63 protein-coding genes and 1 tRNA gene (1 of these 64 only partly in view) are annotated in these 53,613 nt (G+C 63.5%); 26 read left to right on the top strand and 38 right to left on the bottom strand.

All coding sequences use genetic code 11. From position 1 onward, the window contains the following. Nucleotides 1-434, bottom strand: partial view of an FMN-binding glutamate synthase family protein gene (locus V8J83_RS12365; protein WP_339987008.1) — the 5' end (the start) only. 1,054 nt of this gene lie to the left of the window's left edge; only the first 434 of its 1,488 coding nucleotides appear in the window; its start codon is at nt 432-434; the stop codon falls past the left edge of the window. A 323-nt stretch (nt 435-757) separates the two neighbouring features. Here V8J83_RS12365 and V8J83_RS12360 point away from each other — a divergent pair, with 323 nt between their 5' ends. The 3 genes from V8J83_RS12360 (at nt 758) to V8J83_RS12350 (ending at nt 2,719) form a co-directional block, all read left to right on the top strand. Beyond that, nucleotides 758-1,231: a fasciclin domain-containing protein gene (locus tag V8J83_RS12360; RefSeq protein WP_339986696.1), complete on the top strand. Its 474-nt coding sequence runs from the start codon at nt 758-760 to the stop codon at nt 1,229-1,231. 88 nt (nt 1,232-1,319) lie between these two features. Continuing rightward, nucleotides 1,320-1,832 (top strand): fasciclin domain-containing protein, encoded by a 513-nt coding sequence (locus V8J83_RS12355; protein ID WP_339986695.1) that lies wholly within the window; start codon nt 1,320-1,322, stop codon nt 1,830-1,832. Between the two features lie 140 nt (nt 1,833-1,972). Then, nucleotides 1,973-2,719 (top strand): SDR family NAD(P)-dependent oxidoreductase, encoded by a 747-nt coding sequence (locus tag V8J83_RS12350; RefSeq protein ID WP_339986693.1) that lies wholly within the window; start codon nt 1,973-1,975, stop codon nt 2,717-2,719. A 146-nt stretch (nt 2,720-2,865) separates the two neighbouring features. Here V8J83_RS12350 and V8J83_RS12345 read toward each other — a convergent pair whose 3' ends face one another. Continuing rightward, nucleotides 2,866-3,261, bottom strand: a complete 396-nt coding sequence (locus V8J83_RS12345) for a RidA family protein (protein ID WP_339986692.1) — start codon at nt 3,259-3,261, stop codon at nt 2,866-2,868. Nucleotides 3,262-3,351: 90 nt separating this feature from the next. Here V8J83_RS12345 and V8J83_RS12340 point away from each other — a divergent pair, with 90 nt between their 5' ends. After that, nucleotides 3,352-4,089 carry a helix-turn-helix transcriptional regulator gene (locus V8J83_RS12340; RefSeq protein ID WP_339986691.1) on the top strand — a complete coding sequence of 246 codons (738 nt, stop codon included), beginning with the start codon at nt 3,352-3,354 and terminating at the stop codon, nt 4,087-4,089. Here V8J83_RS12340 and V8J83_RS12335 read toward each other — a convergent pair. Further along, nucleotides 4,086-5,000, bottom strand: coding sequence for a LysR family transcriptional regulator (locus tag V8J83_RS12335; protein ID WP_339986689.1), 915 nt, complete (start codon nt 4,998-5,000; stop codon nt 4,086-4,088). The two genes, V8J83_RS12340 and V8J83_RS12335, sit on opposite strands and share 4 nt — an antisense overlap. Nucleotides 5,001-5,111: 111 nt before the next feature. Here V8J83_RS12335 and V8J83_RS12330 point away from each other — a divergent pair, with 111 nt between their 5' ends. Both V8J83_RS12330 and V8J83_RS12325 read left to right on the top strand, forming a co-directional pair. After that, nucleotides 5,112-5,384, top strand: coding sequence for a hypothetical protein (locus V8J83_RS12330; protein ID WP_339986688.1), 273 nt, complete (start codon nt 5,112-5,114; stop codon nt 5,382-5,384). Next, nucleotides 5,384-5,515, top strand: coding sequence for a hypothetical protein (locus V8J83_RS12325; protein WP_339986687.1), 132 nt, complete (start codon nt 5,384-5,386; stop codon nt 5,513-5,515). The genes V8J83_RS12330 and V8J83_RS12325 overlap by 1 nt, the downstream gene beginning before the upstream one ends. 50 nt (nt 5,516-5,565) lie before the next feature. On the opposite strand, the gene clpB is transcribed toward V8J83_RS12325, so the two are convergent. Then, nucleotides 5,566-8,181: an ATP-dependent chaperone ClpB gene (clpB, locus tag V8J83_RS12320; RefSeq protein ID WP_339986686.1), complete on the bottom strand. Its 2,616-nt coding sequence runs from the start codon at nt 8,179-8,181 to the stop codon at nt 5,566-5,568. A 163-nt stretch (nt 8,182-8,344) separates the two neighbouring features. Further along, nucleotides 8,345-8,842 carry a hypothetical protein gene (locus tag V8J83_RS12315; RefSeq protein WP_339986685.1) on the bottom strand — a complete coding sequence of 166 codons (498 nt, stop codon included), beginning with the start codon at nt 8,840-8,842 and terminating at the stop codon, nt 8,345-8,347. Nucleotides 8,843-9,297: 455 nt separating this feature from the next. Here V8J83_RS12315 and V8J83_RS12310 point away from each other — a divergent pair, with 455 nt between their 5' ends. Further along, nucleotides 9,298-9,489, top strand: a complete 192-nt coding sequence (locus V8J83_RS12310; RefSeq protein WP_339986684.1) for a hypothetical protein — start codon at nt 9,298-9,300, stop codon at nt 9,487-9,489. A gap of 60 nt (nt 9,490-9,549) precedes the next feature. Further along, complete coding sequence (pyrF, locus tag V8J83_RS12305) at nt 9,550-10,242, top strand: orotidine-5'-phosphate decarboxylase (RefSeq protein WP_339986683.1); 693 nt, start codon at nt 9,550-9,552, stop codon at nt 10,240-10,242. Here the strand turns inward: pyrF and V8J83_RS12300 are convergent. Genes V8J83_RS12300 through V8J83_RS12290 form a run of 3 tightly spaced genes read right to left on the bottom strand, consistent with a single transcriptional unit; the run spans nt 10,212 to nt 12,212 of the window. After that, the gene (locus V8J83_RS12300) at nt 10,212-11,051 is read right to left on the bottom strand and encodes a hypothetical protein (protein ID WP_339986682.1); all 840 of its coding nucleotides are present in this window, start codon (nt 11,049-11,051) and stop codon (nt 10,212-10,214) included. The two genes, pyrF and V8J83_RS12300, sit on opposite strands and share 31 nt — an antisense overlap. Continuing rightward, nucleotides 11,044-11,322, bottom strand: a complete 279-nt coding sequence (locus V8J83_RS12295) for an NfeD family protein (protein ID WP_339986681.1) — start codon at nt 11,320-11,322, stop codon at nt 11,044-11,046. The genes V8J83_RS12300 and V8J83_RS12295 overlap by 8 nt, the downstream gene beginning before the upstream one ends. Beyond that, the gene (locus V8J83_RS12290) at nt 11,322-12,212 is read right to left on the bottom strand and encodes an SPFH domain-containing protein (RefSeq protein ID WP_339986680.1); all 891 of its coding nucleotides are present in this window, start codon (nt 12,210-12,212) and stop codon (nt 11,322-11,324) included. The genes V8J83_RS12295 and V8J83_RS12290 overlap by 1 nt, the downstream gene beginning before the upstream one ends. A 118-nt stretch (nt 12,213-12,330) precedes the next feature. On the opposite strand from V8J83_RS12290, the gene V8J83_RS12285 reads away from it, so the two are divergent. Next, nucleotides 12,331-12,786 carry a GNAT family N-acetyltransferase gene (locus V8J83_RS12285; protein WP_339986679.1) on the top strand — a complete coding sequence of 152 codons (456 nt, stop codon included), beginning with the start codon at nt 12,331-12,333 and terminating at the stop codon, nt 12,784-12,786. Here V8J83_RS12285 and V8J83_RS12280 read toward each other — a convergent pair. Then, the gene (locus V8J83_RS12280; protein ID WP_339986678.1) at nt 12,778-13,086 is read right to left on the bottom strand and encodes a DUF6958 family protein; all 309 of its coding nucleotides are present in this window, start codon (nt 13,084-13,086) and stop codon (nt 12,778-12,780) included. The genes V8J83_RS12285 and V8J83_RS12280 overlap by 9 nt on opposite strands. Nucleotides 13,087-13,154: 68 nt before the next feature. On the opposite strand from V8J83_RS12280, the gene V8J83_RS12275 reads away from it, so the two are divergent. Continuing rightward, nucleotides 13,155-14,408: a DNA polymerase IV gene (locus V8J83_RS12275; protein ID WP_339986677.1), complete on the top strand. Its 1,254-nt coding sequence runs from the start codon at nt 13,155-13,157 to the stop codon at nt 14,406-14,408. Nucleotides 14,409-14,451: 43 nt separating this feature from the next. On the opposite strand, the gene V8J83_RS12270 is transcribed toward V8J83_RS12275, so the two are convergent. Continuing rightward, nucleotides 14,452-15,312 (bottom strand): N-formylglutamate amidohydrolase, encoded by an 861-nt coding sequence (locus tag V8J83_RS12270; RefSeq protein ID WP_439649786.1) that lies wholly within the window; start codon nt 15,310-15,312, stop codon nt 14,452-14,454. A 187-nt stretch (nt 15,313-15,499) separates the two neighbouring features. On the opposite strand from V8J83_RS12270, the gene V8J83_RS12265 reads away from it, so the two are divergent. From V8J83_RS12265 to V8J83_RS12255, 3 genes are all read left to right on the top strand, one after another. Further along, nucleotides 15,500-15,574: transfer RNA gene (locus V8J83_RS12265), tRNA-Val, on the top strand. Nucleotides 15,575-15,747: 173 nt separating this feature from the next. After that, nucleotides 15,748-15,873: a type B 50S ribosomal protein L36 gene (gene ykgO, locus V8J83_RS12260; RefSeq protein ID WP_008562923.1), complete on the top strand. Its 126-nt coding sequence runs from the start codon at nt 15,748-15,750 to the stop codon at nt 15,871-15,873. A 176-nt stretch (nt 15,874-16,049) separates the two neighbouring features. Continuing rightward, nucleotides 16,050-16,202 carry a hypothetical protein gene (locus V8J83_RS12255; protein ID WP_339986675.1) on the top strand — a complete coding sequence of 51 codons (153 nt, stop codon included), beginning with the start codon at nt 16,050-16,052 and terminating at the stop codon, nt 16,200-16,202. Here V8J83_RS12255 and V8J83_RS12250 read toward each other — a convergent pair. Beyond that, nucleotides 16,199-16,708 carry a DUF4329 domain-containing protein gene (locus tag V8J83_RS12250; RefSeq protein WP_339986674.1) on the bottom strand — a complete coding sequence of 170 codons (510 nt, stop codon included), beginning with the start codon at nt 16,706-16,708 and terminating at the stop codon, nt 16,199-16,201. The two genes, V8J83_RS12255 and V8J83_RS12250, sit on opposite strands and share 4 nt — an antisense overlap. Before the next feature lie 26 nt (nt 16,709-16,734). Continuing rightward, a complete protein-coding gene (locus V8J83_RS12245) occupies nt 16,735-18,459 on the bottom strand; it encodes a peptidoglycan-binding domain-containing protein (RefSeq protein WP_339986673.1) in 1,725 nt (574 codons plus the stop codon). Between the two features lie 230 nt (nt 18,460-18,689). On the opposite strand from V8J83_RS12245, the gene V8J83_RS12240 reads away from it, so the two are divergent. Then, the gene (locus V8J83_RS12240) at nt 18,690-18,989 is read left to right on the top strand and encodes an EF-hand domain-containing protein (protein ID WP_339986672.1); all 300 of its coding nucleotides are present in this window, start codon (nt 18,690-18,692) and stop codon (nt 18,987-18,989) included. 3 nt (nt 18,990-18,992) lie between these two features. On the opposite strand, the gene V8J83_RS12235 is transcribed toward V8J83_RS12240, so the two are convergent. From V8J83_RS12235 to V8J83_RS12170, 14 genes are all read right to left on the bottom strand, one after another. Further along, nucleotides 18,993-20,204 (bottom strand): phenylacetate--CoA ligase family protein, encoded by a 1,212-nt coding sequence (locus tag V8J83_RS12235; protein WP_339986671.1) that lies wholly within the window; start codon nt 20,202-20,204, stop codon nt 18,993-18,995. Nucleotides 20,205-20,215: 11 nt separating this feature from the next. Next, the gene (locus tag V8J83_RS12230) at nt 20,216-20,821 is read right to left on the bottom strand and encodes a hypothetical protein (RefSeq protein ID WP_339986670.1); all 606 of its coding nucleotides are present in this window, start codon (nt 20,819-20,821) and stop codon (nt 20,216-20,218) included. Next, entirely contained in the window at nt 20,818-21,795 is a 978-nt protein-coding gene (locus V8J83_RS12225) for an NADPH:quinone reductase (RefSeq protein ID WP_339986669.1), read from the bottom strand. Before V8J83_RS12225 ends, V8J83_RS12230 begins: the two co-directional genes overlap by 4 nt. Further along, nucleotides 21,795-22,637, bottom strand: a complete 843-nt coding sequence (locus tag V8J83_RS12220; RefSeq protein ID WP_339986668.1) for an ABC transporter ATP-binding protein — start codon at nt 22,635-22,637, stop codon at nt 21,795-21,797. Before V8J83_RS12220 ends, V8J83_RS12225 begins: the two co-directional genes overlap by 1 nt. Before the next feature lie 124 nt (nt 22,638-22,761). After that, nucleotides 22,762-24,042: an ABC transporter substrate-binding protein gene (locus V8J83_RS12215; RefSeq protein WP_339986667.1), complete on the bottom strand. Its 1,281-nt coding sequence runs from the start codon at nt 24,040-24,042 to the stop codon at nt 22,762-22,764. A gap of 80 nt (nt 24,043-24,122) precedes the next feature. Next, entirely contained in the window at nt 24,123-25,208 is a 1,086-nt protein-coding gene (locus V8J83_RS12210; protein WP_339986666.1) for a branched-chain amino acid ABC transporter permease, read from the bottom strand. 36 nt (nt 25,209-25,244) lie between these two features. Beyond that, nucleotides 25,245-25,673, bottom strand: a complete 429-nt coding sequence (locus V8J83_RS12205) for a hypothetical protein (protein ID WP_339986665.1) — start codon at nt 25,671-25,673, stop codon at nt 25,245-25,247. 2 nt (nt 25,674-25,675) lie between these two features. Continuing rightward, entirely contained in the window at nt 25,676-26,662 is a 987-nt protein-coding gene (locus tag V8J83_RS12200; RefSeq protein WP_339986664.1) for a branched-chain amino acid ABC transporter permease, read from the bottom strand. An 18-nt stretch (nt 26,663-26,680) separates the two neighbouring features. Next, on the bottom strand, nt 26,681-27,244 hold the full coding sequence (locus V8J83_RS12195; protein WP_339986663.1) for a hypothetical protein: 564 nt from the start codon (nt 27,242-27,244) through the stop codon (nt 26,681-26,683). 2 nt (nt 27,245-27,246) lie between these two features. Then, entirely contained in the window at nt 27,247-27,708 is a 462-nt protein-coding gene (locus tag V8J83_RS12190) for a hotdog family protein (protein ID WP_339986662.1), read from the bottom strand. Further along, a complete protein-coding gene (locus V8J83_RS12185) occupies nt 27,701-28,519 on the bottom strand; it encodes an ABC transporter ATP-binding protein (RefSeq protein WP_339986661.1) in 819 nt (272 codons plus the stop codon). The genes V8J83_RS12190 and V8J83_RS12185 overlap by 8 nt, the downstream gene beginning before the upstream one ends. Then, entirely contained in the window at nt 28,519-28,968 is a 450-nt protein-coding gene (locus tag V8J83_RS12180; protein WP_339986660.1) for a hypothetical protein, read from the bottom strand. Before V8J83_RS12180 ends, V8J83_RS12185 begins: the two co-directional genes overlap by 1 nt. After that, the gene (locus tag V8J83_RS12175; protein ID WP_339986659.1) at nt 28,969-29,223 is read right to left on the bottom strand and encodes a hypothetical protein; all 255 of its coding nucleotides are present in this window, start codon (nt 29,221-29,223) and stop codon (nt 28,969-28,971) included. A 13-nt stretch (nt 29,224-29,236) separates the two neighbouring features. Continuing rightward, nucleotides 29,237-31,210, bottom strand: a complete 1,974-nt coding sequence (locus V8J83_RS12170; protein ID WP_339986658.1) for an AMP-binding protein — start codon at nt 31,208-31,210, stop codon at nt 29,237-29,239. A gap of 214 nt (nt 31,211-31,424) precedes the next feature. Between V8J83_RS12170 and V8J83_RS12165 the strand changes: the two genes are divergently transcribed. The 3 genes from V8J83_RS12165 to V8J83_RS12155 are packed head-to-tail and all read left to right on the top strand — an operon-like array spanning nt 31,425 to nt 35,104. Continuing rightward, on the top strand, nt 31,425-33,332 hold the full coding sequence (locus V8J83_RS12165) for a PAS-domain containing protein (RefSeq protein WP_339986656.1): 1,908 nt from the start codon (nt 31,425-31,427) through the stop codon (nt 33,330-33,332). Beyond that, nucleotides 33,329-34,030 (top strand): response regulator transcription factor, encoded by a 702-nt coding sequence (locus tag V8J83_RS12160; RefSeq protein ID WP_339986655.1) that lies wholly within the window; start codon nt 33,329-33,331, stop codon nt 34,028-34,030. Before V8J83_RS12165 ends, V8J83_RS12160 begins: the two co-directional genes overlap by 4 nt. Before the next feature lie 27 nt (nt 34,031-34,057). Then, entirely contained in the window at nt 34,058-35,104 is a 1,047-nt protein-coding gene (locus V8J83_RS12155; RefSeq protein ID WP_339986654.1) for a saccharopine dehydrogenase, read from the top strand. 56 nt (nt 35,105-35,160) lie between these two features. On the opposite strand, the gene V8J83_RS12150 is transcribed toward V8J83_RS12155, so the two are convergent. The 4 genes from V8J83_RS12150 to V8J83_RS12135 all read right to left on the bottom strand — a co-directional run bounded on the left by V8J83_RS12150 (nt 35,161) and on the right by V8J83_RS12135 (nt 38,550). Further along, complete coding sequence (locus V8J83_RS12150; protein WP_339986653.1) at nt 35,161-35,475, bottom strand: DUF3775 domain-containing protein; 315 nt, start codon at nt 35,473-35,475, stop codon at nt 35,161-35,163. A 107-nt stretch (nt 35,476-35,582) separates the two neighbouring features. Further along, nucleotides 35,583-36,320: an SDR family NAD(P)-dependent oxidoreductase gene (locus V8J83_RS12145; protein ID WP_339986652.1), complete on the bottom strand. Its 738-nt coding sequence runs from the start codon at nt 36,318-36,320 to the stop codon at nt 35,583-35,585. Between the two features lie 176 nt (nt 36,321-36,496). Beyond that, entirely contained in the window at nt 36,497-37,261 is a 765-nt protein-coding gene (locus V8J83_RS12140) for a DUF1365 domain-containing protein (RefSeq protein WP_339986651.1), read from the bottom strand. Continuing rightward, a complete protein-coding gene (locus tag V8J83_RS12135; RefSeq protein ID WP_339986650.1) occupies nt 37,258-38,550 on the bottom strand; it encodes an NAD(P)/FAD-dependent oxidoreductase in 1,293 nt (430 codons plus the stop codon). The genes V8J83_RS12140 and V8J83_RS12135 overlap by 4 nt, the downstream gene beginning before the upstream one ends. 298 nt (nt 38,551-38,848) lie before the next feature. On the opposite strand from V8J83_RS12135, the gene V8J83_RS12130 reads away from it, so the two are divergent. From V8J83_RS12130 to V8J83_RS12110, 5 genes are read left to right on the top strand one after another with little or no spacing between them, the layout of a single operon-like run. Further along, on the top strand, nt 38,849-39,355 hold the full coding sequence (locus V8J83_RS12130) for a sigma-70 family RNA polymerase sigma factor (protein WP_339986649.1): 507 nt from the start codon (nt 38,849-38,851) through the stop codon (nt 39,353-39,355). A 44-nt stretch (nt 39,356-39,399) separates the two neighbouring features. Beyond that, nucleotides 39,400-40,041: a ChrR family anti-sigma-E factor gene (locus V8J83_RS12125; protein WP_339986648.1), complete on the top strand. Its 642-nt coding sequence runs from the start codon at nt 39,400-39,402 to the stop codon at nt 40,039-40,041. 44 nt (nt 40,042-40,085) lie between these two features. After that, nucleotides 40,086-40,286, top strand: a complete 201-nt coding sequence (locus V8J83_RS12120; RefSeq protein WP_339986647.1) for a hypothetical protein — start codon at nt 40,086-40,088, stop codon at nt 40,284-40,286. Next, nucleotides 40,283-40,549 (top strand): hypothetical protein, encoded by a 267-nt coding sequence (locus tag V8J83_RS12115; protein WP_339986646.1) that lies wholly within the window; start codon nt 40,283-40,285, stop codon nt 40,547-40,549. The genes V8J83_RS12120 and V8J83_RS12115 overlap by 4 nt, the downstream gene beginning before the upstream one ends. 7 nt (nt 40,550-40,556) lie before the next feature. After that, nucleotides 40,557-41,210 carry an RluA family pseudouridine synthase gene (locus tag V8J83_RS12110; RefSeq protein WP_339986645.1) on the top strand — a complete coding sequence of 218 codons (654 nt, stop codon included), beginning with the start codon at nt 40,557-40,559 and terminating at the stop codon, nt 41,208-41,210. Between the two features lie 163 nt (nt 41,211-41,373). Here V8J83_RS12110 and V8J83_RS12105 read toward each other — a convergent pair whose 3' ends face one another. Further along, nucleotides 41,374-42,807: an aldehyde dehydrogenase family protein gene (locus V8J83_RS12105; RefSeq protein WP_339986644.1), complete on the bottom strand. Its 1,434-nt coding sequence runs from the start codon at nt 42,805-42,807 to the stop codon at nt 41,374-41,376. Between the two features lie 147 nt (nt 42,808-42,954). Between V8J83_RS12105 and V8J83_RS12100 the strand changes: the two genes are divergently transcribed. Beyond that, complete coding sequence (locus V8J83_RS12100) at nt 42,955-43,608, top strand: peroxiredoxin (protein WP_339986643.1); 654 nt, start codon at nt 42,955-42,957, stop codon at nt 43,606-43,608. Nucleotides 43,609-43,684: 76 nt separating this feature from the next. Here the strand turns inward: V8J83_RS12100 and V8J83_RS12095 are convergent, their stop codons facing one another. The 5 genes from V8J83_RS12095 to pnp all read right to left on the bottom strand — a co-directional run bounded on the left by V8J83_RS12095 (nt 43,685) and on the right by pnp (nt 49,235). Continuing rightward, complete coding sequence (locus V8J83_RS12095) at nt 43,685-44,308, bottom strand: L,D-transpeptidase (protein ID WP_339986642.1); 624 nt, start codon at nt 44,306-44,308, stop codon at nt 43,685-43,687. 206 nt (nt 44,309-44,514) lie between these two features. Continuing rightward, nucleotides 44,515-45,735 carry a hypothetical protein gene (locus V8J83_RS12090; RefSeq protein WP_339986641.1) on the bottom strand — a complete coding sequence of 407 codons (1,221 nt, stop codon included), beginning with the start codon at nt 45,733-45,735 and terminating at the stop codon, nt 44,515-44,517. Between the two features lie 72 nt (nt 45,736-45,807). After that, nucleotides 45,808-46,167, bottom strand: a complete 360-nt coding sequence (locus V8J83_RS12085) for a hypothetical protein (protein WP_339986639.1) — start codon at nt 46,165-46,167, stop codon at nt 45,808-45,810. A gap of 162 nt (nt 46,168-46,329) precedes the next feature. Next, nucleotides 46,330-47,103, bottom strand: a complete 774-nt coding sequence (locus tag V8J83_RS12080; protein ID WP_339986638.1) for a sulfotransferase family protein — start codon at nt 47,101-47,103, stop codon at nt 46,330-46,332. Beyond that, a complete protein-coding gene (pnp, locus tag V8J83_RS12075; protein WP_339986637.1) occupies nt 47,103-49,235 on the bottom strand; it encodes a polyribonucleotide nucleotidyltransferase in 2,133 nt (710 codons plus the stop codon). Before pnp ends, V8J83_RS12080 begins: the two co-directional genes overlap by 1 nt. Nucleotides 49,236-49,781: 546 nt before the next feature. Between pnp and V8J83_RS12070 the strand changes: the two genes are divergently transcribed. Then, nucleotides 49,782-50,285 (top strand): helix-turn-helix domain-containing protein, encoded by a 504-nt coding sequence (locus V8J83_RS12070; protein ID WP_339986636.1) that lies wholly within the window; start codon nt 49,782-49,784, stop codon nt 50,283-50,285. A gap of 357 nt (nt 50,286-50,642) precedes the next feature. Here V8J83_RS12070 and V8J83_RS12065 read toward each other — a convergent pair whose 3' ends face one another. After that, entirely contained in the window at nt 50,643-51,512 is an 870-nt protein-coding gene (locus V8J83_RS12065; protein WP_339986635.1) for a LysR family transcriptional regulator, read from the bottom strand. 103 nt (nt 51,513-51,615) lie between these two features. On the opposite strand from V8J83_RS12065, the gene V8J83_RS12060 reads away from it, so the two are divergent. After that, the gene (locus tag V8J83_RS12060; RefSeq protein ID WP_339986634.1) at nt 51,616-52,665 is read left to right on the top strand and encodes a sodium-dependent bicarbonate transport family permease; all 1,050 of its coding nucleotides are present in this window, start codon (nt 51,616-51,618) and stop codon (nt 52,663-52,665) included. Between the two features lie 14 nt (nt 52,666-52,679). Beyond that, nucleotides 52,680-52,997, top strand: coding sequence for a P-II family nitrogen regulator (locus V8J83_RS12055; RefSeq protein WP_339986632.1), 318 nt, complete (start codon nt 52,680-52,682; stop codon nt 52,995-52,997). Here the strand turns inward: V8J83_RS12055 and V8J83_RS12050 are convergent. Further along, on the bottom strand, nt 52,987-53,538 hold the full coding sequence (locus V8J83_RS12050) for an L-2-amino-thiazoline-4-carboxylic acid hydrolase (protein WP_339986631.1): 552 nt from the start codon (nt 53,536-53,538) through the stop codon (nt 52,987-52,989). The two genes, V8J83_RS12055 and V8J83_RS12050, sit on opposite strands and share 11 nt — an antisense overlap. Nucleotides 53,539-53,613: the final 75 nt, after the last annotated feature.

Raw genomic sequence — 53,613 nt, 5'->3', positions numbered from 1 at the left:
GAGGGGGCATTATAAGGAGTCGCCGCATGCGGCCCGATCAGAAGCGGTTCGGAGCTTGAGAATTGATCGTCGAGCGGTGGAAACGCCGCCGGCACGAACAGCGGCGTGCCGACCACCGTGATGTTGCGTGTCGAGCCGAACGGAAGGGTCGAGGATTTGCCTTCCGCCGCATGCCTCACATATTCACGCTGCGCCCGGTTGAACGGCAATTCTTCGCGGTCCATGGCAAAAAAATACTGCCGGAAGAACTCCCCCAGCGTGTTGAACAACCCCCGGAACCGCCCAAGCACCGGGTAATTGCGTCGGATCGCGTCAGCCTTCTGTGTGCGGTCGATCACGAACAGCACCAATGCGATCAAGACGATGATGCCAATCACGAACCAAAACGCAAAAGCCATCGCCTCCAGAAAGACGCTGACCTGCTCCATGCCCATGAAATCCATCCTCAATGCGCCTCCTCAAAGTGCTGGCGACATCATGGCCATCGCAGGCGAAACGGCAACGGGCGATCTACCTTTCGAAATAATCGTTAACAAATGATCACGTGATCTCACGGCAACGTGATTGGAACGCGAATTGCTCCGTCGCTTAGGCGCGCGCCCTTCACGGTCAACCGCATGGGCGGAAATTCGCTTCAGTTGAAACGGTTTCGGGCTGACCCACTTCGCCGTCTGACGCCGGGCAGACCTCGGCGTCCCCATGGGCTGTGATCCGTTCCATGGGCAATCGTCAGTTAACCTAAGAAAAGAGAGAGACCATGCGTAACGCACTTCTTGCCCTCGCGGCCTCCACCGCCCTCGCGGCCCCCGCTTTCGCGGACGGCCACTCCAACACCATCGTCGATGTCGCATCCGAAGCGGGTTCGTTCACCACGCTTCTGGCCGCAGCCGAGGCCGCTGGCCTGGTGGAAACGCTGTCGGGCGAAGGTCCGCTGACCGTGTTCGCCCCCACCGACGAAGCTTTCGCCGCGCTTCCCGAAGGCACCGTCGAAGGCCTGCTGGAAGACACCGAAGCCCTGACCGCGATCCTGACGTATCACGTTGTACCCGGCGCTGTGATGTCAGGTGACCTGAGCGACGGCATGACCGCCACCACCGTGAACGGCGCCGACATCACCATTACCATCGGCGACAGCGTCATGGTCAACGATGCGACCGTCGTCACCCCGGACATCGAAGCCACCAATGGTGTCATCCACGTGATCGACAGCGTGATCTTGCCGCCGCAATAAGGCGCGGCTCCGACCAGAAAGCGGGGCGGCCACTTCGCCCCGCTTCCACGATTTCTAACACCACTCATACGGGAAGAAGGGGACCAATATGGACCGTCGTCAATTCATCACCAAAACCGCAGGCCTCGTTGCCGCAGCACCGCTTGCCGGCCTCGCCACCACTCTGCCCGCGCGCGCCGTGACCGGCTCTTCGAACATTGTCGAGCTTGCAGCCGCAACGCCCGATCTCTCGACGCTTGTGACCGCGGTTCAAGCGGCGGGCCTTGTCGACACATTGTCCTCGCGCGGCAATTTCACTGTCTTCGCGCCGACCAACCGCGCCTTCGCCCACTTGCCCCACGGCGTGCTCGACAGCCTGCTGGCGGACATTCCGGCGCTGACCAATGTGCTGACGTATCACGTCTCGCCCGACTACTACCCGGCCTCCCAGTTTGTGGGTCAGCGCGGAGCCGTGCACCGCACCGTGCAGGGTCAGGCGATCCGCGTCGATGGCCGCAGCGGGACTGTCGTTCTGAACGGCAACACGCGCGTGACCACGGCTGATGTATTCGCGTCCAACGGCGTCGTGCACATCATCGACGCGGTCCTGCTGCCGCATTGATCCGCTGACGATCGGGATCCTCCGTCCCTTCGGGTCCCGATGCACCCCCGCGCCTGTCCGCTGGCGCGGGGGTTTTTCTTGTCCGGCCCGCGCGCATGGCGTTCACTGCGCCGAAACACACGGCACAAAGGGAACATCCAATGAAGACAGCAGTGGTCAGCGGCGCGGCACGCGGCATCGGGTTGGCGACAACGGACGCGTTTCTGTCTGAAGGATGGCGCGTGGCAATGGTGGATTGGGATGCGGCCGAGCTTGAGACCGCCGCCGCGGCGCGCGCCAATGTGCTGGCCCTGCCCCATGACATCTCCAACCCACAGCAGGTGAACGCCACGATCCGCGAGACCCTGGCCGCGTTCGGACGCATCGACGCGCTGGTCAACAACGCGGGCATCGCGGATTTCGGACCGATTGAAGAGACCGATTTCGAACGCTGGCGGCGGGTGATGTCGATCAATCTGGATGGCACGTTCCTGATGAGCCAGGCCGCGACGCCTGCGCTCAAGGAAACGCAGGGCGCAATCGTCAACATCGCGTCGATCTCGGGGCTGCGGGCTTCGACGTTGCGGGTGGCTTACGGAACCTCGAAAGCCGCCGTGATCGCGCTGACGCAGCAGCAGGCGGTGGAACTGGGCGAATATGGGATCCGCTGCAATGCCGTGGCGCCGGGGCCGGTGAAAACCAAGCTGGCGATGGCGGTGCATACGCCCGATATCATCGCGGTCTATCACGATGCGCTGCCGCTCAATCGATACGGGACCGAGGCCGAGCTTGCGGGGGCGATCGTGTTCCTGTGCTCGGCCAAGGCCAGCTACATCACCGGGCAGACACTGGCCGTGGATGGCGGGTTCGAGGCTACGGGGATCGGGCTTCCGGCTTTGCGGGGTTGAGAGAGGTGGGTTGCAAGGTTGCAACCAGGGGTTAAACCCCTGAATAGAAATGCATATCGCCTTTTCGTTAACGTTTCGATAACCACGATTTTCGCTGATTTGGCCACCGGACTTCCAGCCCGGTGGCGCCGTTTATCTTCCACAGTTCAAGCCATCGCGGTGGCCTCGATTTCGAACATCAGCCCGGGAATGGCCAGCCGTTGCACGCCCAGCAGGGTCATCGGGGGGCGCACCTGGTGCGGGCCGAAGCGCAGGCCCATCAGGTCGAAGTTCTTCAGGGCCGCGTCCACATCGGTGGCATAAACGCCCAGCCGGGTGACATTGGCCAGCGTCATGCCGGCGCCTGCCAAGACGGCCTCCAGATTGTCCAGGGCCAGCGCGATCTGGCCGCGCATGTCGCCCGCGTGTTGCGGCGCACCGTTTTCATCGACCGCCGTTTGCCCGGCGCAGATGACCTGCCGCGTGGCCCCTTCGATCACCTCGGCCTGATTGTAGCCCAGCTTGATCGACCAATCCCATGGGTTCACGGATTTGCGTTCCATAATCTCAACTCCTTCATGTTGCGTGTTGCTGAAACCGGTCTAAACCCTAATAGTGCCAAAATCTGTCACCATTCATGATAAGGGTGAAACATGAATGTCCGGACCCGCCATGACGCCATCGTGCGCAGCCTGCGCCGCACCGGAACCACAACGGTTGACGCGCTTGCCGACGAGGTGGGGGCATCCCGGCGCACGGTGCTGCGCGATATCTCGGCGCTCCGCGACGCGGGGTTCGTGATCCATTCCGATGTGGGGCGCGGGGGCGGGGTGCAGCTTGACCCGACCTCGGTGCAGACCAACGCGCGGCTTACGGTGCCGGAGGTCTTCGCGCTTTTGATCTCCGTGGCGGCGATGCGGGCGGCGGGCGGCTTGCCGTTCGGCGGATTGGCAGATGCGGGGCTCGCCAAGATCGAGCGCGCCTTGCCCCGCGACAAGGTGCGGGACCTGCGCGCGTTTCTGGAGTGTCTGCATATCGGGCAATTGTCGCCGTTGCAGGATTTGTCGGATATGGGCGCGATGGATGACGCGCTTTTGCCGACGGTCGAGGCGGGGTTTCTGGGGCGGCAGATGATCTGCTTTGGCTATCGCGATGCAAAGGGGCAGGTGACGGCGCGCGCGGTGGAGCCTCAGGCGATGCTGATCCTGCCGCCGCTGTGGTATCTGGTGGCGTGGGATCCGGCGCGGGAGGATTTCCGGCACTTTCGGATGGACCGGATCAGCGCGCCCGAGGTGATGGAGGGCACGACGTTCCGGCGGCGGCATGTGCCGTTCGAGGGGGATGTGCGGTCGTATCGGGGGTTAACGGCGCAGCCGCTCGAAAAGGCCTAGGGCGATTCCCACCCGTGATCAGAGAGCCAGCGTTGATCGAGCAGGAAATCCACCAGCAAGCGCGCAAGGCTGTCGCGGCCCGCATTGGCGGGATAGACGGCGAATGCCTCGATATGCTTCAGCGGGCGCTCGGGCAGGATCTGCACCAGGCGGCCCGTGCGGAGATCCTCCATCACCAGCGGCAAGGTTTCGACCATGAAGCCCAGACCAGCCTCCACGAAGGCGCGCGCCATGGTGAAATTGTCGAAGGACTGGACCACGCGCGGCGTGGTCTTGGGCACGTCTCCGGCTTCGGAGGTCGCCAGGACCTGCCAGGGGACAGGCAGGTATTCGATCCGCCCCCAATCGGCCAGATCGTCGATATCGCGCGGCGCGGGGCGGGCCCGGGCATAATCGGGGCTGCAAAACATGCACAGTCGCAGCTGCCCCAGTTTGCGGGCGTGATAGCTGCTGTCGTCCAGCCCCGATGACGTCCCTCGGATCGCCACGTCGAACCCCGAGCCTTCCAACGGGACGCGTGCATCGGAGAAGTGCATTTCGAGTTGGATGTCGGGATAGGCACGGGCGAAGCGGGTCCAGATTTCGGAATAGGGATGGTGGGCGGCTGCGGTGTTGGAGGTCAGGCGCAGGCGGCCCGATGGGTTGCGCTTGCGGCGTTCCAGTGCGGCGAGGCCTTCAACGGCGGCGGTGGACATCCGTTGGCTTGCGCCCAGCAGATCGCGGCCCGCATCGGTAAGCGACATGCGCCGGGTGGAGCGATAGAGAAGCGGCACGCCAAGCTGCGCTTCGAATTGCGAGATATGGTGGCTGATCACCGACGGCGACAGGTTCAGGCGCTTGGCCGCCGCACGGAATGACCCGGCCTCGGCCACCGCCTGGAAAATCGCCATCATGCGCAGCTTGTCGATCATTGTTCGACCTCATGGGATAATGAAACCGACATTGGGCGGATTATGCGAACAGCGCAACTGAGCGATGGTCCGGGGGTCAGATAACGGACCCAGCCCGAAAGGAAGAATTCAATGGCTCTCATGGTTTCAATCGCCCGCACCGCCGACGTTCCCAACCCCGGCAAAGTGCAGGAATACCGCGAAGATCACGCGCGGGTCTTCGGCACATACGCCGACCTGCCCAAGCTGTTGCCGGACCCCAACGACCCGAACCAGATCGCCGTGGTGGGCGAGGTGCATGGCCTCGACGGCCTGCGCGCCGCGTCCCGCACGCCGGAGGGCGATGCGATGATGCGCAAATGGGGCTTCATCGAGCAGCTGTCGTTCTTCGTGGAGGAGGTGTGATGGGCTGGCTTGAGCGATGGGTCGAGCGGATCGTCGCGTTTTGCGATGCGCCGATGCGCGCCGGGGATGCGGCCCGTGATTGGGCGCAGGATGAGCGCGAAATGCTGAGCCGCATGTATCGGTGCAGGTAAGAAAAACGCCCCACTGATCGGATCAGCGGGGCGTTTGATCTGGTGTCGGGTCAGTGGACCACGGCATCGTCCGGTTTCGGCCGGTTCGAGGGCGCCACGCGGTCGCCCACGATCAGCCCATCGGCCCCGGCGGTGACGGAGACTTCGGCCCCATCCATGACATCCCCGGCCAGGATCATCTCGGCCAGTTGGTCCTGCAACGCCCGCTGGATCACGCGCTTGAGCGGTCGTGCGCCGAAGACCGGATCGTAGCCTTCATCGGCGAGCCAGGTCCGGGCGCCGTCGTCCAGATCAAGGTGGATGTTACGTGCCGCCAGACGACGTTCGAGACGCCCCATCTGGATTGTCACGATGCCATCCATATCGGCCCGGCTGAGGCGGTCGAAGACGATCATATCGTCCAGACGGTTCAGGAATTCCGGTCGGAAATGCGCGCGCACGGCGTCCATCACATCGCGCTGCGCCTCGGCGGCGTCCGCGCCTTCGGGCAAGTGGCTGAGCGCCTGGCTTCCGAGGTTGGAGGTCAGCACGATCAACGTCTGCTTGAAATCGACCTGGCGGCCCTGCCCATCGGTCAGGATGCCATCGTCGAGCACCTGCAACAGAACGTTGAAGACCTCCGGATGGGCCTTTTCGACCTCGTCAAACAGGATCACCTGATACGGGCGGCGGCGCACGGCTTCGGTCAACACCCCGCCTTCGTCATAGCCGACATAGCCCGGAGGCGCGCCAATCAGGCGGGCGACCGCGTGCTTTTCCATGAACTCGGACATGTCGATGCGAACCATCGCCTGATCGTCATCGAACAGGTATTCGGCCAGCGCCTTGGTCAGCTCGGTCTTGCCCACGCCGGTCGGCCCGAGGAACAGGAAACTGCCCAGCGGGCGGCCCTCGTCCTGCAACCCGGCCCGCGCGCGGCGGACCGCACGGCTGACGGCGGACACGGCCTGATGCTGACCGATGACGCGTTTGCCAAGCTCGTCTTCCATGCGCAGCAGCTTTTCGCGTTCCCCTTCAAGCATCTTGGCGACAGGCACGCCCGTCCAACGCTCGACGACTTCGGCGATTTGCTCGGGGCGCACGGCCTCTTCGACCATGACGTCTTCGTCCTGCTCTTCGGCCTGCGCCAGTTGCGCCTCCAATTGCGGGATGACGCCATAGCTCAGCTCACCGGCGCGGCCCAGATCGCCCTTGCGCTTGGCCTGATCCAACTCGGCGCGGGCTTGATCGAGCTGCTCCTTGAGGCCCCGCGCGCTTTCCAGCTTGTCGCGCTCGGACTGCCACTTGGCGGTCATCTCGGCGCTCTGCTCCTGCAAATCGCCAAGCTCTTTTTCCAGCTTGGTCAAGCGGTCCTTCGATGCCGCATCATCTTCACGGCGCAGGGCCTCGGCCTCGATCTGCATTTGCAGGATCTGCCGGTCGAGCGCGTCAAGCTCTTCGGGTTTGCTGTCGACTTCCATCCGCAGACGGCTGGCGGCCTCGTCCATCAGGTCGATGGCCTTGTCGGGCAAAAACCGGTCGGTGATGTAGCGGTGGCTCAGCGTTGCCGCAGACACCAGCGCGCTGTCGGAAATGCGCACACCATGGTGAAGTTCATACTTCTCCTTGATGCCGCGCAGGATGCTGACCGTGTCTTCGACGGTGGGCTCTTCGACCACAAGCGGTTGGAACCGGCGGGCAAGGGCTGCGTCCTTCTCGACATATTTGCGATATTCGTTGAGCGTCGTGGCGCCCACGCAGTGCAACTCGCCGCGCGCCAGTGCGGGCTTGATGAGGTTGGCCGCATCCATCGCGCCATCCGTCTTACCCGCGCCAACCAGCACGTGCATTTCGTCGATGAACAGGATGATATCGCCGGCCGCATTGGCGATCTCGCCAAGGACAGCCTTCAGGCGTTCCTCGAATTCGCCGCGATATTTCGCACCCGCAATCAGCGCGCCCATATCAAGCGACATCAGCGTCTTGTTGGCCAGCGATTCCGGCACGTCGCCGTTGATGATGCGCAGGGCCAAACCCTCGGCGATGGCGGTCTTGCCGACGCCCGGCTCGCCGATCAGCACGGGGTTGTTCTTGGTGCGCCGCGACAGAACCTGCATGGCACGGCGGATTTCCTCGTCACGGCCTATGATCGGGTCAATCTTGCCCTCCCGCGCCGCCGCCGTCAGGTCGCGGGCGTATTTGTTGAGCGCATCGTAATTGTCCTCGGCGCTTGCGCTGTCGGCGGTCTTGCCCTTGCGCAGATCGTTGATCGCGGCATTGAGCGCCTGCGCGTTCACCGCGCCCGCATCCAGCGCATCCTTCGCGCCGGATTTCACCATCGCCAGCGCGGTCAGCATCCGTTCGACCGGCACGAAACTGTCGCCTGCCTTGGTGGCGACCTTCTCGGCTTCGTCGAGGACCTTGGCGAATTGTTTGTCGAGATAGACCTGCGCGCCGTCGCCTGTGACTTTCGGCAACTTGGCAATCGCGCTGTCAAGCGCCTCGCGCACCCGCTCGGGCGCGCCACCGGCCCGGCCGATGAGGTTGGAGGCGAGCCCCTCTTCATCATCAAGCAGGGCTTTGAGCAAATGTTCGGGCACCAGTTTCTGGTGATCTTCCCGCTGTGCAATCGTCTGCGCGGCCTGAATGAACCCACGCGCGCGATCCGTGAACTTTTCCACGTTCATCACGTCTCTCCTTTATCCAAGCACCCGGAACGTCCTGCGCCCGTTGAACGGCACGCGCGGACTGAGGGCCTCCGATCCTAGATGGGAGCGGTGATGCGCATTTGCAACAGGCCGCCCAACCAGAAAATCGCCACATCGCACGGGTGCCCAAAACCCGCGCGCCCTAGGTCAGATCGACGCCGAACGCACGGGCCAAAGCCTTCGATCGCGCCCGTATCGCGGCGTGTCGACTGCGCAGGCCTTGCCGGATGCGTTCGCTTAGATCCTCCTCGGGTGCGGCACCTCGGCAATAGGCATCAAAGGCCCAGGCTCGAAGCAAGATCCCCGAACTCCCGTAATACGGGCTGAGATGGGGCCGCAACAGCGACGCGGCATCCGGCGCATATTGTGCCGATTGCATGAGATGCAGGGCCGCGTCGGGCTGCGAAAGCTCCCCGAATGCCTCGAACGCCTGCGCAATCCGACCCTGACCAATCCGACCCTTCCCGGCCAGCGCCTTGATCAGCCACGTCGCCGCGACCTCATCGGGTCCGGGAAGCGCTGCGAGAAGCGCGTCCTCAGCTTCGGGTGACAGGTCTTCGGCCAGTAGCGCGCGCAGCGGTTCGGTATGGGTGCCGTCGAAATCGGCAAGCGCGCGCAGGATGTCCAAGGGCTTTCGCATGGGTCCAAAATGCTCCTTCGCAAACCGGCGCTCAACTGGGGGGGAAAGTCCGGTGTTTATCCCCCGCGACTTCCCCGAACCGACAGGCCATATTCCTCGCATAGGGCGAATTAATCACGCCTGGTGATACCGCGTACACTCTATCCCCGACGCGGGTCGCCGACAAAACGCACACACCCCTATTCGTGTGCGTCTGGTTCGGGTCGCCTTTGGTGTTGGGCGGCCCGAACCATCCAAGTCCTACGGCGCCGGTTTGCATATGTGCGCCGGAATAATTGCGTAAAGAGTGCTACCAGTTTGATAAAATGAGGCCCGGACATCCCCGATATGGATGATCCGGGCCGTTTTTTGCGCGTCAAAGGGTAAGGAGACCCTGATCTCGACATCTTGAGTTGCATTGCCAAGTATACACCACAGATGGTGTCTTGAGACGCCGTTTTCGTTGGAGATGTCCCATGTCGAGCCGCTGCCTTAGCTTGCATCGTGTCGCTTATGATCCAGACGCCGCCGCCTTCCGCGCTGAAGTGCAATACCTTGATGCCACCGGAATTTGCCGCCGTGTGGTGCAGGTCCGCGTGCCCCTGACCGCCGGGTTCCACCGGATCGCGAGCGGGCTGCGCGACGCGGCCATGTCGAGCACCGCCTGAGATTTACTTCCCCCCCTCGCGCGCCTAATCAGGGTGCGGTTTTGGACAAGGGGAACACAGATGGCCGATGACCGCCTGATCGTGGCACTGGATGTGCCGAATGTGGTGCAGGGGCTGGCCCTGACCGAGCGCCTGGGCGACAGTGTTTCATTCTACAAGATCGGGCTCGGGATGCTGACCGGAGGCGGTCTTGCATTGGCCAATGAGCTCAAGCAGGAGCACGGAAAGCGCATTTTCCTCGACATGAAGCTTTTTGACATCGGCGCCACGGTCGAGGCGGCGGTGCGCGGGTTGGCGCAGTTCGATCTGGATTTCCTGACCGTGCATGGCGATCCGCATGTGGTGCGCGCCGCGCGCGAAGGGGCTGCGGGGTCAAAGACGAAAATCCTTGCGGTGACGATCCTGACCTCGCTGGATCGCGGGGATCTTGACGCAAGCCTGATCCGCGACGGGGCGATCCCCGATCTGGTGAGCCAGCGCGCCGGATTGGCGTTTGAGGCGGGGGCCGATGGGGTCATCGCCTCGCCGCAGGAGGCCGCGATGATCCGTGCCCTGCCCGAGGCGAAGGGGCGGTTGATCGTGACGCCGGGCGTGCGGCCCACGGGCGCGGCGTTGGGCGATCAGAAGCGCGTCGCGACACCCGCGCAGGCGATTGCCGACGGGGCCGATCATATCGTCGTCGGCCGCCCGATCTGGCAACACGAAGACCCGCGCGCGGCGGCTCAGATGGTTTTGTCGGAGCTTTCTGCGTAGGCCTTCATCGCGCGGCTTTCGGCGCGGGTTGGGGGGAGTTTGAGGGTGTCCAGCGTATCGGCGTTGAAGGCGAACGAGTTGGGGAGCCAGAGGCGCCCTTCAATGCTGCGATGTTGCGTGCCCGCGAAGCCGATGACCGGGGTTTCGATGTTGACCTCCTCGCGGCCCAGGGTCGGGTTGGCCATATCCAGAAGCAGGCAGCCCATGGCGGCGATGCCCTCGGGCGTGGCTTGCAAGATGAGTTGATCCGCATGATCGGGGTCGAAATCGCATTTGTCGGCGTCCTTGCTCCAGCCGAAGGCGAAGAAGGGGCGGTCTTGTTCTTCGACGCGGTGGACGGGGGTCATTCGGGCATCGGCGAAGGGGTGGCGCCAGACCACTTGCGGCCAGTATTCATAGGCGCTGTAGCTGCGCTGGGTGGCGACATGCAGCATGTGATCGCGCGGCACATCGTCCACGACTTGGGCATAGAAACGGGTGATCCGCGTTGTGGGATGGGTCAGCTCCAACCCGGCCCACGTGCGCCCGGACAGCAGGAAATGCAACAGCCAGAGGCCCATTTGGCGAAACCCCTCGGGCTCGGCATAGGCTTCAAAGCCATCGGTGCGGTCGGCAATCTCGAACGGCTCCCCCTGATCTCCGACGCCGGTACAAGAGCGCGCAAAGCCGGGGTCGAGGACCAGCCCGCCAAAGGTCATGTGATCCGGCAGGTCTTTCGGGAAGTCCTCTCGCGCAAGGCGCAGGTCGTCGTCTGGCCCGAGCGCCGCCGCCTTTTCAGCCAGCGGCGCGTAGGCCGCGAGTTCAGTCATTGATGTCGTGGTCGAAGGTCTTCACCTGTCCGTTGTAGACGCCCAGAAAGCGCCGCAGCAACAGCCACGCGGCCAGCGAAGACAGGGCGAACACCAGGGCCAGAACCGGCAAAGACGCCGCAACAGGTATGCCGATCAGCAGCAGGAGCGCGACGATGCCCGCCCCCACGCCAAACCCCAGCAGCACGTAGGACGGCAGCAGGACCTCGCCCACCGCCAACGCAACGGCGGCGACGCCCCAGACCCACCACTGGCCCCAGAACGGATCCATCAGCTGCGTCCCTTGAGCATCTGGAACGCCTTGCCAAAGCTGTCGACGGCATCGGCGGGCACGATGATCGTCTGGTTGCCCTGCCCTTCGGCGACGCGGGCGATGCTTTTCACCTGCTCCAGCGCGATGTTGTATTGCACGGCCTCAAGCCCGCCCTTGGCGATGGCTTCGGCCACAACGCCGGTGGCGTAGGCTTCGGCATCGGCGGTCACGCGGCGCGCTTCGGCTTCCTGACGGGCGGCGTAGAGATCGGCGTCGGACTGAAGCTCGACCGCGCGACGCTGACCTTCGGCGCGGGTCACGGCGGCGCGCCGTTCGCGTTCTGCGTTGAGCTGCTGCAACATCGCATCGCGCGTCGCCTGATCGAGGTTCACGTCGAGAATTTCCGCGCGCGTCACCTCGATCCCCCAATCATCGACCGCAGATTCGACCTGCGCCTTGATCTGTCCGATCAACGCGGCGCGGTTCGATTGCACCTCATCAAGGTCCATCTTGCCCATCTCGGCCCGCACGATACCGGCGACCGTCGTGGCGATGGCACCGTCCACATCACGGATCCGGTAGACCGTCTTTTCCGGCTCGAGAATGCGGTAAAAGACCGAGGTGTCGATCTTGACCAACACGTTGTCCTTGGTGATCGCGTCCTGTTCGGCGTTCGGCAATTGCCGTTCCAGCACCGACACCTTGTGCGCGACCCGGTCGAGGAACGGGATGATGAAATTGATCCCCGGCCCAAGCACCGATTTCAGGCGCCCGAAGCGTTCGACCACGTGCTTTTCCGATTGCGGCACGATCCGAATACCGAGGTAGATACAAAGAATGATAAAAAGTGCGATGGCGAGCACGAACCCGCTGCCGCCGAGCAAACCGCCCGTCAAGTCTTCAAGCATGGCCAAAAATCCTCTGATCTGGTCTTCTAGCTTCATATGCAAAGGATATGTGTCCTCAACGCGGCCAACTCCACCCCAACCTGCCGACAGGACCCCTCATTGAACACAGGTGTTGCCCATGTCCAACGTCTTGCTCCGGCCCGCGACCGCCGCCGACCTGCCGCAGATCACGGCTCTGGTGCGGGCCGCCTACACGCCTTGGGTCGATGTTATTGGCGCCACACCCGGGCCGATGCAGGACGCTTATGGCCCGGCGATTGCCGAGGGTGTCGTGCAGGTGATGGAGGATGCGCAGGGTCTTGTTGCCCTGCTGATCCTGCGGCCATTGGACGATGCGATGCTGCTTGAGAACGTCGCCGTTTTGCCCAGGGCGCAGGGGATGGGCCTTGGCCAGAGCCTCCTGACCATGGCGGAGCGGGCCACCCGTGAGGCGGGCTTCGGGCGGATCGTGCTCTATACCCACGCGCGCATGGCGTCGAACCTCGCGCTTTATGAACGCGCCGGGTTCGTGCGGATCGAAGAGCGGCGCGAACGGGGCCTCGACCGGGTCTATATGGAAAAGACGCTAGGTTAACGCGATGCGCATCGGGCCTTTCACCGGCAAACGCGCGATCTCGCCACGCACTTCCATTTCAAGCTTCACGGTCACGACGTGCCAGCCCAGCTTGCCCAGCCGGTCCAGATCCTGCGCGCTCACCTTTGCGCCCACCGCATCGCGCAGATCCTTGTTCGCCATGCCGTCCGCACCCGCTTCGGCCAAAACATCGCGGATCGCGGCGCACAGCAGATCGTATTTCCAGACGGGAATGTTGCTGGTCCCGCCGTTGCCTGCGGGGGTGCGGCACGCGACGCGGTCTTCGGTTTGCTTTGTCATCTTTCCGCCCTCCCCGCACAAAGATACCACACCTTCCGGCGCGCCCCAAAGGCGCGTATCCTGGCACCATGCCCGCCCTTTGCCGCGATTGCCTGGAAACCTTCGATGATGCGCGCCGCTGCCCGGCGTGCCGGTCCCCGCGCGTGACATCGCATCCGGAGCTTTACGACCTGTCGATCGCGCATATGGATTGCGATGCGTTCTATGCCTCCGTCGAAAAACGCGACAATCCCGATATCCGCGACAAACCCGTGATCATCGGCGGCGGGCGGCGCGGCGTGGTCTCGACCGCGTGCTACATCGCGCGGATCAAGGGCGTGCGGTCGGCGATGCCGATGTTTCAGGCGCTCAAGCTTTGCCCCGAAGCGGTCGTGGTGAAGGGTCGGATGGACACCTATGTCGAGGTCTCCAAACAGGTGCGCGCCCTGATGGAGGACCTCACCCCCTCGATCGAGCCCCTGTCGCTGGACGAAGCGTTCATGGATCTGACCGGCACCGCGCGCCTGCACGGGCGCCCGCCCGCGGTGATGCTCGCCCGGCTGGTCAAACGCATGCGCGACGAGATCGGGATCACCGGTTCCATCGGTCTGTCGCACAACAAATTCCTTGCGAAAATCGCCTCCGATCTTGAAAAACCGCGCGGCTTTTCGGTGATCGGCGCGGCGGAAACGCTGGCGTTCCTGTCGGACAAACCCGTGCGGATGATCTGGGGCATCGGAGAGGCCGGACAGACTTCGCTCAATACGGCCGGCATTCACACTTTCGCCGATCTGCGCCGCTGGGAGCGCGAAGCCCTGCATGACCGGTTCGGCGCCATGGGCGAGCGGCTCTGGCATCTTGCGCGCGGCGAGGATCACCGCCGCGTCAAACGCGACCGCGCCGTAAAGGGCGTGTCGAACGAAACCACCTTTTCCGACGACATCGCCAGCGTCGATCTGCTTGATGGGCACATTTGGCGCATGTCCGAAAAGGTCGCCGACCGGCTCAAGGCCAAGGGCATCGCGGGGCGCACGATCACGCTGAAGCTCAAGCGCGCCGATTTCAAACTGCTGACCCGGCGCACGACCCTGCCCGATGCGACGCAAACCGCCGACCGCATCTACGGCACCGCGCGGGCGCTGTTTGACCGGATGGAGCATCCCAAGCCCTACCGCCTGCTTGGGGTTGGGGTGGCCGATCTGATCCCCGAGGATCAGGCCGACCGCGAAGGCAACCTGCTTGATCCACACGAAGCCGCCCGGATCAAGGCCGAACGCGCCACCGACGCGATCCGTGACCGGTTCGGCAGCGACGCCATCGTGAAAGGCCGCGCGCTGAGATAGGGGCCAGGTGCGCCGCAAAGCGCATCGCGGGGGTCGCCGGGCCTTATTCCGCCGCCAACGCCACCCGTCCGGGCAGCGCGCCGATCACGCGGGCCAACACCTGCGCCACGACGGTCTTGACCGCCTCGAAATTATCATTGGGACGGATCATCCGCTCATCCATGTAGAGCGCGCGATCAATTTCGACCTGGATCGCATGATAGCCCTTGGTGGGGCGGCCGTAGCGCTGCGTGATATAGGCACCGGCAAACGGGGCGTTGCGGCTCACCACAAGACCCGCATCCAGAAAACCCTGCTCCAGAACATCGACGATCTCGGTATCCGCCGAGGCACCGAACCGGTCGCCCAGGACAACCTGCGGGCGCGGGGTGCCGGGGCGGGCCACCGAATCAAGCGCCTCGTGCGGCATGGAATGCATATCGATCAGCACCGCCTGCCCATAGGCTGCGCGCGCTGTGTTGAGCAAACGATCCAGCTCGGCATGGTAGGGGCGCCAGATCTGGGCGATGCGCGCCTCTGCTTCGGCGCGGGTCAGCTTGCCGCGATAGATCGACCTGCCATTGGCCACCACACGCGGCACCACCCCAAGCCCTGAATTGATGCGCGGCGTCTGCACGCCCCGTCCGACCCCGTCGATCACGCCGGGATCGAGCTCATCGGCCGCGCGGTTCAGGTCCAGATAGGCGCGCGGCCATTCCGCCGCCAGCAAAGGTGCGCCAAGCGCCGGAGCCTCGGCCACAAGGCGGTCGATAAACGCATCCTCCGACGAGCGAATCGTCCGCTCATCCAGAACCGACGCGCGCAGGAACGCCGCCGAATAATGGCACCCGGAATGCGGCGAGGCCACGGTCACGCAACTGGTGACTTCGCGTGGCAGATCCAGTCGGAAAGGCGCGTGCATCAAGCATCCTGTCGAAACTCTTCCCGTCTGATATAGCGGCTTTTCCCCCGAAGCCAAAAGCCCTTGCACGGGTCGGGGCAACCTTTTATACGACCGCTCACCCACGCGGTCCACGCGTCTTGGGCCTGGCTTGTTTTTGTTCATGTTTGTGCAGGAAACGCCCGGCAGAGGAGGCACCGCAACGGTACAAGGGCGATTAGCTCAGCGGTAGAGCACTTCGTTGACATCGAAGGGGTCACTGGTTCGATCCCAGTATCGCCCACCAACCGATACTTTTCGCAGAAAAGGATCGGGGCGGCAGGGTCGCTGCGCACGCAGCGCTCCCGAGAGCCAAACGGCCCAGGATCAACGGGCCACGAGATATTCACCGGGCGCCCCACCGCGCGCCCAGACCTGCAACCAGGCGCAACTGACGCGCCGCGACGAAGGAGATGGCCCATGAAGGTCAAGAACTCACTCCGCTCGCTCAAGAACCGCCATCGCGATTGTCGCGTTGTGCGCCGCAAGGGCCGCGTCTACGTCATCAACAAGACGCAGCGCCGGTTCAAAGCCCGTCAGGGCTAAAGCATCCGAGCGATCCGATTGAAAAAGCCGCCCTCAACGGGGCGGCTTTTTTCATGTCCGGAACGACGCGCCGGGACCCGCATGATCCAAAATCCGCTTACCGGATTCACGCCGTAGCGGAACCGGGTCGCGATGGTGTAACCTGCGCCCAGATTTCAAACACGAAAGACTGTTTCATGCCCCTGCGCCCTGTTTTGACCGCGCTTTTCATTGCCCTGACCGCCCTGCCCGCCGCCTCTCAAAGCGACGGTGATGCACAGGCCTGCACCCCCAATGCCGATGGCACCGTTCCGGCGGGCTGCCCGGCGGGCGTGGCGCTCGATCCCTAACGCTGGCGTCCTTCTCGGCGCAGCAATTCGCCCAAAGTGTACCGTTGCGCGATCGGTCCCGCATCGCCGGGGATGAAATCCGGATCCTGACCCATACACCCCAGACCGCAGACCTGCGTCGCAACCTGCGCGCGCCAGTCGATGTACCACAACCGCCCGCCGGGCGTTGCGACATACCCGTTCACCTGCTCCGAGATATCGCCATACATATCGTCGCTTGATGGCACCTCGCTGTCGGCGGCGCGGTCGAAGGCGGCATGGGTGTGAAAACTCGCCACGATCTCCACAAAACGGCTTTCGTCGCCACGGCTCAGACAGCTCCAGGTGTCGCCGCGCGTGACCTCCGTCACCGCCAGTCGCCCGTCCGGCAACCGCCCGACATAACCGCAATATTCCAGGTTTTCCGCAAAGCTGCGCGGTTGCAACTGGATCAAGGCCTGCCGGGCCGCCGACATCTCGGCCGCATTCTGCGCGGCTGCGGGTGCAGCGAAGACTGCGAATCCCATCAGGACCGCACAAGAGAGAGCATATTTCACCGGTTGAGAATCCCGTCGATCTGGAGGATGCCACCGACCGTTTCGGCCAGCAGGCGCACCAGCGTAGGCTCGTTCAAATAGCCGGTCACGTCCAGCCCGCGCGCCCGTTGATAGCGGCGGATCGCGCGGCGTGTGCTCTCGTCGAAACGCCCATCGATACGCCCGGGTTCCAGTTGCAGCGCGGTCAGGCGTTGCTCAATGAGCGACCGTGTGACCGGCGGAATGTTCAGCGCATCTTCCTGCGCCTGGAGTTGGGTGATTTGCGCATCGCTCGGCACGGCATTGCCGTTGATCTGGTTCATCCGCGCGCGCGCCTGATCGTGGAAGGCCCCGTCGGGATTGCCCTCGATATACGCGCGATAGGCTTGCACGGTGTCGGCGGCCTGCGCCACATCCCACGCGGCACGGTCGCGCGCTTCGGCCTCGGCCCGAACACGGGCCTGCTCCGCGTCCAGGATGCCTTGCGCGGTATCCGCGTGGAGGCCATCGGGGAAGCGTTCAAGGTAATCGCGGACCCCGTCGATGCGCGCGCCCTGTCCGGTCACCTGCCAATAGGCCTGATCGGCGCGGCGCCGCTCTTCGGCGGCAATGCGCGCCTCCTCCTCCAGTTCGGCGGTGCGGATGGCGGCCTGATCACCCAGCGTATTGATCTGCCCCGCGTCCAGAAAGCCGCTCACCGGACGCGCATTGGCGGTCTGCCAGGCCCGGATCGCGGCCCGCGTGCCAGAGCCAAAGATCCCGTCGATGCCGCGCGTGTCGTAGTCAAGGATCGACAGGCTGCGCTGGATCTGCTGGCGTTGCTCCCGGCTGAGGTTCAGCGCGTCTTCCGCCGCACGGGCCTGCGCGGTGGGATCGGCCTCCAACGCGTCGATCTGCGCACGCGCCTCGGCAACATGGGCACCGGATGGGTAGCGCTCCACATAGGCGCGGTAGGCCCCGACGGTATTCAACTCCACCGCCGCCTCCCAGAGGGCGGTTTCATCTGCGGAAGGGGCGGACGGGGCCGATGGCGCCGCGACCTGCGGCTCCGCCTCCGGCTCTGACGGCGTCACCTCCACCGCAACGTCAGCCGGTAGAAACGCGACATCCGGCGACAGGAACCCAAAGCTTCGCAGGTTCTGAGCCGCGTCCACCGCACGGACCAGATCGGCGCCCGGAAGAAGCACCGCGTCGCGCGCGAAATCGGCCACATCTTCCGGCGACCCGGTGACAACGCTGACCCCTTGGGGGGGCTCGATCCGGCCGATCCCCGCGCCAAGGCCATCGCCCAGCGTGATCCGCCGACGCTCCATTCCCAACAGAACGACCGAGCGCCCCGGCGCACTGGCGGCGACCTCCATCAAAACCGCAAGGCTGATCCCGTCACCGCCCACATTGGCCAGCGTCGGTTCATCCACATCGCGGCCCAGAAGCCAACTGTCGCTGCGCGCGCGGGCGAAATGCCCCGTTGCGGCAATCAGGACGCGCCCGGTCTCCTCGGCGGCCAGCAATTGATCCAAACCATCGCGCAGCGCCTCTCCGGTGCCGTCTTCCACCGTGATCACGTCGAAGCCCACCGCCTCCAATGGCGCGCGCAAACCCGCAATCGCCGCCCCTTCGCGCAGGTTTTGCGCATCCCTGTAGCGATCGTTCACGATCAAGAGCGCCGTGTCCGCTGCCGCAGCGAGCGGCGCAAGGCCGGCAAAGAGGCCCGTGGTAAGGGCGATGAGATTGGCGCGCATTGGATCGTCTCCGTGGTCGATTCGCTTTGGTTAACCGGACGTAGCATGCCCGCGGTTCGTTAACCGATAACCGCGCCCGTGGCCTGCGCGCGTTTTTGCCTGTCATCCCATGACAGCCCCTTGTTTGCAGGCGGTCCCGCGCCCATGTCCCCTCCATATCGCAAAATCCGATCCGATGGGGCCGCGTGCCACACGCCAGGGCCCCGTCGCCCACAGAAAGGCATGCCATGATGTGCGTAGCCAGATGGACTGCCTTGGCGCTTGTGATGGTGCTACCCGCCGCCGCTGCCCAGGCCCAATATGAAGAGGAAAGCGTGCAAGCCTTCCTCGCCGCCGACCTCAACGGCGATGAGCGCCTGACGGAGGCCGAGTTTCGCACCTTCATCCGCACGCTCGCCGACGCCGGTGCGCCGATGTCGCGCCGGATCCGGACCTTCGGGGCCTACGGCATCGCTTTTTCGCGCACCGACGCCAATGGCGACGGTCTGCTCAGCCCGGCGGAATTGCGCGCCGCCGAGGCGAACAACTGAGCCTTATTCATAGCTGCGCTGATCGTCGATGACCTTGCCATCGTTGGGCAGGCTGCCCGGCGCGACAATCTCGACCTCTCCCTTGAGCTTCAGCACGGCCGCAACCGCCGCGCTCAGCGCCTGCGCGTCGTGCCCGCCGTCGCCCTCGACCTGCACGGTCAAGGCGTCCATCTCGCCCTGCCGCGTGGCGATGACGCGGGCCTTGGCCACACCGGTCTTGCTCACGAAATCGGCCACCTGTTCGGGGCGCACGAACATGCCCTTGATCTTGGTGGTCTGATCGGCGCGGCCCATCCACCCCTTGATCCGCGCATTGGTCCGTCCGCACGGGCTTTGACCCGGAAGGATGGCACTCAGATCGCCGGTCGCAAACCGGATCAACGGGTAGTCGGGGTTCAAGGACGTCACCACGACTTCTCCCACCTCGCCCTCGGCCACCGGATCGCCGGTGCCGGGGCGCACGATTTCCACGATGACGCCTTCGTCGAGGATCATCCCTTCCATCGCCGCGCTTTCATACGCGATATTGCCCAGATCGGCCGTCGCATAGCATTGCAGACACGCGATCCCGCGATCCGCATATTCCGCGCGCAGGCTCGGGAACAACGCGCCGCCGCCGACCGCCGCGCGCGTGAAGGCAAGCGCCTCGCCCATCTCCTCGGCCTTGTCGAGGATCACCTTCAGGTAATCCGGCGTGCCCGCATAGGCGGTGCACCCGATGTCCTTGGCCGCGCGCACCTGAAGCTCGGTCTGGCCCACACCGGCGGGCAGAACGGCGGCCCCCACGGCCCGCGCACCACTCTCGAAAATCATCCCTGCAGGCGTGAGGTGATAGCCAAAGCAATTCTGCACGACATCGCCCTTGCCGATGCCCACCGCATGCAGGAACCGCCCCATCCGCCACCAATCGTGGCTGATCCCGCCGGGCTCGTAGATCGGGCCGGGGGATTGGAACACATGGGCCACGTTCGACACGGCCATGCCCCCGAACGGCGGCGTTTCGGCCTGCCAGGCGACAAGATCGGATTTGCGCAGTACCGGCAATCCGGCCAGATCGTCCAAAGACGCCAGCGTCCCGCCCTGAGGCAAACAGCTGCCCTCCGCCGCGCGCACCCGCTCCAGTTGCGCATTCAGGGCCGCCAGTTGCTCCGCCGCGCGCTGGTCAGGTGACCGTACCTCAAGCTCGTCGAAAAACCCGTTTTTCTGATCCAGCATCGCCCGCGCTCCTATACCTTGATCCAACCTTGCAGATGCGTCCGCCCCAGCGCCGCGTCCAGAACCGCCGCCGCCGCATCGACCGTGTCGGGCGGCCATTGCCAGAACTCCACCGCGACCTCGCTGAGGATGAACGTCGGCGCGCCGTCGTCGACCAGCGCGTTCACATCCACCATCGCCCCGCACACCGCGCAGGGAACATCGCGCGAGGGGTCTTCGCTTTTGAAGTACTCACTGAACAACCCGAAACACAGCTCCTGCTGTGCCATGGCGATGTCGCTTTCATTGTCCCCGTCCATCGCCACGCCACAGGTCGGGCAGTGGAAATTGGGCATGATCGCGAACGGCCCGTAGTTCATGTATCTTGGCCCGCAGAACACCACGCCGTTGATGGGTTTGATCACAGTGCCGTCGGGCAGCGGGTGGGATGTCGTCACGATCCCCGAGGCCGGGCCAGGGCGATAGGCCGGGCCTTTGGGTGCGTGGGCCGATGCCCGGTCGTCATCGCCCTCGATCCAGCCTTGCGCGCGCAACGCGGCCTCGCACTGCGCCAAAACTGCCGCCGCCTCCGGGCGCGGCACATCGGGATAGCCAACAATGATGTAACTGGTGCTCACAGGTCCAACACCACCGTGCCAAGCTTATCGCCCGCCATCACCCGGTCATGGGCCGCTGCGATATCCTCCAAGCCGCCGCCCGGAACCACCGCGTGATCCAAGACGCCCGCCTCCAGCCACGCAGAGATCTGCGCCATGCCGCGCGCCCGCTGCGCCCCGGTCAGCTGATAGACGATCAGCATCCGCAGCGTGATGTCGCGGAACATGAAACCGTAGAAATCCAACGCGGGGTGCATCACGCTGGCGCTGGCGTAGGACGCGATTACACCACCGGGCTTCACCACCTCCAAAGTCAGTGCCTGATTGGCCGCGAAATCCACATCGACCACGCGGTCCACGCCCGCGCCGCCGGTCATCTCCATCACCCGTGCGGTCACATCCTCGGTCCGGTAATTGATCCAATCGCGCGCGCCCGAATGCGCCGCCTTTTCGTCCGACGAGACCGTCGTGATCACCCGCGCGCCCAGAAGGCCCGCCATCTGGCAGGCATAGCGCCCGACCGTGCCCGCGCCGCCGGTCACCAAAACTGTCTCGCCCTCGATCGGACCGTCACCCGCAAGCGCGTACCACGCCGTCAGCGCCGGAATGCCCAGACACGCCCCCTCGGCAAAGCTTGTATTGTCCGGCAATGGCGCCACGAGGCTTGCGGGGATTGCGATCAATTCCGCCGCCGTGCCGGACGCCCGCTGCCATTGCCCGTTGGCCACCCACACCCGGTCGCCCTTCGCAAAGCCATCCACGCCCGCGCCCGTGGCTTCGATGACACCCGCGCCATCGGAATGCGGAACGATCCGGGGAAACGCCATCGTCACACCGGGCCGCGACCCGGCCCGCAACTTGACATCTGACGGGTTGATCCCGCTGGCCTTCACCCGGATCAGAACCTCGCCCGGCCCCGGGGTCGGGTCAGGCAGGGGGGCAAGGCTGAGAACCTCGGCCGCCGGACCGAACCCTTCATACCACGCCGCCCGCATCAGCTCAGCCAGCGCTTGCGGCGGCGATACGACCGCACGTCGCGGAACGATTTGCGCCCGTCATCGGACATGCCGAGGTAGAATTCCTTCACATCCGGGTTCTCGCGCAATTCCGCCGCCGGGCCGTCCATCACCACCCGCCCGCTTTCCAGGATATAGCCGTAATGCGCGAACCTCAGCGCCACGTTGGTGTTCTGCTCCGCCAGAAGGAACGTCACCCCCTGCTCCTCGTTGAGCCGCTTCACGATGCCGAAAATCTGTTCGACCAATTGCGGCGCAAGCCCCATCGACGGCTCATCCAGAAGGATCGTTTCGGGCCGTGACATCAACGCCCGGCCAATGGCGCACATCTGCTGCTCGCCGCCGCTGGTGTATCCGGCCTGACTGGTCCGCCGCTCCCTGAGACGCGGAAAATATTCGTAGACCATCTCAAGATCGGCGGCGATCGCAGCCCGCCCATCCTTGCGCGTATACGACCCGGTCAACAGGTTTTCCTCAACCGTCAGATGCTCGAAGCAATGCCGGCCCTCCATCACCTGGATCACCCCGCGATCCACGAGGTCCGAAGGGCTTTTGTCGGCCACCGGTTCATTGCGATACAGGATCGACCCCTTGGTCACCTCGCCGCGTTCGGAATGCAGCAGGTTGGAAATCGCCTTCAACGTCGTGGTCTTGCCCGCGCCATTGCCCCCCAAAAGCGCGGTGATCCCGCCCTTGGGCACCTTGAGCGACACACCCTTCAGCACAAGGATCACATGGTTGTAGATCACCTCGATATTGTTGACCTCCAGCAGCGTCTCCGTCTGCACCTCGGTCCCCGCCTCTTGCGCCTGATCCAGCATGCTCATCCCCGGTTAAGGTTAACGGCGCCCGCCGCCACTTTGGCGGACCCCTGTCTTCCTTGTTTCAAAAATACTCAAAAAGACGCCGGCGGCGGCCACATGCTCCGCCGCCGGCTCGTTCAAATCAGCTGTCCGCGCATTGCGGCTCGATGCCGTTCTCTTCGGCAAATTGGGCCGAATCCTCCAGAACCAGCGGCTGGGTCACGCTGTCATCGGGCGCGATGAAGTCGGTGAGGGTCACCCAGTTTTCGCCGTCCCACTGCTGCATGATCGCCATGCCGGTGCCGCCGTGATCTTCGCAGGTCACGGTGAATTCCGGCCCGATGCCCGGCATGCCAGCGGCTTCCATGACACCCGCGTCGATCACCAACGCTTCCATCCCGTCGCGCATCATCGAGGCGTCGATATCGGCCACACCATGCAACTCCTGCGCGGTGCGCGCGGCCTCGGCGGCCAGGAACGCCGCATACATGCCACGGGTATAAAGCACGTTGCCAAGGTTCGATCCGTCACCGGCCGCAAGGCCCGCGTCGATCACATGCTCCTGGATTTCCGCGAACACCGGCATGTCGCCCAGACGGTTCATGTTCAACGAACGATAGCCTGCCGCATCCGCGCCCGCCGATTCCACGTCATGGTCGGCTCCGGCCCACCAATTGCCGATGAAATTCTCCATCGGGAAACGGGTGTTGATGGCCTCCTGAATGGCGACCTGGTTCATCACGCCCCAGCCCCACATCACCACGTAGTCGGGACGTTCGCGGCGGATCTGCAGCCACTGGTTGCCCTGCTCCTGACCGGGGTGGTCAACGGCAATCTCGGTCAGGTCGAAGCCATGCTGTTCGCTCAATGTCTGAAGCGTGCGGATCGGCTCCCGGCCATAGGCGGAGTTGTGATACAGAAGCGCAATCGTCTGCCCTTCAAGCGAGCCGTCGTTCTCTTCCAGCAGCTGGTTCACGATCACCGAGGCCGCATCCCAGTAATTCGCCGGGTAATTGAACGTATGGCTGAACACATCGCCATTCCCCGCAGACGTCCGACCATAGCCCATCGTGTGAAGCGGGATACCATCGGCGGTCGTGCGCGGGATCAACTGATAGGTGATGCCAGTCGACAGCGGCTGATAGACCAGCGCACCTTCGCCGCGCGTGCTCTCGTAGCATTCCACGCCGCGCTCGGTGTTATAGGCCGTCTCGCATTCCACGACGCGCGCCTCGACCCCACCAATGCCGCCATCGCGCTGGTTGAGCAGCGTGAAGTAATCGGCATAGCCATCGGCAAATGGGATGCCACCCGCCGCATAAGGCCCGGTCCGGTAGCTCAGGCTGGGGAACACAAGGTCCGCAACTGCGGGCGAGCCCGCCACCATTGCGCTTGTCAGCGCCAGGATTGTCAGTTTTTTCATCGGGTCATTCCTCCCTTGGATTTTTTCCGACTTCTTGGTTTGCCCGGGCCTCCCAGCACCGGGGATTGTCATGGCATCCGCTAATGCGGGAACGGCCACAATCTCAATTTCTCCTTGGCCAACGACCACAATCGCGCCAGCCCGTGCGGCTCCACGATCAGGAAGAACATGATCAACGCGCCGACGATCACAAACTGGAAATGCGCCGACAGCGCCGTATCAAGACCCATCGTATCGACCAGCAGCAGCTTCAGGAATACCGGCAAAAGCACCATGAACGCGGCCCCCGCAAAGCTGCCAAAAATGCTCCCCAGGCCCCCGATGATGATCATGAACAACACAAGAAAGCTCTTGGTGATGCCGTAAACCTCGCCCACCTCGACCGCGCCCAGATAGACAGTGAACAACAACGCGCCCGAGATGCCCACGTAAAAGCTCGACACCGCAAACGCCGTCAGCTTGGCCTTGAGCGGGTTCACCCCGATGATTTCCGCAGCGATATCCATGTCGCGGATTGCCATCCATTGCCGCCCCATCGTGCCCCGCGTCAGGTTCCGCGCGACCCAGGCCAGTACGAAGACAAACAGGAAGCAGAACAGGTATTTCACCCACGCCTCCGCGTTCGGGCCGGTCACGGGCAGGTTGATGAAGTAGAAGAAATCCCGCTCCGGCGCGCTGATCTGACCGGAGGCGGAGTAATTGTAGAACCACGGCACCTTGTTGAAGAGCCACACGAGGAAGAACTGCGCCGCCAGCGTCGCCACGGCCAGGTAAAACCCCTTGATCCTGAGCGACGGCAGGCCAAACGCCACACCCACCATCGCCGTCATGAACCCCGACAGAAGCGTGATGGAGATCATGTCGAGCCCCGGAAAAGCCGTCATCAGCTTGTAGGACGTGTAGGCCCCCACCGCCATGAACCCGCCCGTGCCAAGCGACACCTGCCCGCAATAGCCGGTCAGGATGTTCAACCCGATCGCCGCAATCGCGTAGATCAGGAACGGGATCAGAAGCGAATTGGCCCAGTAATCATTGATCAGGAACGGCACCACCACGGCGCCGATGAGCAGCACGATGTAATACCGATACCGGTCAAACCGGATCGGGAACGTCTGGTTGTCCTGGGCGTAGGTGGTCGAAAAATCGCCCGCTTCACGGTAGAACATCTCACACGCTCCCTTCGTTAATCTTTGTGGACCGGCTCACGGCGCATCCTTCCATTCCGGTGGTGGGGCACGGCCTGACAGGGCGCGGAACGCAAAGAAAAATCCCGTGCCCAAGAGTGCCGCGACAACGACCACGGCCACGTAGCTTGCGATATCCTTGTCCGGCGCCAACACGACCCACAGAAAGCCGCATGTCAGTACGATCCAGAGCACAATCGACCATGTCCGACTCAAAGTCTCCCGGGCGAACACGAAGACCGGAACACCGAAGCCCGCTGCCAGAATACTCAACCCCACCAGCACTTCGTACCAGCCCACAGATTGTCCGCGCCCCCCTCCGCTCCAATCGGCAACCATTCCGAAAGGGATGAAGATGGCCATCGTTACAATCGCCAGGCCGCAACCTCCGCCGATCACGAATAGCAACAGCCGCACCAGCAAGGGCTTTGGTTGATCTTGTGCCACACTCAAACCCGCTCAATGATCTTCTCCCCGAACAGGCCCTGCGGACGGAACACCAGGAACACCAGCGCCAGCACATAGGCGAACCAGTTCTCCGTCGCGCCGCCGATCATCGGACCGATGGCAAATTCAAACAGGGCCTCGCCAACCCCGATGATCAATCCGCCCACGATGGCGCCCGGGATCGACGTGAACCCGCCCAGCATCAGCACCGGCAACGCTTTCAACGCGATCAACGACAGCGAGAACTGCACCCCCGATTTCGAGCCCCACATGACCCCCGCCACCAGCGCCACAATCCCCGCCAGCGACCACACCAAGATCCACACGTAGTTGAGCGAAATCCCCACCGACAAAGCGGCCTGGTGATCATCGGCCACCGCCCGCATCGCGCGCCCGTTCTTGGTGTATTGCGAATAGGCGATCAGGCTCATCACCAGAATCGCCGCAATGATCGCCGCCGCGATGTCGAGATTGTCGATGAAGAACCCGTAGCCCATCGCCTCGAACGTGGTCACGTCGATCCAATCGTTGATCCCCTGCGGCAGGCCGACGTCGAGGTTGCGGATCTCGCTTCCCCACATCAGGTCGCTGATCCCTTCGAGGAAATAGGCCAACCCAATCGTCGCCATGAACAGGATGATCGGTTCCTGCCCCACGAGATGTTTGAACACGAAGCGCTGCACCAGATAGGCGAACCCGATCATCACCAGAACGGTCAAAAGGATCGCCGCCAGCGCCGGAACCTCCCACCCGAAATAATGGATGTCGGTCCCGAAGATCTCGTTGATCAGATGCCCGAACGGCACGCGCCCTTGCTGGATCCCCACCAACGTCATCGCCGCAAACAAGGCCATCACGCCTTGGGCATAGTTGAAGATGCCCGACGCCTTGAAGATCAAGACGAACCCAAGCGCCACAAGCGCGTACATCACGCCGTTCAGCAGCCCATTGGCCGTGACTTCCAAGGCGAAAATTAACTGGTCAGGCATGGGTTATGCTCCTCAATTTCATCGCAGGCCACCCACAATGGTTGTCACCCGTAGACCTCTGGAATTTCTGTTTTCGACCTGCACCATCACCATATGATCTGGTAGGTCGGGAATGCTAAAAAATCGGACCCGGTCACCAATTCGAGTTTCGTCGGACACCATTTCGGCGTCCGAATCACAAATGAAACTCGTAACAAATTCCTCTGAGGGAACATCGTCAAAGAACCAAGAACAGTATTCTACGACACCGTGCGCCTCGCTGCTCGCACCGACGAACGCAAGCGCTGGAAGAGGTGGGTCGCCCGGTGCCGGGATGATGTATCCATCGAGGAAATCAAATTCGATTTGTGGGGTCGGGTTCAATGTCTGAACCATTTCTGGGTCGACGGACTCCCACCTCATCTGCTCGGCAAGGTTTCTCATACCGGTCGCATCAAATTGGTCGTTCAAGCAAAGACCGTACAAAGCACTCAAAGCCGTATTGGTCTGGTTTTCAACGGTTTCAATTCCGCAATTTGCAATCACTGGCCCGCAGAAAAAAGTGGCGCTCAGGATTGCCAGTGATTTTGAAAACCGACCCACCCTCAACTCTCCAAATTCGTCTCGATCACCGTCAGGCTTCCGCCCTCCCGGTCGATCTCGACTTCGATCAATGGCTCGCGGAGGAACACCGATTGCAGGGTCTCAGGCACCCGGTCGATCCGCACCCAATCGCCCGAGGCCAGCGCCGTCTCGGCGAAGGCGTCCACCTCCGTCCCGAAGGTCCCGTGGATTGCGCAGAACAGCACCACCGCGTCCGCCGACGCCCGGCTCAGGTGCCAGTCCTGGCCCTCTGCCACCCAGGTCTCGCGCCCGGCCATATCCTCGATCAGCGAAAGGCCCGAGGTATCACTCTCGCGCACCTCGATCATCGGGGTCAGGCAGCGCATCTGAAACTCGGAAAGCGTGGACGCGGCGGCGCCCGTGGCGCCAAGCGCCAAGGCGGCCGCGTATATACCAAATCTATACCCGAGATATACCGGTTCTATACGCCCCGTTTCAGTCATGGCTGACCCCCAGATACGCGTCGATCACTTCCTGATTGTTGCGCACCTCATCGGGCGTCCCGTCGCCGATCTTCTTGCCGTAATCCATCACCACAACACGGTCGGACAGGTCCATCACAACGCCCATGTCATGCTCGATCAAAACGATGGTCGTGCCGAATTCATCATTCACGTCGAGCACGAAGCGCGACATGTCTTCTTTCTCCTCCACATTCATCCCCGCCATCGGTTCATCCAGCAGCAGGATCTGCGGCTCGGCGGCCAGCGCGCGGGCCAGTTCCACGCGCTTTTTCAACCCATAGGGAAGGCGGCCCACCGGTGTCTTGCGGATCGCCTGAATCTCAAGGAAATCAATGATTTCCTCGGCCTTGGCGCGGTTCCTGGTTTCTTCCTCCTCGGCCTTGCCCCACCACATGGCCTGGGCGAAAAAGCTGGTTTTCATGTGGTTCAGGCGGCCGGTCATGACGTTGTCCAGAACGCTCATCCCCTCGAACAGAGCGATGTTCTGAAACGTCCGCGCAATGCCTTGGCGCGCGACCTGAAACGGCTTCATCAGCGGGCGCTTGGAGCCTTTGTAAAACACCTCGCCCTCTTGCGGATGGTAGAAGCCGCTGATGACGTTGAGCATCGAGGATTTGCCCGCCCCGTTCGGCCCGATGATCGCCCGGATCTCGCCCTCGCGGACATCGAAGGAGATATCCTTGATCGCCTCAACCCCCCCAAATCGCAGGGTAATATTGCGCATCTCCATCACCACGTCGCCAATCGTGCGCCCGTCCGCCGTGGTGTATCCCGTGCCCTGATCCAGCATCACGCCATTCCCCTCAAGATCATCGCAGCCTCGATGCCATCCGCATCCAGGCCCAGAACGTCGCGCACCACTGGCCGCAAGACGAGCAGTCCCAACAGCAGCGCCGCCGTCACCAACGCCATCATCCGGTGCCCACCCATCGGCGTACCTCCCGGACCGCATTGAGTCACATACCAAGCCAGCGTGCGGCGGGTGTGATTTGTGTCAAACCGTCCCCGGTCGAGCCAGAACAAAAGCCCCGCAGCACCCGCCAAGACCACCCCCGTCACCAACAGGGCCGAAACGCCGCCCGCATGGAAGTCTCCCAGCACAATCGCCAGCGAACACAGGGCCAAACCCGATTGCAACAGCCGCCTCCGCACGCCGCTGCGGGACAAGATCGGTCCATCGCTGCGCACCGGAAGCGCCAGCGCCACGCAGATCAGACCGATGCAAAACACGTAAATCATCTACTCCGCCCTCTCCCGCACGCCCTGTGCGCTGCGGAAAATCAGCGCGCCGATCAGGCCATAGATGATCAACGCGATCAGGCCCCACATCAGGTTCTCCGCCACCACCTCCGGCATGCCCAGAAACAGCGCCGCAACCCCGCAGATGCCAATCGCGCCGCCCTGCACCACCGCGCCGCCTTTCGCCATGTAGCGGCCCGCGATCCACGACGCGGCAAAGCCCAACAGGAACAGAACGACAGCCAGCAACGTCATGCGCGCGCGCCCCTCATTCCGCCGCCATCCGATCACCCGACACATCCACCTTCGCGGCGTCCCGGATCTCGAGCGTGGCCGAGATCTTGCCCTTGCGCCCGTCTTCGTAAGTCACTTCGGTTTCGGTATAAATCTCGCTCGATCCATCGTAGAGCGCCTCGATCAGGTCGGCGAATTTCTCTTCGATGATCCGCCGCCGCACCTTCCGCGTGCGGGTCAATTCGCCGTCGTCGGCGTCCAATTCCTTGTGCAGCACAAGGAACCGCGCGATCTGGCAATGGGCGAGCATCGGGTCTTCCGCAACCGACCGGTTCACCGCCTCAACATGGCCCTGCAACGAGGCCAGAACCTGCGGATGCCCGGCCAATTCCTGATACGACGCATAGGCGATGTTGTTGCGCTCTGCCCAATTGCCGACCGCCGTCAGGTCGATGTTGATGAAGGCCGTGCAAAATGCCCGCTCGTTCCCGAAAACCACCGCCTCCAGGATGTCAGGGTAGAACTTCAGCTTGTTCTCCACGAACTTCGGCGCGAACAATCCGCCGCCCGCCATTTTGCCCACATCCTTCGCGCGGTCGAGAATCCGCAAATGCCCGGTGTCTTCCTCGATGAACCCGGCATCGCCCGTCGCGACCCAGCCTTCGGGGTCCTTGGTGTCGGCGGTGCTTTCGGGGTTCTTGAAGTATTCCACGAAGGTGCCCGGCGAGCGATAGAACACCTCGCCATTGTCGCCGATCTTCAACTCCACACCGGGCGACGGCACGCCGACCGTGTCGGGGCGGACTTCGCTGTCGGGTTGCTGGGTGATGAAGACGCTCGCCTCAGTCTGCCCGTATAGCTGTTTGAGGTTGATCCCGAGCGCCCGGTAGAAATCGAAAATTTCCGGCCCGATCGCCTCGCCCGCCGTGTAGCCCACGCGCACGCGGCTCATGCCGAGCGTGTTCTTGAGCGGCCCGATCACCATCAGATTGTCGAACGCATAGGCCAGCTTCTCAGCCCCGCCAACCGCCTCCCCGTCGAGGATTTTCGGTCCGATCCGCTTGGCCCGCGCCATCGCACGGTCAAACAGGCCCTTCTTGAATCTGCCCGCGTCTTCCATGCGGATCATCACGCTGGTCAGCAGGTTCTCGAACACCCGCGGCGGGGCAAAGAAATACGTCGGCCCGATCTCGCGCAGGTCAGTCATCATGGTGTCCGCGCTTTCGGGGCAATTCACGCAGAACCCCGTCCAATACGCTTGCCCGATGGAGAAGATGAAATCGCCCACCCACGCCATCGGCAGATAGGCCAGCACCTCATCCTCGCGCTGCAAATTGTCGAATTCACAAGACGATTTCGACGCCTCGATGATGTTGCGGTTCGACAGAACGACGCCCTTGGGCTTGCCCGTCGTACCGGACGTGTAAAGCATCACGCAGGTGCTGTCGTAGGTCAGCTCCGCCTCGCGGGTCTGCAGCTCACCGATCAGGCGCTCACGTGCGGCGTGGCCCTCGCCTTGCGCATCGCGCACAGCATGCAGCTTTGAATGGTCGTATTTCCGCAGGCCGCGCGGGTCGAGGTACAGGATATGATCAATGCCCGGCACGCTTTCCTGCGCGTCGATGACCTTGTCGACCTGCTCCTGATCGCCGGCCACGACAAACCGCGCGCCGCAATGCTCCAGCACATAGGCCATCTCTTCCGAGACTGCGTCCTGATAGAGCGGCACCGGCACGCCGCCGGCCATTTGCGTAGCGACCATCGACCAGTACAGCGCGGGGCGGTTGCGCCCGATGATGGCGACGTAATCGCCCCGGTTCAGACCCAGCGCCAGAAGACCCAGCGCCAGCGGCTCGATCTCGGCCTCGGCTTCGGCCCAGGTCCAGCTTTGCCAGATGCCGAATTCCTTTTCGCGATATGCGGGGTGCGATCCGAACTGCTTCGCGTTCCGGCGCAAAAGCGCGGGCACGGATTGCGGCACGTCCGGGGACGGTCTGTGATCGGCCAAAACTTATATCCTCCCTGTGCCGACCCGATGGGTCGGCGCGCCCGGCGCGATGATCTTGACGTCTCGACGCCCGAGCCCCCCTACCGTGCCACAGAAGCTTGCGCGGTCAAGCGTTACCTGATTTTTTCGCAAACCTTTCGAATTGTAACAGCCGCCATCGCGGTCTTGGCGCGGCGTGCTTCCCGGTCTAGCCATGGGGTAGGAGGGCGCGACGATGCCTCGCGAACGCACCAATCAAAGCTTCACGCGCGCGGGTCTGAACCTGATCCAGCAGGCGCTGTCGATCTACGACGCCGATCTGCGCCTGGCCGTGTGCAACCGCCCGTTCCAGGACATGTTCGGACTGCCCGAACGTCTCGTGACCCCCGGCGCGCGGTTCGACGACACCATCCGGTTTCTGGTGCAAAGCGGCGAATACGGCACCGTGGATGATCCCGACGCCTTCGTCATCGAGCGCGTGGATCAGGCCCGCGCCTTTGCCCCGCATTACATGGAGCGCACCCGCGCCAATGGCCGGACGATCTCCGTCGAAGGCTCGCCCCTGCCCGAGGGCGGCTGGGTCACGGTCTACACCGACATCACCTCCGTCAAACGGCAGGAGGGACTTTTGCGCGCCCGGTCCGAGGAATTGTCGGATCAGCTTCTCACCCATGCCGAGGAGCTCGCGCTGACCAATCGGCGGCTGGAAGCCACCATCGCGCAATTGCAGGAGGCCAAGGCCGAGCTGACCGAGATGGAGGCGCGCACCCGGTTGGTCACGGAAATGACCCCGGCCCATATCGCCCATGTCGATGCCGATGGCGTCTACACCTTCACCAACCGCCGCCTCTCCGCGCTTTTGCCGGACCGGCAAAGCGACATCGTCGGGCTCAGCTTCGCTGATGCGCTTGGCCCCGAGACCGCGCGCCTGTTGCAGGGCAATCTCGACAGGGCCGCGCAGGGCGAGGCGACGGTGCGGGAATTCACCGACCCGACCACCGGGCGCCGCATCCGCACGGCCTTCACCCCCGGTGACACGGCCGAGGGCGGCGTCTACCTTCTGTCCACCGACGTCACCGAAGAGGCCCAGGCCCGCGCCGCCCTGACCCAGACACACAAACGCGAACTGGCCGCGCAACTGACCTCCGGCCTCGCGCATGATTTCGCGAACCTTCTGACCATCATCCTCGGGCTGCAGGCCCGGCTGGAAAAGATGCCACTGCCCCTGGGCGCGCACGAGCTGACCTCCGCCACCCGCATGGCGGTGCGGCGCGGCGGTACGCTGCTCGACAAGATCGCGGGCATGACCGGCACCCGAACCGTGCAAACCGCCCCCGTCGTTGTGCAGGATTTCCTCGACACCTTCGCGCCGCTCGCGCGCGCCGCTTTGCCCGATGGGGTGACACTCAGCCTGGCAAACGAGGTAACCCACCGGGCCCTGATGCTCGACGCCGGCTCCGTGTCGGACAGCCTTCTGAACCTGATCCTGAATGCCCGCGACGCAATCGGGGTTGCAGGCGCAATTACGGTGACACTGCGCCCGGTCAAGGACACCTGGCTTGAGATCACCGTCGATGACACCGGCGCGGGCTTTTCCGATCATGCGCTCAACTCCGCCCTCGATCCGTTCTTCACCACCAAGGGTGACGCGGGATCGGGCCTTGGGCTGACGATGGTCTATGACCTCGTGAAACTCGCGGGTGGCGCGATGCGCCTGTCAAATACGCCCAATGGCGCGCGGGTGTCGCTGCGCCTGCCACTGCGCCCCGCCGAGGCGGACGCGCGTCCGCGTCTGATCCTGCTGGTCGATGACATGGCCGATCTGCGCGCCGATGTGCGCGAAATGCTCACCGATCTGGGCCATCAGGTGATCGAAGCCGCCAGCGCCGAAGAGGCCGAGACCCTGGCCGATCTGCCCGGTCTCGATTGGGTTTTGTCGGACATCAAACTGGGAGGGATGGATGGCGTGGCCCTGTGTAGGCGCATCGCTGCGCGCCACCCCGATATGAACCTCGCGCTCATGACCTCGCTGCCTGGCGCGGATGATTTGCGGCGCGCTGCCAGCGCCCATTGGCCTGTCCTGTCGAAACCCGTCGCGCCGGGCGATCTGCACCGGCTGCTGAGCGCCGAGGCCGCCGCATGAGCCCGCCACTTGTCACCATCCTCGATGATGAGCCACAGATCCGCGCGATGCTCTCCGATGCGCTCGAAGATGCCGGGTTCCGCACCGCTTCTTTCGCGCGCGCCACCGAATTCGAAGCCGCCCTGCGCCGCACCACACCCGATGTCTGCCTCGTCGATCTGGGCCTGCCGGACCGCGACGGGCTGGCCGTCGTGCACCGTCTTGCGCTCGAATCCGGGGCCGCGATCATCATCGTCTCGGGCCGGGCACAGGTTCAGGACCGTGTCGCCGGGTTGGAGCTTGGGGCCGACGATTACATCATCAAACCCTTCGATCCGATCGAGGTCGTGGCGCGCGTCCGCGCCCGCCTGCGCGCGCCCAAAGCACCCGACCGCAACCGCTCAACCGCGCAGTTCAACGGTTGGACCGCACAATTCGACAGTTATACGCTGATCGCCGAAGACGGTTCCGAGACCCCGTTTTCCCATGCCGAGGGTGAGGTGTTGCGGCTGTTTCTGGAGGCACCAAAACGCCTCATCTCGCGTCGGCAGATGCAGGAAAGCCTCGGCGGTGGGGCCGGCGACAGCTTTGACCGTGCAATGGATGTCCGCATCTCGCGCCTGCGCACCAAACTTCGCGAAGACCCCAAGAACCCGCGCCTGATCAAGACGATCTATGGTGCAGGTTACATCTTTCTGGGCGATGTCAGCTGGCACTGATACGATGAGGCCAAGGGGGCATTTGCCATGACACATCTCTGGGTTCGCGCCGAAGAACGGGCAAATGAACGCCGTGTGGGGCTGACCCCGTCCGGGGCGGCGGCCCTGCGCGATGCCGGGCTGCAGGTGACTGTCGAAGACAGCCTGGATCGCATCATCCCGACCTCCGAATACCGCGCCGTGGGCGTCGATATCGCCGCGCCGGGCACATGGCGCAAGGCACCGGATGACGCGATCATCTTTGGCCTCAAGGAACTGCCCGACGACACCGGCCCGCTGACGCATCGCCACATCCTGTTCGGCCACGCCTTCAAGGGGCAGCCGTCCGGGCGACACTTGCTGGACCGCTTCAAGGCCGGTGGCGGCACGCTTCTCGACCTCGAATACCTCGTGGACACAACCGGGCGCCGCGTCGCCGCCTTCGGCTTTTGGGCGGGCTATGTCGGCGCGGGCCTCTCCGTTGCTGCCTGGGCCGCGCAGCAGGCCGGGCGCCCCATGGCCGCCGTCACCGACTGGCCCCACAAGGACGCGCTGATCCTGGATCTGAGCGAAGCGCTGGCCGCCATTGGTCATCGCCGCCCCAGCGCGCTGATCATCGGTGCGCTCGGGCGCACGGGACGGGGGGCGACGGCCCTATTGGAGGTGCTGGGCATCCCGCCCATCGGATGGGACATGGCCGAAACGGCCCATGGCGGCCCGTTCCCCGAAATCCTGGATAACGATCTGTTTCTGAACTGTATTCTCGCCACGCCCGGGGTGCCCGTCTTCGTGCCAGCAAGTGCCGGGACCACGCCGCGCCGCCTGACGGTGATCGGCGATATCGCCTGCGATCCCGATAGCGATTTTTCCCCGATCAAGGTCTACGACCGCACCACAACGTGGGATGCCCCGGTGCTCCGCGTGGCCGATCAACCACCGCTGGACGTGATGGCGATCGACAATCTGCCATCCCTTCTGCCGCTGGAAAGCTCGGACGATTACGCCGCGCAGCTTTTGCCGACGCTCCTCGATCTGCGGCGCGATTCAACCGGCGTCTGGGCACGGGCCGAGGCGACGTTCCAACAGGCGCTCTAGGCGCGCCCCAATCCCCGCGCGCGGGATCCCGGACACCACGCGCGGCGCTCAAACCCTCAAAGCAGGTCTTCTTCCTGACCGGCGATATCGAGACCCATCGCCTCCGCCCCGGCTTCGAGGTGGTCGGCAAAATGCGGACTGCCGGTCAGGTAATCGATCGTCGGCACCGTCGCTTCGGCCTTCGCGGTCTCAAGCGCTTCGTCGAAATCCTCGGCTTCGAAACTGCCGCGCCCGATCCAGAACAACGCCACCAACTCGGCCTGTTCATCGTGCCCGAGGCGGTTCACAAATCCGCGCAACTCGCCTTCCGCGCGCTCCATTTCGTGGCCCATCAAGATCACCTGGGCCACAGCCCGTGCTGAGATTTCCATGTCACTCCCTCCTGTTCACACGTTCAGTGAAGCAGTCAGGGCCGCGCCGCGCCTTGATTCAGGACAAACTTCCGAACCCGCCGCAGGATACCGGCGCGCAATCCGTTCTAACGGCGGAAGAATATCCATTCGTAAACCGCTGTTGGCATGAACCGCGATGCGCGGAACAACAAGCTGAAACCAAACGGAAATGCCTTGTGGAAATTGTCGGTGGTCATGTGCTCGAACACCTCCTGCGCGGCGGCGTCGGGGGTCATGATGAATGGCTTGGAATAGGGATTGTCGTCCTGCATCCGCGTCTCGATATAGCCCGGGTTCACCAATTGCACATCGACGCCGGTGCCCTTCAGATCGCCGTGCATCGACTCCGCCAGCGACATCAAGCCCGCCTTCGATGCCGAATATCCGATGGCCGCCGGAAGCCCGCGATACGCCGACAGCGACCCGGTCAAAACGATATGGCCCGCGTTGCGATCCACCATCGGCTTGATGATCTGCCCGATGACCCGCGCGGCCCCGGTCAGGTTGACGTCGAACAATTGCTCGACCTTTTCGGCGTCCCACTCCTGCGTCTTGATCAGCGTGCCAAGCCCGGCCAGGAACACCATGCCGTCGATCTCGCCGACCTCTTCCGCCGCCGCCTTCACCGAGGCGCTGTCGGCCACGTCAATTGTCACGATGCTGGCCGGGCCGGGAAGCTCTTCGACCAGCGATTCAAGGCGATCCGCGGTTCGGGCCGACACCACAAGCTCCACGCCCGCACGGCTCAACGTATGCGCCAGGCTGCGCCCCAATCCTTCGGACGCCCCAACCAGCCAATAGCGTTTCCCGGTCCATTCCCGCATCTCTTATCCTTTCCGTTCCGCCCCATCGGGGGCCTGGCCCCACATCGGGCCACCATCCTGCCTTGGTGCCGCGCACCTCATTGGACACATATGTCAGCAAAGCCATCCTGCAATCCGGGGGAAACTTTACCAATGCGCACCCGCATGCCCTCGTCCGGGCGGCGCGCCCTGCGCAATCAGCGGCTGACATCCTCAAGCGGCGGCTCGGGTCGCACGCGATAGCGCGCGCCTTTCCACCACAATTTCACCGCCTGCCAATGGATCAGCCCCAACACCCGGCGTGACCCAAACGGTCGCCGCAAGGCCGCGCGCAGGATCGACCGACTGGTCAGCTCCGTACGTTTCCCGGTCAGCGTCGCCAGAACCCCTTCGTTGCCGGTGACAAACTCGATCCAGATACCGACCCGGTCGGGGCGAATGTCGAACCGGAACGCATATCCGCCCTCGATGGGCTGAAACGGCGAGACATGGAAAATCTTCGTGGCATGCAGCGTGTCTTCGCGCGCGATGGGGCGGTGGTCATGATGCGAACACAGGTACGAATGCCGGTCGCCGAAGGTATTCGTAACCTCCGCGATCACCGCGCGCAGCCGCCCCTGCCGATCATGCGCCAACCAGAACGACACCGGGTTGAACACATGCCCCATGACGCGTGGCTGCGCCAGAAGCATCAACTTGCCATCCGTCACGTCGCCCAGCTCATGGGCGGCCAGCACCTCACGCGCCCAGGGTGCGCCGCGCCCGGACTTGGGCGGGCCGCCATGATCGCTGTCCTGAAGTGAAAAGAACCCCGCGCGATTGCGCCCGAACAACGCCGGTCCGCGCGCATCGCCCTCGGCGTCCAGCATCACGTAATCGATCCCATAGCGGAACGCGTTTTCCACGGCACCCTTGCGCCCGTGGAAGGTCTCGCCCGCGATATGATCGACCCCGTCGCTCATGCTGCCACGGCACTCCTGTCACGCGTGCGCATCCCGTGGACCACGTCCATCGCGCTCGCATAGCCATCCTCGTGGAAGCCGTTCTTCATCCATGCACCGCAGAACCACGTCGCATTGTCGCCGTTCATGTCCCGAATCACCGATTGCGCCGCCAGCGCGGCCAGATCATAGACCGGATGCGCGAAATCGACCTCATCGTAAATCAGCGCCTCGTTGATCGGTGCACGGCTGTTGAGCGTCACGAACAGCGGGTCACTTTCCGGGATCGGCTGCAGGCAATTCATCCAATAGGTCAGGTCGATCGGCCCGCCCTGATGCCCCGGACGTTCGGTGTAGTTCCAGCTGCTCCAGGTTGCGCGGCGGCGCGGCATCGCGCTGGCATCGGCATGCAGAACGGCGCGGTTGGGCTGATAGCGCACCGCACCCAGCGCGGCTTCCTCGGCCGGCGTCGGATCGGTCAGCATGGCCAGCGACTGATCGGAATGGGTGGCAAAAACCACCTCGTCAAATTGGTCCCAATGCCCGCCCAAGCAGACCTCGGCCCCGGTATCGGTGCGCTTGACCGCCTCGACGCCGCGCCCCAGGCGGATGTCGATCCCGCGCGCCCGCATCGCGCGCTCAAGCCGGGTGACATATTCGATGGAACCGCCCCGCACCGTGTACCATTGGTGTTGGCCGGTGTGGTGCAGCAGGTGGTGATTGCGGAAGAACCGGATCATCGCCTGGGCGGGGAAATCCATGATCTCCTCCTTCGGCGTCGACCAGATCGCGCCTGAGACAGGCGTAATATAATAGTCCCGGAACCAGCGGCCCATGCCAAGCTGATCCAGGAAATCCCGCAGCGTGATCGTGCTGTCCGTGGCAAGCTCGGCTGCCTGCGCGTTGAACCGCAGTAGGTCGCGCACCATCCGCACAAAGCCAGGCCGCAAGGCGTTGCTCGGCTGTGCAAACAGCGCCTGCAGGCTACGCAACCCGTATTCGATCCGCCCGCCATCGATGGAGGCCGCAAAGGACATGTCCGATTCCGTGACCGGCACGTCGAGCTCTTCGAAGAGCTTCACAAGATTTGGATAATTCACCCGGTTGAACACGATGAACCCGGTGTCCACCGGCTGATCGCCGTTTTTGCCCGCCACAACCGTGCGCGCGTGACCGCCCAGGCGCGGCTCGGCTTCGATCAAGGTGACATGGTGATCGGTGGCAAGATGGTAGGCCGCCGCCATGCCGGAAATCCCGGCGCCAATCACAGCAATTCGTTTCGGGATGGCACCCGGCGTTTCAAATGGCATTCAGACCCCCAGACCTCATGTTTTTGGTTCAACGGGATACGGGACGCAACTGCAAGTAGATCAAAGAAAAATCCCGAAAACGCATTCACTTCACGTGAAATAATTTCAGTGCGCTTTTATTTGTGATCCACCCTAGGGAATCGTGCGTAAGACGGGTATGCTGTTCGCGAACGACCACGCTGATGAAACAGTTGCGACCTCTCAGGCGGCCTCAGACAAGGCCTTTGCGTGGGGAAAAGCACTGCGTGGGACAACCGTGACGGCACACGAAGTAACAGATGCACGGTGGGTGACTCGCATGTCAGCCATTGCGCAGGATCAAGATCGGAAGGCCTTTGCCGAGATTTTTCGGCATTTCGCCCCTCGGGTGAAGGCGTTCTTGATGAAATCCGGGGCCGATGAAAGCCTCGCTGAGGAATGTATGCAGGACGTCATGGCCACACTTTGGCACAAGGCTCACATGTATGATCCGTCGCGCGCTTCGGTCGCGACGTGGATCTTCACGATTGCCCGCAATCGGAAGATCGATCTGCTGCGCCGCTATGCGCGGCCCGAGCCCGAAGATCTGCCCTGGGGCCCTGAACAGGCCCCGGATCAGGCGGATGTCATCGCCCTGCAACAAGATACCGGCCGCCTGGCGCAAGCCTTGTCCAAGCTTCCGGAAAAGCAGCGCGAGCTTATCCAGCACGCCTATTTCGGTGATCTTTCGCATTCGGAAATCGCCGCCGAGACCGGTCTGCCCCTTGGCACGATCAAGTCGCGGATTAGGTTGGCGCTTGAAAGATTACGACATTCGATGGGGTGAACCGCCCCTTTAAAGCGACAAGATCAAAGACAGACGACAGACCAATGACCAATATTCAACACCACGTGCCAGATGATCTTCTCATGGGCTATGCCACCGGTGCCTTGCCGCAGGCGTTCGACCTTGTTGTGGCCACGCATGTGTCGCTCTGCGATGACGCGCGCGCCCGGCTGGAAGCCTTTGAGGCCGTCGGCGGCGCCGTCCTCGAAGATCTCGACCAGGTCGAGATTGCCGAAGACAGCCTCGATCGGACGCTGGCCATGATCAACGGCTCCGCTCCGGCAGACCGCCCCATCGTGATGCCCGGCACCTTCCCAATGCCGCTGCGCGATATGGTCGGCGGCGACGAAGACGCGGTGCGCTGGCGCTATGTCGGGCGTGGCGTCAGGCAATGCGTCCTGCATTCTGACGAAAACGGGACCGCGCGCCTTCTGAGGATCCCCGCTGGCCGCTCCATGCCGGAACACAGCCACAACGGCACCGAAATGACGCTGGTCCTCAAAGGCGCGTTCCGCGACGAAGACGGTGTGTTCGCCCGCGGCGATATCGAGGTTGCCGACCCCAACATCAGCCACATGCCCGTGGCTGAGCCCGGCGAAGATTGCATCTGCCTTGTGGCCACCGACGCCCGCCTCAAGTTTCAAGGGCTTCTGCCGCGCATCGCGCAGCCGTTCCTCGGGATCTAAACCCGACCCGCGCGCCAGGCGCTGCGGGCCGCGGAGGCCGTGACATGAACCGGTTCGGCCCTACACGCGGCGAATTGAAATTTCGCCTGATCTTCAGCCTCACCGGCCTGGCCTTCCTGATCGGGGGCTTTCTGCGCACCGGCATCTTTGGTATCGCTTCATTGGAAATCGTGATCATCGGCGTTGCGTTTTTTGGCGGCTCCGCCCTCTGGTCCGCCTGGCAACTCTGGAAGGCCCCAAAATGACCACCGGCGCCATCATCCGCCTCGTCCTGCAAGCGCTCGTCTTTCTTGCCTGGGCCTTCATGATGTACCGCATGCTGTTCACCCTGCGCGCCCGCAATCAGGAACAGACCGGCCAAACCTTTGCAGGCCCCGCTGGCTTTCTCACCCAATTCAAGCACTGGCTGAAAAGCGAGGAAGACCGGCAGGACCGCAAGACATTGTTCTTCCTGACCTTCGTGCTGATCGCCATGAACGTGATGAACCTCCTCGGCACCTCGGCCTGACCCCGCAATGACGGATGCTTTCGTCTACGCGCCCCCCGACGCGCCGCTGGAAATCGTACACGAAGACCACGAACTCATCCTCGTGAACAAACCCGCGGGCCTGTTGTCGGTCCCGGGCAAGGGCGCGCATCTTGCCGATTGCCTGATCACCCGCCTGCAAGACGCCTTCCCCGAAGCCCTCCTCGTCCACCGGCTCGACATGGACACCTCCGGCATCATGGTCTTCGCCCGCACGCCCGCCGCGCAACGCCACCTCGGCCTGCAGTTCGAACGTCGGCACATGAAGAAGACCTACATCGCCCGCGTCTGGGGCGCGGTGGCCGCGAAAAGCGGCCATATCGACCTGCCGCTGATCGTCGACTGGCCCAACCGCCCCCTGCAACATGTGAACCACGAGACCGGCAAACCCGCCCAAACCGATTGGCGCCGCCTGAAGATCGAAGACGGCACCACGCGGATGCGCCTTTTTCCGAAAACCGGCCGCTCGCATCAGCTCCGCGTCCACATGCGCGAACTTGGTCACCCGATCCTTGGCGATCCGTTCTATGCCGAGGGCCCCGCACGCGATTTCCCGCGCCTGATGCTCCACTCTGAGAGCCTGAAACTCCGCCATCCCGATGGCGGCATCGGCATGACCTTCCGCGCCCCGGTGCCGTTCTAGCGCAACGGCTCTTTCATCTTGCCAGAAAAACCTTCCCCGAAGGGTCCGTCACCGGCAAAAAGCGCCATGGCGTCGGGACATCCGCACCCTACGGGAGGGCGGGCGGGGCGACGCTGCAAGCGAGCGTCGCTCCGTGCTCCATCGGGCCTTTGCCGCGCGCGGCTCAGCCCCAGCCGCTCACCGCCTTGGTCTCAAGGAACTCATGCAACCCGAACCGTCCGCCCTCGCGTCCGTTGCCCGATTGCTTGTAGCCCCCGAACGGCGAACCCATCGCAAAGCCTTGGGAATTCCCCTCGACCATGCCCGACCGCAATCGCCGCGCCACCCGGCGCAGTTTCTCCTGGTCGCCGGTCTGCACATAATTCGTCAGGCCGTAATCGGTGTCATTGGCAATCGCCACGGCATGGTCTTCGTCATCAAAGGGCATGATCGACAGGACCGGCCCAAAGATCTCCTCGCGGTAAATCGTCATCTCCGGCGTCACATCCGCAAACACCGTGGGCCGGATGTAATAGCCCCGGTTCAGGTTCTCGGGTCGCCCCACACCGCCCGCCAAAAGCTTCGCACCTTCGTCGATCCCCACCTGGATCAGGTCCTGGATCTTGTTGAATTGCAGCTCGCTGACCGCCGGTCCGATATGCCGGCCCTCTTCGCTTGCGGGCCCAACCGTAACGCTCTGTGCCGCCGCCGTTGCCTCTTCCACTGCCTGATCGTAGCGCGAGCGCTCCACCAACATCCGCGTCGGCGCGTTACAGCTTTGTCCGGTGTTGCGGAAGCACCGGATCACACCGCTCTTGACCGCCTTTTCGTGGGCATCGGCAAAGATGATATTCGCCCCCTTGCCGCCCAATTCCAGTGACACGCGCTTGATCGTATCCGCGCCCGCCTTGGAGATCAGACGCCCGGCCCGCGTGGAGCCGGTGAAGCTCACCATGTCCACGTCCTGATGCGCCGACAGCTGCGATCCAACGCCCGCCCCATCGCCGTTCACCATGTTGTAGACACCCGCAGGCACGCCTGCCTCGTCCATGAACTCGCTGAACAGAATGCCCGACAGCGGCGCAATTTCAGACGGCTTCAACACCATCGTGCACCCCGCCAGCAGTGCGGGCACCACCTTCAGCACGATCTGGTTCATCGGCCAGTTCCACGGCGTGATCAGGGCGCAAACCCCGATGGGCTCATAGACCGTGCGCTCGGTCGGAGCCCAATCGCCCAACGGATGATCCCAGACGAAGTCCTTGGCCGCGTTGATGAACCCCTCAAGGTGCCATGACCCCGCGCCAACCTGCTGCGCGCGTGCCAGGTCCAGCGGCGCGCCCATCTCAAGGCTGATCGCTTGCGCCATCTCTTCCGAGCGCGCCTTGTAGATCGCCAGCAGCTTCTCGGCCAGGGCCACCCGCTCCGCCGGATCGCTCCAGCCCCAGGTCCCGAACGCCCGCTTCGCCGCAGCCACCGCCGCATCGGTATCCGCCTGATCGCCAAGCGAGATTACCGCGCCGACCTCTTCGGTCGAAGGGTCGATCACGTCAAAGTCGCGCGGGGCCGCCGGGGCCACCCATTTGCCGTCGATGTAGAAGTTCTTCGCGTTGTCCATGACCGCCTCCCGAAACTGAAATCCGCGCGGGAACCTGACAGGGGATTCCACCCGGCGCAAGGCCTGCCGTGCGGGCATCCGCTTCCCGAACGCGATCGCGATGACTATATTGACCCCGACGGCAACGACACCCGAAAGGAGCGCCCCATGGGCCTGCGCATCAACGACGAAATTCCGAACCTCTCCGTGACCACCGATCAGGGCACCATGAACCTGCACGATTACATCGGTGATGCCTGGATGATCCTGTTCTCGCATCCCAAGGATTTCACCCCGGTCTGCACCACCGAATTCGGGGCCGTGGCGCAGCTGGCCGATGAATGGGCCGCGCGCAACACCAAGGTGCTCGGCGTGTCCGTGGACGGGGTCGAGGATCACGTGAAATGGAAGGGCGACATCGAAGCCGTTGGCGGGGCCAAGGCGGGCTTCCCCATCGCCGCCGACACCGACCTGGCGATTTCCGAGGCCTTCGACATGCTGCCCGCCGAAACGGCGCTGCCCGAAAACCGCACCCCCAACGACACCGCCACCGTGCGGGCGGTCTTCATCATCGGACCGGACAAGAAGCTCAAGCTGACCATGACCTACCCGATGAACGTCGGCCGCAACTTCGCCGAAGTGCTGCGCGCGCTGGACGGGTTGCAGACGGCAGCGAAGGAAAACATCGCCACGCCCGCAAACTGGGTGCCCGGCGAAGATGTCGTGGTACCCGTGGCGGTCTCGGACGAGGATGCCATCGCCAAATACGGCGCCATCGACAAGAAGCTGCCTTATCTTCGCATGGCCAAACTGCCGGGCTAACCCGCCGGGCCCCGTGCAGAACAAAGAAAGCCCCGGCCAATCGGACCGGGGCTTTTCTTCGGGAAATCACCTTGGATCAGCTGTGCAGAACCGCCGTTGAGCCGACGCGAATATTGGCTTCCAGCTGGATCACGTGATCATTGACCAACCGCACGCAACCCGACGACGCGGAGGTGCCGATCGACCAGGGCTGCGGCGTGCCGTGGATGCGCAGATACGTGTCGCGCCCCCCGGAATAAAGGTACAGCGCCCGCGCGCCCAACGGGTTGTCGGGGCCACCCGGCACACCACCGGCATATTGCGCATAGATATGCGGCTCGCGCGCGATCATGTTCGCGGTCGGCGTCCAGCTCGGCCAATCGGCCGTGCGCCCGATGCGGAACCGGCCAGGCTGATAGAGGCCCGCGCGGCCCACGGCCACGCCATAGCGCATCGCCGTCCCGTCGCTTCCGATATGGTACAGATACCGCGCCGTCGGATCGACATGAACGTCACCCGCGCGCAAACCACCGTTCACCTCGACCCGCTGCGGCATGAACCGCGGGTGCAGGCCCCACGGGTTGTTGGAACCGGCACGCGGCCCCTGATCGGCGGCCACATCCTCGCCGATCCCCACGGCATCCTGCGCCAGGGCGGGGCTGATCACTGCGCTGGAAAACAGCGTCGTCGTGGTAATGATGAAATGGCGGCGGGTTAACATGGTCTGGTCCTTATCGGTCGTCCGGCAGCTTTTGACGGTAGCGTTTCATGCGTAAAGAATCGCCTGCTATTGTCCGCACCCAAGAGCCTGTGGACAAGTCCCTTGTCCAGCGATTCCAATCACATCTTGGTAAGGAAACCCCGAACTGCGGCAGGAGTTCCGCAATTTTCCCGCCGCAGCCGCCCCCCAACCGCCACGTTTCGGCCCTAACCGCCGCGCTCCGAGACCGGCGCGATCAGCTCTGCCGCGGTCAGATGCGCCATCGCATGCGTCACATCCTGCGCCAATGTCGGCGGCGCCCCGGCCCCGTAGACCTCGCTGAGGATCGCGGTCACCTCCACCGCGCACATCGGCTCTTCCAGCAGCCGCCAGATCGGCAACAACCCCGCGTTCAACTCGAAAATCCCGATGCCCGACGCATCCGCGACATAGGCCGCGCCGCCGATTTCCGTCACCGTCAGGCCGGGCCTTTGCCCATAGGCCAGATGCGGCACAAACGTCGCTCCGCCCGCCTCATCCAGCCGCGCCACCCCGTCCTGCGCGTCGTCCGCGCGCGCTCCACCGGACAACAGGCCCTCAGATGCCATCGCCTCGATCAAATCCGCCGCCGCGCCGAGATCATCGTAGTTCAATTGCACACACGGCACGCCGCGCACCAGCGCATCGAACACGGCCAACGCGCGGCCCGAATGCACGAAGCGTCCGAAATTCTGGTGGATCAGGATCGGCAACATCTCCCCCGGCCCCATCGGCGCAAAGGACGGCGCGCCCGGCGTGCCGCCACGGTTCAGCGTCACGATCGCGGCAATCCGCGCCGGGGCGTCATAAACCGCAACCGGTGCCGACAGCAGGTATTTGTATTGCCGGTCCGCCGGGCCGCAATCCGCCGCGACCCAATCCGCGAAATCCCATGGCGCGCCCCGGGGCAACGGCAGACGCAGACGCGGCGCAACACCTGTCGCAAGGCCCGTGATCATACCCTGTGCGGTCAGCGTTACCGGCAGTATGTCATCGCTGAACACCCGGTGCCCGCGCCGCGCAAGTTCCGCTGTCAGCGTGCTTTTTCCGGCCCGGCGCCCGCTGGGGAAGATCACCAGCCGCCCGTCGGCCATCTCGACCGCCGCCGCATGCAGACACATCAACGCGCCCTGTTGGCGCAGCCGGGACCAGTTCAATTCAACAATCAGGTCGCAGATCCCGCTGACCTCGGTGAAGGCCCGCTCGAACGGCTCGGGCCGCAGCCCGTTGATCTGCCAACCGCCCGTGACCGACTGCGCGACTGTGGCAAAAACCCCCTCCGGCCCCGCGCCATCCGTGGCGGGCCAGCCATGCACGACCGTCTCGAACGCGTCGCGCAGCGCGGGTGTGGCAAACTGGATCGCTCCGTCGGTGCCGTTGTAATGCCGCGTGATCCTAGCGCTGGCCACCGTCGCCTCCCGAACGTGAAAGGCCCTCGCCGATCCGGCGAAGGCCCCTTTGATCCTGGCAAATAGCCCGGATCAGTTGCAGGTGTTTTCCGTTGCGTCCCAACGTCCGCCGGCACCGATGCAATCGCCGGGCGTGCGCAGGGTCTCGGGGCGGCTCGGGCGCGTCGGTCTGGTCTGCCCCGCGGAAGCACGCCCGCGCGACGGTTGACCGGGCCCGCTCGGCCCGGTGGGCGCCGTTGGGGCCGTCGCCGGGCTCGGCGCGGTAGCCGGGCTCGGCGCGGTGGCGGGGCTCGGGGCGGTGGCGGGGCTCGGGGCCGATTGCGCCTGCGCCATCGACAGGGTCGTCATCGACGGAACCACATATCCCGCAAGCGCCAATCCGCCCAGACGGGCCATGGCTCTGCGGCGTGAAACGATATCAGACTTCGACATGATCTCTCCCAAGGTTTCGTTGCAAGACCGACATAAATTGTCAGGTAGTAGGTAGAGCAGCCATATCGAGCGTCTTTTTAGCGAAAATATGAAGAAACCATGCCCTCGGCGCTTTTTTGCCATTGGCGTCTCCCCGGGCGGCGGACCGCTGCCCACCCGCGATCAGCCAGGCGCCTGCGCCTCGGCATAATGGCAGTTCCGCGTTGCGCCGCCGACGAAATCAAACCCGAAGGTCTCGATGTCTGCGGCGTACCAATCCGCCACGATCTGCCGTGTCCTGTCGGTATAGACCTCGGTGTAATGCGGCGCTTTCTGGCGCGAATGGTTGGCCGTGCGCATGCCCTCAACACCAAAGTAGCGCGCGATTTCCGCATCCATATGCTCAAGGCGCAGGATATCGGCGGCGATGCGGCCCTGCTCGTCGCGCACATAATCAAGCTGTGGATACCAGCCCTTCACCGCGCGGTGCCAGAAAAACGGCTTGTCGGCATATGTATGGCGCTGCTCAAGGAAGGCCTCGAACGCCTGTTGCGAAAAATCCGGCCTGCGCCCCCGCTTTAGGGCTGCCTTACCGCCGAACAGAAACCGTGAATAGGTCCGCGACCAGGGGTTACGGATGATTGCCACCGCCTGCAGGCGCGCGCGCACATCCGCGCGCACATCAATCAGCCGCGCGTGCTGATTGCCGTGGTGCATGCGCTCTGCGGCCATCGCTTCGGCAAGGGCCTGCGTGTAGGCCGGGGATTTGTGGAAATAGGGGTCGGCCAGGACGACCCGCCGCCGCATGGCGCGGGAATTGCGGATCGTCAGGCCCCCGTTCTTCGGGATGTGAATGAACAGGTGTTTGGCGATGCCCAGATGATACCGGGCAATCGCCTTGAGTTGCCGGGACGAGTACTTGTCCTCGAACCGGGTGCCTAGAAGGCGTCGAGCCATCAGCCCTCGGCCTCCTCCTTCTTCATCTCTTCGCCGGTCTCCTGGTTGACCATCTTCATCGCAAGGCGAACCTTGCCACGGTCGTCAAAGCCCAGAAGCTTGACCCAGACATCCTGACCTTCCTTCAGAACATCCGACGGATGATCCAGGCGGCGGTTCTCGATCTGGGACACATGCACCAGACCGTCACGCTTGCCGAAGAAGTTCACGAAGGCGCCGAAATCGACGATCTTCACGACCTTGCCCTTGTAGACCTTGCCTTCCTCGGGCTCGGCCACGATCGAATGGATCATGTCATAGGCCTTCTGGATGCTGTCCCCGTTGGGGCTGGCGATCTTGATGATGCCTTCGTCGTTGATGTCGACCTTGGCGCCCGACACTTCCACGATCTCGCGGATGACCTTGCCGCCCGACCCGATCACTTCGCGGATCTTGTCGGTGGGGATCTGCATCGTCTCGATGCGCGGCGCATGCTCGGAGAACTCACCGGCTTCCGAGACCGACTTGTTCATCTCACCCAGGATGTGAAGACGCCCGGCTTTCGCCTGCTCCAACGCCTTCTCCATGATCTCCTGCGTGATGCCCGCGACCTTGATGTCCATCTGCAACGACGTGATCCCGGCTTCGGTCCCCGCCACTTTGAAGTCCATGTCGCCCAGGTGATCTTCGTCGCCGAGAATGTCGGTCAGGATCCCGTAGGAGCCGTCTTCTTCCAACACCAGACCCATGGCCACACCGGCCACCGGCGCCTTGAGCGGCACGCCCGCATCCATCATGGAAAGCGACCCGCCACAAACCGACGCCATCGACGACGATCCGTTCGACTCGGTGATCTCCGACACGACGCGAACCGTGTAGGGGAAATCCGTCGCCGCCGGCAAAACCGCCTGCAACGCGCGCCATGCCAGCTTGCCGTGGCCGATCTCACGACGACCCGGAGGGCCCACGCGACCGGCTTCACCGACCGAATAGGGCGGGAAGTTGTAATGCAGCAGGAAGTTGGATTTGAAGTTGCCATGCAGCGCGTCGATGAACTGCTCATCGTCGCCGGTGCCCAGCGTCGTCACCACGAGACCCTGCGTCTCACCACGGGTGAACAGGGCCGAGCCGTGCGTGCGCGGCAGGACCTTGGTCTCGCACACGATGTCACGCACTTCGTCCAGCGCCCGGCCGTCGATCCGGCGCCCGTTCTTGACCACATCCGACCGCAGAACCGTGCTTTCCAGCTTCTTCAACGCCGCCGAAAGGTTCGGATCCTCAAGCTGCTCTTCGCTCAGACCTTCCTTCACGCCCTCTTTCACGGCCGCAACGGCCGCCTGACGCTCCAGCTTGTCACCAATCGCATAGGCGTCGCGCATCTTCTGCTCGCCCGCTTTGGCAATCGCGGCATACAGATCGCTGTAATCGGGGGCCTGGAAATCGAACGGCTCCTTCGCCGCGTCTTCGGCCAGATCAATGATCAGGTCGATCACCGGCTGAATGCTCTCGTGGGCGAATTTCACCGCACCCAGCATTTCCGCCTCGGTCAGCTCATAGGCCTCGGATTCAACCATCATCACGGCGTCTTTGGTGCCCGCCACAACCAGATCAAGGCGCTGCTCGGGGTTGTTGCGCAGATCGTGCATGTCATCGACCGTCGGGTTCAGGACGTATTCACCATCCTCGAACCCAACCCGTGCGCCCGCAATCGGGCCTCGGAACGGCGCGCCCGAAATCGTCAACGCCGCAGACGCCGCGATCATCGCAACCATGTCGGGGTCATTCACGAGGTCATGCGACAGAACCGTACACATCACCAGCGTCTCGTTTTTGAAACCGGGAACGAACAGCGGGCGGATCGGACGGTCGATCAGACGCGCGGTCAGGGTTTCCTTCTCGGTGGGCCGGGCCTCACGCTTGAAGAAGCCACCGGGCACTTTACCGGCGGCGTAATATTTCTCTTGGTAATGGACCGTCAGCGGGAAGAAATCCATTCCCGGCTTCGGTGCTTTCGCGAACGTCACGTTCGCCATGACGGAGGTCTCACCCAGCGTCGCAATCACAGACCCATCGGCCTGACGGGCCACACGGCCCGTTTCCAGCGTGAGCGTCTCTTCGCCCCACTGGATCTCTTTCTTCACAATGTTGAACATCATCGTTTCCTATTCGAGGGCACTCCGAGCCCCTGCCCGGTCCCTCATGTCAATGGCGGCCCCATTGCCGCCGACCCCTGTCCTTGTGCGGGCGCCGAGGTCAAAGCGCGTCGTCTCAGATGCGCGGGGGTGTACACGGGTTGGGGGTGTTTGGGAAGAGCGCGCGCTTTCCGGGTGCGGAAGCAAGGCCGCAGAGCGCCGCACACCCATCGCCCGGCAGGCGACTTCGCCCGCAAAGTCTGCCGAGAGGGGTCGGGCCGCCCACCACGTCGCATCTCCGCAACCGTGCGGAATCAAGGCCGCAGGCCGCCGCACATCGTCGGGCCGCCCCCCGGCCCGGCGATTTGGCTGGTGACGCGCGTCTCGGTCAGGTCTCGCGAATGTGGCCACCATAAAGTGCCAAGGAAGTCCCGTCGCATCGCCGCACCGCGGCCCGACGATGTGCGGCTTAGCACCCAAAACTGGAGAAGCTGCAATAGATTGACAATATGTATGCTATTGTGCATTTTGCACGACATCATATAATTTGTCGGAAGTTAGTAAAATATGCCGATTTCTTACGATCAATGCCGGGCAGGCCGCAGCCTACTGAATTGGAGCCAAGGCGAATTGGCGGCCAATGCGAATGTCTCGCGCGGAACTATCGCTGACTTTGAGTCGGGCTCTAGGTGGCCAATGAAGAATAACTTGCGTTCCATCGAAGACAGTATGTTTGCTGCGGGTGTCGAATTCATTTCGGCTGAGGGATCAAAGGGAGAAGGCGTTCGCTTCAGAGAACGAAGGCTTCAATTCTCAAAAAGCATCAAGATCAATCGCTTCGAGAACACCGCATCAATACCTATGGAGTATGGTGGAGAACGCTTTCAATGTGTTGTCGATCTAGACACTCTTGATGATTTCCATAGCACGGATTTCTCGACAGACGATCAATACGCCAAAGCACTCGGCGATGTTTTGCACTCTGTGCTAGCAGCGGCAGAACGTAGGGCCTCAACTCACATCAAGGATGGGAGGTTCCTGGTTACGTATGAGATGTTGCGAGATGGATAGCCTACTGCTCGACCACCAAGGCACGCGCCAAGAACCACCAGCGGGTTAATAGCGGCGAAGCAGCCCCGCCATTCATTGCCCGACAGGGTATCGCGCAGCGATATCCCGTGAAGGGACAGGCCGCACCCAGGCCCCCTTTCGGCATCTTTTTCGTTGAAAAAGAGCCTGTCTGGCAGCGGTCGCTGTCGGTGCTCAGCGCCCGAAACCCGACGCGAAACGCCGCGCAAGGCGCCGTTAACCACGATTCGGACATTTCTATAATCATAGAAATATTCCAAGAGCCGGATCGTTGTTTTCAAACGATAAATTGCAATATAGGGCATCTGAGCACGCGTGCGCAACCTTGAGAACCCGCGCTCAAACCGCCGCCGCAGCGATCAATTCCTCCAGAAGTGGATGCGGAAATTCTCGCCTCAAAGTCACCGCAAAGAACCGCTCCGCGATCCTCAGGTCAAACGGCCCCGAAACCAGCCGCCCGCTTTCCAACTCATCGGCCAGAACCACCGCAGGCGCCACCGCGATCCCCGCCCCGTCCCGCGCCAGCAGCCGCACCATCGCCATATCATCCACGCTCGCCGCGATCTGCGGCCGTACGCCCAGCCGTTCCCCCAACGCCACGAACCCCGCGCTGATCGTCGGGTCCGTCGGCAAGAGAAACCGCCCCTCCGCCAGCGTTTCGGCCAGCGTCCCGCGCAGCATCTCCGCCCGTCCGTGCAGCCCCACCGCCTGTTCCGCCAGCCGCTGCGCCCGCACCTCCGCCCGCCCGTCCCCGCGCGGCGGCTCCGTCATCAACGCCACGTCCAGCGACAGGCTTGTCAACCCGTCCACCAACTCCGCCTCCGACCGCGACCGCAGGATCAATTCCACATCCGTGCGCCCCAGAACCGGCGCCAGAAACCGCCGCTGATAATTCCGCGACAGAGTCGAGGCCGCGCCCACCCTGAGCGGCGGCATCCGCGTGCCCGATTGCTGCAATACCGCCAGCAGATCCGCGCCCGTCGCAAAGATCCGGTCCGCATGATCCAGCGCAATCCGCCCCACTTCCGTCAGCTCCAAGCGCCGCCCCACCCGCTCGAACAGCGCATGACCAAGCCGCGCCTCCAGCGCCTTGATCTGCGTCGAAAGCGCCGATTGCGACACGTTCAACTTCTCCGCCGCTCGCGTCAGGTTCCCCTCGTGCGCAACGTCGCGGAAATACCGCAGATGATGGTAGTTCAACTGATCCATGTTCTGAAATATAGAACGTTTTGTCCTTAAAGATATATTTTTTATCTCCCCTACCCGTCGCTATCTGCATCCCATCGTCCCTGCGCTTCAATGGAGCACGCCCATGTTGATCGATATCGCGACCACAATCGTCGAGCAGATGCAGAAACCCACCCTTGCGTTCCTGATCGGGGGCATGGCGCTGGCCGCGTTTGGCTCCAAGCTCGAAATCCCTGAACCGGTCTACAAATTCATCGTCTTCCTTTTGCTGATGAAGGTCGGCCTCGGCGCGGGCATTTCCGTGCGCGAAGCCAACCTGCTCGAACTTGCTGTGCCCGCCGTCTTCGCGGCGCTCGTCGGCATCGCGATTGTCCTTCTGGGCACCGGCACGCTCGCCCGCCTGCGTGGCGTCACGCCGATGGACGGCTACGCCACCGCCGGGCTCTTCGGGGCCGTCTCGGCCTCTACACTTGCGGCGGGTATGGCCATGCTCGACAGCGAAGGCATTGCCTACGAAGGCTTCATCGGCGCGCTTTATCCCTTCATGGACATTGCCGCCCTCGTGACCGCCATCGTCCTCGCCCGGCTCTCCGCCGAACGCAAAGCCGCCGCCGAAATCAACCCCGACGGCACCGCCACTGCGGGGCGCTCCGGCACGGGCGCGGGCATCGAAAAGGGCATGGTGAAAGGCATCCTCGTCGACACATTCCGCTCCGCTGCGATCTCCGCCCTTCTCCTCGGCCTCGCGCTTGGCATCTTCGCGCGGCCCGACAGCGTCTACGAGTCCTTCTACGACATCCTCTTCCGCGGCCTTCTGTCGGTCCTGATGCTGATCATGGGGATGGAAGCCTGGTCGCGCCTGTCCGAACTCAAGGGCGTGGCGCATGCCTACATCGCCTACGGGCTGGCCGCACCGCTGGTGCATGGCGCGCTTGGCTTCGGCGCGGGGCTCATCATCCACCAAATGACCGGCTTTTCCGGCGGCGGCGTGGTGTTGCTCGCGGTGATGGCCGCGTCCAGCTCGGACATCTCCGGCCCCCCCACCCTGCGCGGGGCCCTGCCGGAGGCAAATCCATCGTCCTACGTGGGCACGTCGACCGGCCTCGGCACGCCCGTTGCGATCCTGTCGATCCCGCTCTGGATCGCACTCGCAGACCTCACAATCGGCCTTTGATCGGAGACCAATACATGTATGAAGCAACCAAACTCGTGATCATTACCGAACGGGTCATCCTCGACGGTGTCACCAAACTGATCCTCGATGGCGGGGCGACCGGCTACACTCATGTCGATGCGGGGGGGCGGGGCAGTCGCGGCAAGCGCTCGGCCAACCGGCCCGGAGTCGGTGGGGTCCTGTCCAACGTCAAGATCGAGGCCGTCGTCAGCGATCCGGACAAGGCCGAGGCGATCATCCAATCCATCGCCAACCGGTATTTCGCGCATTATTCCGGCATTGCCTATGTAGAGCCGGTGCACATCCTGCGCCCGCATAAGTTCAAGGTCTGAGGTCGCCGTCGCGGGGCCGGGGCCGGGGCACGCCCTGTTCCGCCGGCTCCGGCACGGCTTCGAACAGGAACGTACACGCGCCAAGCCCCTCGGCCAGCGTTCCGTCCCGCCGCGCGCGCAGGCCCTGCTGCGCCCCGTTGATCCAGGCAAACCACTGCGCATCATACGCGCACAGGATCGGCGTCAGGTCGGAACGCCCCGCGTTCCAGAAGTACGCCGCGAAGGCGCAACCGGTCACGCGCAGAGTGATTTGCCCCGGCGCGTGCACCTCCTCCGCCTCCATACCGCGCCCCCAAAGCCGCGCCATCCTCGGCCCCGGCCCCAGCTTCAGCAGGGCGGCAAACGGATCCGGCGTCAGGCGCAGCCAAATCAGCGTCGCCGCGCGCATCAGGCCCCGCCCATTGGCCAGAAACGCCGCACGCGCCAGCGTCACCGCCGCGTCCCGGTCCAGCCCGTGCTCTCGCTCCAACACTTCTGCCAGAGCCAGCAAGCTACTGGCCAGATACCGGTTCACCTCCCCCTGCGCATCACCGCCTGGCATCGCGATTTGCGCCACTGGCGCCCTTGCCCGCCGCAATGCGCTGCGCCGCACCAAAGGCCCCCCGGCGGCCCCAAC

This window comes from Gymnodinialimonas ulvae (genome assembly GCF_037543845.1).
Classification (GTDB): Bacteria; Pseudomonadota; Alphaproteobacteria; order Rhodobacterales; family Rhodobacteraceae; genus Gymnodinialimonas; species Gymnodinialimonas ulvae.
The sequence above is the reverse complement of the archived record's forward strand: the minus strand, read 5'-3'. Positions and strand labels throughout refer to the sequence as shown.

Bases quoted from the DNA above. Each gene is read 5' to 3' on its own strand.
- V8J83_RS12095 (WP_339986642.1), bottom strand. From the start codon at position 44,308: ATGTTAACCCGCCGCCATTTCATCATTACCACGACGACGCTGTTTTCC.
- V8J83_RS12130 (WP_339986649.1), top strand. From the start codon at position 38,849: ATGTCAGCCATTGCGCAGGATCAAGATCGGAAGGCCTTTGCCGAGATT.
- V8J83_RS12140 (WP_339986651.1), bottom strand. From the start codon at position 37,261: ATGAGCGACGGGGTCGATCATATCGCGGGCGAGACCTTCCACGGGCGC.
- V8J83_RS12150 (WP_339986653.1), bottom strand. From the start codon at position 35,475: ATGGAAATCTCAGCACGGGCTGTGGCCCAGGTGATCTTGATGGGCCAC.
- V8J83_RS12290 (WP_339986680.1), bottom strand. From the start codon at position 12,212: ATGCTTGAAGACTTGACGGGCGGTTTGCTCGGCGGCAGCGGGTTCGTG.
- V8J83_RS12240 (WP_339986672.1), top strand. From the start codon at position 18,690: ATGTGCGTAGCCAGATGGACTGCCTTGGCGCTTGTGATGGTGCTACCC.
- V8J83_RS12310 (WP_339986684.1), top strand. From the start codon at position 9,298: ATGTCGAGCCGCTGCCTTAGCTTGCATCGTGTCGCTTATGATCCAGAC.
- V8J83_RS12285 (WP_339986679.1), top strand. From the start codon at position 12,331: ATGTCCAACGTCTTGCTCCGGCCCGCGACCGCCGCCGACCTGCCGCAG.
- V8J83_RS12250 (WP_339986674.1), bottom strand. From the start codon at position 16,708: ATGGGATTCGCAGTCTTCGCTGCACCCGCAGCCGCGCAGAATGCGGCC.
- V8J83_RS12245 (WP_339986673.1), bottom strand. From the start codon at position 18,459: ATGCGCGCCAATCTCATCGCCCTTACCACGGGCCTCTTTGCCGGCCTT.
- V8J83_RS12325 (WP_339986687.1), top strand. From the start codon at position 5,384: ATGGGCTGGCTTGAGCGATGGGTCGAGCGGATCGTCGCGTTTTGCGAT.
- V8J83_RS12085 (WP_339986639.1), bottom strand. From the start codon at position 46,167: ATGTCGAAGTCTGATATCGTTTCACGCCGCAGAGCCATGGCCCGTCTG.
- V8J83_RS12175 (WP_339986659.1), bottom strand. From the start codon at position 29,223: ATGACGTTGCTGGCTGTCGTTCTGTTCCTGTTGGGCTTTGCCGCGTCG.
- V8J83_RS12360 (WP_339986696.1), top strand. From the start codon at position 758: ATGCGTAACGCACTTCTTGCCCTCGCGGCCTCCACCGCCCTCGCGGCC.
- V8J83_RS12350 (WP_339986693.1), top strand. From the start codon at position 1,973: ATGAAGACAGCAGTGGTCAGCGGCGCGGCACGCGGCATCGGGTTGGCG.
- V8J83_RS12155 (WP_339986654.1), top strand. From the start codon at position 34,058: ATGACACATCTCTGGGTTCGCGCCGAAGAACGGGCAAATGAACGCCGT.
- clpB (WP_339986686.1), bottom strand. From the start codon at position 8,181: ATGAACGTGGAAAAGTTCACGGATCGCGCGCGTGGGTTCATTCAGGCC.
- V8J83_RS12215 (WP_339986667.1), bottom strand. From the start codon at position 24,042: ATGAAAAAACTGACAATCCTGGCGCTGACAAGCGCAATGGTGGCGGGC.
- V8J83_RS12135 (WP_339986650.1), bottom strand. From the start codon at position 38,550: ATGCCATTTGAAACGCCGGGTGCCATCCCGAAACGAATTGCTGTGATT.
- V8J83_RS12070 (WP_339986636.1), top strand. From the start codon at position 49,782: ATGCCGATTTCTTACGATCAATGCCGGGCAGGCCGCAGCCTACTGAAT.
- V8J83_RS12115 (WP_339986646.1), top strand. From the start codon at position 40,283: ATGACCACCGGCGCCATCATCCGCCTCGTCCTGCAAGCGCTCGTCTTT.
- V8J83_RS12065 (WP_339986635.1), bottom strand. From the start codon at position 51,512: ATGGATCAGTTGAACTACCATCATCTGCGGTATTTCCGCGACGTTGCG.
- V8J83_RS12185 (WP_339986661.1), bottom strand. From the start codon at position 28,519: ATGCTGGATCAGGGCACGGGATACACCACGGCGGACGGGCGCACGATT.
- V8J83_RS12340 (WP_339986691.1), top strand. From the start codon at position 3,352: ATGAATGTCCGGACCCGCCATGACGCCATCGTGCGCAGCCTGCGCCGC.
- V8J83_RS12280 (WP_339986678.1), bottom strand. From the start codon at position 13,086: ATGACAAAGCAAACCGAAGACCGCGTCGCGTGCCGCACCCCCGCAGGC.
- ykgO (WP_008562923.1), top strand. From the start codon at position 15,748: ATGAAGGTCAAGAACTCACTCCGCTCGCTCAAGAACCGCCATCGCGAT.
- V8J83_RS12050 (WP_339986631.1), bottom strand. From the start codon at position 53,538: ATGCCAGGCGGTGATGCGCAGGGGGAGGTGAACCGGTATCTGGCCAGT.
- pnp (WP_339986637.1), bottom strand. From the start codon at position 49,235: ATGTTCAACATTGTGAAGAAAGAGATCCAGTGGGGCGAAGAGACGCTC.
- V8J83_RS12345 (WP_339986692.1), bottom strand. From the start codon at position 3,261: ATGGAACGCAAATCCGTGAACCCATGGGATTGGTCGATCAAGCTGGGC.
- V8J83_RS12220 (WP_339986668.1), bottom strand. From the start codon at position 22,637: ATGCTGGATCAGGCGCAAGAGGCGGGGACCGAGGTGCAGACGGAGACG.
- V8J83_RS12295 (WP_339986681.1), bottom strand. From the start codon at position 11,322: ATGGATCCGTTCTGGGGCCAGTGGTGGGTCTGGGGCGTCGCCGCCGTT.
- V8J83_RS12255 (WP_339986675.1), top strand. From the start codon at position 16,050: ATGCCCCTGCGCCCTGTTTTGACCGCGCTTTTCATTGCCCTGACCGCC.
- V8J83_RS12120 (WP_339986647.1), top strand. From the start codon at position 40,086: ATGAACCGGTTCGGCCCTACACGCGGCGAATTGAAATTTCGCCTGATC.
- V8J83_RS12335 (WP_339986689.1), bottom strand. From the start codon at position 5,000: ATGATCGACAAGCTGCGCATGATGGCGATTTTCCAGGCGGTGGCCGAG.
- V8J83_RS12300 (WP_339986682.1), bottom strand. From the start codon at position 11,051: ATGACTGAACTCGCGGCCTACGCGCCGCTGGCTGAAAAGGCGGCGGCG.
- V8J83_RS12110 (WP_339986645.1), top strand. From the start codon at position 40,557: ATGACGGATGCTTTCGTCTACGCGCCCCCCGACGCGCCGCTGGAAATC.
- V8J83_RS12105 (WP_339986644.1), bottom strand. From the start codon at position 42,807: ATGGACAACGCGAAGAACTTCTACATCGACGGCAAATGGGTGGCCCCG.
- V8J83_RS12160 (WP_339986655.1), top strand. From the start codon at position 33,329: ATGAGCCCGCCACTTGTCACCATCCTCGATGATGAGCCACAGATCCGC.
- V8J83_RS12275 (WP_339986677.1), top strand. From the start codon at position 13,155: ATGCCCGCCCTTTGCCGCGATTGCCTGGAAACCTTCGATGATGCGCGC.
- pyrF (WP_339986683.1), top strand. From the start codon at position 9,550: ATGGCCGATGACCGCCTGATCGTGGCACTGGATGTGCCGAATGTGGTG.
- V8J83_RS12100 (WP_339986643.1), top strand. From the start codon at position 42,955: ATGGGCCTGCGCATCAACGACGAAATTCCGAACCTCTCCGTGACCACC.
- V8J83_RS12200 (WP_339986664.1), bottom strand. From the start codon at position 26,662: ATGCCTGACCAGTTAATTTTCGCCTTGGAAGTCACGGCCAATGGGCTG.
- V8J83_RS12055 (WP_339986632.1), top strand. From the start codon at position 52,680: ATGTATGAAGCAACCAAACTCGTGATCATTACCGAACGGGTCATCCTC.
- V8J83_RS12225 (WP_339986669.1), bottom strand. From the start codon at position 21,795: ATGCGGGCGGCGTGGTATGAAGGGTTCGGTCCGGCGGCCGAGGTTCTC.
- V8J83_RS12330 (WP_339986688.1), top strand. From the start codon at position 5,112: ATGGCTCTCATGGTTTCAATCGCCCGCACCGCCGACGTTCCCAACCCC.
- V8J83_RS12180 (WP_339986660.1), bottom strand. From the start codon at position 28,968: ATGATTTACGTGTTTTGCATCGGTCTGATCTGCGTGGCGCTGGCGCTT.
- V8J83_RS12060 (WP_339986634.1), top strand. From the start codon at position 51,616: ATGTTGATCGATATCGCGACCACAATCGTCGAGCAGATGCAGAAACCC.
- V8J83_RS12145 (WP_339986652.1), bottom strand. From the start codon at position 36,320: ATGCGGGAATGGACCGGGAAACGCTATTGGCTGGTTGGGGCGTCCGAA.
- V8J83_RS12125 (WP_339986648.1), top strand. From the start codon at position 39,400: ATGACCAATATTCAACACCACGTGCCAGATGATCTTCTCATGGGCTAT.
- V8J83_RS12165 (WP_339986656.1), top strand. From the start codon at position 31,425: ATGCCTCGCGAACGCACCAATCAAAGCTTCACGCGCGCGGGTCTGAAC.
- V8J83_RS12355 (WP_339986695.1), top strand. From the start codon at position 1,320: ATGGACCGTCGTCAATTCATCACCAAAACCGCAGGCCTCGTTGCCGCA.
- V8J83_RS12190 (WP_339986662.1), bottom strand. From the start codon at position 27,708: ATGACTGAAACGGGGCGTATAGAACCGGTATATCTCGGGTATAGATTT.
- V8J83_RS12080 (WP_339986638.1), bottom strand. From the start codon at position 47,103: ATGGCTCGACGCCTTCTAGGCACCCGGTTCGAGGACAAGTACTCGTCC.
- V8J83_RS12235 (WP_339986671.1), bottom strand. From the start codon at position 20,204: ATGCTGGATCAGAAAAACGGGTTTTTCGACGAGCTTGAGGTACGGTCA.
- V8J83_RS12210 (WP_339986666.1), bottom strand. From the start codon at position 25,208: ATGTTCTACCGTGAAGCGGGCGATTTTTCGACCACCTACGCCCAGGAC.
- V8J83_RS12315 (WP_339986685.1), bottom strand. From the start codon at position 8,842: ATGCGAAAGCCCTTGGACATCCTGCGCGCGCTTGCCGATTTCGACGGC.